At 54.9% G+C, this 51,226-nt stretch carries 47 protein-coding genes and 3 pseudogenes (1 of these 50 running past the window's edge); 32 read left to right on the top strand and 18 right to left on the bottom strand.

Translation table 11 applies throughout. The annotated features are described in order from the left end of the window. Nucleotides 1-283 precede the first annotated feature (283 nt). Nucleotides 284-1,276 (bottom strand): O-antigen ligase family protein, encoded by a 993-nt coding sequence (locus tag AC07V0_RS20990; RefSeq protein WP_495019864.1) that lies wholly within the window; start codon nt 1,274-1,276, stop codon nt 284-286. Nucleotides 1,277-2,111: 835 nt separating this feature from the next. Here AC07V0_RS20990 and AC07V0_RS20985 point away from each other — a divergent pair. After that, nucleotides 2,112-3,158: a glycoside hydrolase family 99-like domain-containing protein gene (locus AC07V0_RS20985; protein ID WP_495019863.1), complete on the top strand. Its 1,047-nt coding sequence runs from the start codon at nt 2,112-2,114 to the stop codon at nt 3,156-3,158. Between the two features lie 316 nt (nt 3,159-3,474). Here the strand turns inward: AC07V0_RS20985 and AC07V0_RS20980 are convergent, their stop codons facing one another. Both AC07V0_RS20980 and AC07V0_RS20975 read right to left on the bottom strand, forming a co-directional pair. After that, on the bottom strand, nt 3,475-4,602 hold the full coding sequence (locus AC07V0_RS20980) for a UDP-N-acetylmuramate dehydrogenase (RefSeq protein ID WP_495019862.1): 1,128 nt from the start codon (nt 4,600-4,602) through the stop codon (nt 3,475-3,477). 545 nt (nt 4,603-5,147) lie between these two features. Beyond that, nucleotides 5,148-5,564: a hypothetical protein gene (locus AC07V0_RS20975; RefSeq protein WP_495019861.1), complete on the bottom strand. Its 417-nt coding sequence runs from the start codon at nt 5,562-5,564 to the stop codon at nt 5,148-5,150. A gap of 380 nt (nt 5,565-5,944) precedes the next feature. On the opposite strand from AC07V0_RS20975, the gene AC07V0_RS20970 reads away from it, so the two are divergent. Then, on the top strand, nt 5,945-6,781 hold the full coding sequence (locus AC07V0_RS20970) for an undecaprenyl-diphosphate phosphatase (RefSeq protein WP_019581965.1): 837 nt from the start codon (nt 5,945-5,947) through the stop codon (nt 6,779-6,781). Between the two features lie 69 nt (nt 6,782-6,850). Here AC07V0_RS20970 and rfaH read toward each other — a convergent pair whose 3' ends face one another. Genes rfaH through galU form a run of 3 tightly spaced genes read right to left on the bottom strand, consistent with a single transcriptional unit; the run spans nt 6,851 to nt 8,668 of the window. After that, nucleotides 6,851-7,357, bottom strand: coding sequence for a transcription/translation regulatory transformer protein RfaH (gene rfaH / locus AC07V0_RS20965; protein WP_019581966.1), 507 nt, complete (start codon nt 7,355-7,357; stop codon nt 6,851-6,853). Beyond that, nucleotides 7,354-7,785, bottom strand: coding sequence for a hypothetical protein (locus tag AC07V0_RS20960; RefSeq protein WP_018928285.1), 432 nt, complete (start codon nt 7,783-7,785; stop codon nt 7,354-7,356). Before AC07V0_RS20960 ends, rfaH begins: the two co-directional genes overlap by 4 nt. Nucleotides 7,786-7,834: 49 nt before the next feature. Then, nucleotides 7,835-8,668, bottom strand: a complete 834-nt coding sequence (gene galU / locus AC07V0_RS20955) for a UTP--glucose-1-phosphate uridylyltransferase GalU (protein WP_018928284.1) — start codon at nt 8,666-8,668, stop codon at nt 7,835-7,837. A 659-nt stretch (nt 8,669-9,327) separates the two neighbouring features. On the opposite strand from galU, the gene AC07V0_RS20950 reads away from it, so the two are divergent. From AC07V0_RS20950 to AC07V0_RS20875, 16 genes and pseudogenes are all read left to right on the top strand, one after another. Then, nucleotides 9,328-9,768 carry a low molecular weight protein-tyrosine-phosphatase gene (locus AC07V0_RS20950; protein ID WP_172901207.1) on the top strand — a complete coding sequence of 147 codons (441 nt, stop codon included), beginning with the start codon at nt 9,328-9,330 and terminating at the stop codon, nt 9,766-9,768. A gap of 46 nt (nt 9,769-9,814) precedes the next feature. Next, nucleotides 9,815-12,040, top strand: a complete 2,226-nt coding sequence (locus AC07V0_RS20945; RefSeq protein ID WP_495019860.1) for a polysaccharide biosynthesis tyrosine autokinase — start codon at nt 9,815-9,817, stop codon at nt 12,038-12,040. A 122-nt stretch (nt 12,041-12,162) separates the two neighbouring features. Further along, the gene (locus AC07V0_RS20940) at nt 12,163-13,548 is read left to right on the top strand and encodes an oligosaccharide flippase family protein (protein ID WP_495019859.1); all 1,386 of its coding nucleotides are present in this window, start codon (nt 12,163-12,165) and stop codon (nt 13,546-13,548) included. A gap of 146 nt (nt 13,549-13,694) precedes the next feature. Next, nucleotides 13,695-14,828, top strand: a complete 1,134-nt coding sequence (locus AC07V0_RS20935; protein WP_495019858.1) for a polysaccharide pyruvyl transferase family protein — start codon at nt 13,695-13,697, stop codon at nt 14,826-14,828. Between the two features lie 301 nt (nt 14,829-15,129). Next, a complete protein-coding gene (locus tag AC07V0_RS20930) occupies nt 15,130-16,224 on the top strand; it encodes a glycosyltransferase family 4 protein (RefSeq protein ID WP_495019857.1) in 1,095 nt (364 codons plus the stop codon). Continuing rightward, entirely contained in the window at nt 16,214-17,338 is a 1,125-nt protein-coding gene (locus tag AC07V0_RS20925) for a DUF1972 domain-containing protein (protein ID WP_495019856.1), read from the top strand. The genes AC07V0_RS20930 and AC07V0_RS20925 overlap by 11 nt, the downstream gene beginning before the upstream one ends. A gap of 2 nt (nt 17,339-17,340) precedes the next feature. Continuing rightward, nucleotides 17,341-18,411, top strand: a complete 1,071-nt coding sequence (gene rfbB, locus AC07V0_RS20920) for a dTDP-glucose 4,6-dehydratase (RefSeq protein WP_495019855.1) — start codon at nt 17,341-17,343, stop codon at nt 18,409-18,411. A gap of 44 nt (nt 18,412-18,455) precedes the next feature. Further along, complete coding sequence (rfbA, locus tag AC07V0_RS20915; protein ID WP_064616870.1) at nt 18,456-19,334, top strand: glucose-1-phosphate thymidylyltransferase RfbA; 879 nt, start codon at nt 18,456-18,458, stop codon at nt 19,332-19,334. Beyond that, nucleotides 19,331-19,870, top strand: coding sequence for a dTDP-4-dehydrorhamnose 3,5-epimerase (rfbC, locus tag AC07V0_RS20910; RefSeq protein ID WP_192351425.1), 540 nt, complete (start codon nt 19,331-19,333; stop codon nt 19,868-19,870). The genes rfbA and rfbC overlap by 4 nt, the downstream gene beginning before the upstream one ends. A gap of 431 nt (nt 19,871-20,301) precedes the next feature. Further along, nucleotides 20,302-20,595: a hypothetical protein gene (locus AC07V0_RS20905; protein ID WP_192351423.1), complete on the top strand. Its 294-nt coding sequence runs from the start codon at nt 20,302-20,304 to the stop codon at nt 20,593-20,595. An 87-nt stretch (nt 20,596-20,682) separates the two neighbouring features. Further along, complete coding sequence (locus AC07V0_RS20900) at nt 20,683-21,795, top strand: polysaccharide biosynthesis/export family protein (protein WP_173861152.1); 1,113 nt, start codon at nt 20,683-20,685, stop codon at nt 21,793-21,795. A 14-nt stretch (nt 21,796-21,809) separates the two neighbouring features. Then, entirely contained in the window at nt 21,810-22,469 is a 660-nt protein-coding gene (locus tag AC07V0_RS20895; RefSeq protein WP_086945318.1) for a YjbF family lipoprotein, read from the top strand. Then, complete coding sequence (locus AC07V0_RS20890) at nt 22,466-23,233, top strand: capsule biosynthesis GfcC family protein (RefSeq protein ID WP_495019854.1); 768 nt, start codon at nt 22,466-22,468, stop codon at nt 23,231-23,233. The genes AC07V0_RS20895 and AC07V0_RS20890 overlap by 4 nt, the downstream gene beginning before the upstream one ends. 8 nt (nt 23,234-23,241) lie before the next feature. Beyond that, nucleotides 23,242-25,332 (top strand): YjbH domain-containing protein, encoded by a 2,091-nt coding sequence (locus tag AC07V0_RS20885; protein WP_495019853.1) that lies wholly within the window; start codon nt 23,242-23,244, stop codon nt 25,330-25,332. After that, nucleotides 25,329-25,688: a VanZ family protein gene (locus AC07V0_RS20880; RefSeq protein ID WP_310398206.1), complete on the top strand. Its 360-nt coding sequence runs from the start codon at nt 25,329-25,331 to the stop codon at nt 25,686-25,688. The genes AC07V0_RS20885 and AC07V0_RS20880 overlap by 4 nt, the downstream gene beginning before the upstream one ends. 227 nt (nt 25,689-25,915) lie before the next feature. After that, nucleotides 25,916-26,140: pseudogene (locus AC07V0_RS20875) on the top strand (VanZ family protein); the annotation flags it as partial. Nucleotides 26,141-26,543: 403 nt separating this feature from the next. Here AC07V0_RS20875 and AC07V0_RS20870 read toward each other — a convergent pair. From AC07V0_RS20870 to AC07V0_RS20850, 5 genes are all read right to left on the bottom strand, one after another. Next, nucleotides 26,544-27,938 (bottom strand): undecaprenyl-phosphate glucose phosphotransferase, encoded by a 1,395-nt coding sequence (locus tag AC07V0_RS20870; RefSeq protein WP_018928262.1) that lies wholly within the window; start codon nt 27,936-27,938, stop codon nt 26,544-26,546. A gap of 491 nt (nt 27,939-28,429) precedes the next feature. Then, entirely contained in the window at nt 28,430-29,098 is a 669-nt protein-coding gene (locus tag AC07V0_RS20865; RefSeq protein ID WP_018928261.1) for a winged helix-turn-helix domain-containing protein, read from the bottom strand. A gap of 38 nt (nt 29,099-29,136) precedes the next feature. Further along, nucleotides 29,137-29,892, bottom strand: coding sequence for an EAL domain-containing protein (locus AC07V0_RS20860; protein WP_018928260.1), 756 nt, complete (start codon nt 29,890-29,892; stop codon nt 29,137-29,139). A gap of 12 nt (nt 29,893-29,904) precedes the next feature. Beyond that, complete coding sequence (locus tag AC07V0_RS20855) at nt 29,905-30,633, bottom strand: winged helix-turn-helix domain-containing protein (RefSeq protein WP_018928259.1); 729 nt, start codon at nt 30,631-30,633, stop codon at nt 29,905-29,907. 608 nt (nt 30,634-31,241) lie between these two features. Further along, nucleotides 31,242-31,655, bottom strand: a complete 414-nt coding sequence (locus AC07V0_RS20850) for a VOC family protein (RefSeq protein WP_305411858.1) — start codon at nt 31,653-31,655, stop codon at nt 31,242-31,244. Between the two features lie 246 nt (nt 31,656-31,901). Here AC07V0_RS20850 and AC07V0_RS20845 point away from each other — a divergent pair, with 246 nt between their 5' ends. Continuing rightward, a complete protein-coding gene (locus tag AC07V0_RS20845) occupies nt 31,902-33,713 on the top strand; it encodes an ABC transporter ATP-binding protein (RefSeq protein WP_192379348.1) in 1,812 nt (603 codons plus the stop codon). 21 nt (nt 33,714-33,734) lie between these two features. On the opposite strand, the gene AC07V0_RS20840 is transcribed toward AC07V0_RS20845, so the two are convergent. After that, on the bottom strand, nt 33,735-34,952 hold the full coding sequence (locus AC07V0_RS20840) for a YbfB/YjiJ family MFS transporter (protein WP_495019852.1): 1,218 nt from the start codon (nt 34,950-34,952) through the stop codon (nt 33,735-33,737). A 114-nt stretch (nt 34,953-35,066) separates the two neighbouring features. On the opposite strand from AC07V0_RS20840, the gene AC07V0_RS20835 reads away from it, so the two are divergent. Continuing rightward, on the top strand, nt 35,067-35,942 hold the full coding sequence (locus AC07V0_RS20835; RefSeq protein ID WP_495019851.1) for a LysR family transcriptional regulator: 876 nt from the start codon (nt 35,067-35,069) through the stop codon (nt 35,940-35,942). Nucleotides 35,943-35,972: 30 nt separating this feature from the next. On the opposite strand, the gene AC07V0_RS20830 is transcribed toward AC07V0_RS20835, so the two are convergent. Continuing rightward, the gene (locus tag AC07V0_RS20830) at nt 35,973-36,488 is read right to left on the bottom strand and encodes a methylated-DNA--[protein]-cysteine S-methyltransferase (RefSeq protein WP_495019850.1); all 516 of its coding nucleotides are present in this window, start codon (nt 36,486-36,488) and stop codon (nt 35,973-35,975) included. Between the two features lie 152 nt (nt 36,489-36,640). Between AC07V0_RS20830 and ggt the strand changes: the two genes are divergently transcribed. Together ggt and AC07V0_RS20820 are read left to right on the top strand one after the other, a co-directional pair. Further along, nucleotides 36,641-38,368: a gamma-glutamyltransferase gene (gene ggt, locus AC07V0_RS20825; RefSeq protein WP_495019849.1), complete on the top strand. Its 1,728-nt coding sequence runs from the start codon at nt 36,641-36,643 to the stop codon at nt 38,366-38,368. 150 nt (nt 38,369-38,518) lie between these two features. After that, nucleotides 38,519-39,052, top strand: coding sequence for a cysteine hydrolase family protein (locus tag AC07V0_RS20820; RefSeq protein ID WP_111453712.1), 534 nt, complete (start codon nt 38,519-38,521; stop codon nt 39,050-39,052). Between the two features lie 77 nt (nt 39,053-39,129). On the opposite strand, the gene AC07V0_RS20815 is transcribed toward AC07V0_RS20820, so the two are convergent. Then, complete coding sequence (locus AC07V0_RS20815; protein ID WP_019582000.1) at nt 39,130-39,420, bottom strand: DUF3630 family protein; 291 nt, start codon at nt 39,418-39,420, stop codon at nt 39,130-39,132. 135 nt (nt 39,421-39,555) lie between these two features. On the opposite strand from AC07V0_RS20815, the gene AC07V0_RS20810 reads away from it, so the two are divergent. The 5 genes from AC07V0_RS20810 (at nt 39,556) to AC07V0_RS20790 (ending at nt 45,371) form a co-directional block, all read left to right on the top strand. Then, nucleotides 39,556-40,578 (top strand): helix-turn-helix transcriptional regulator, encoded by a 1,023-nt coding sequence (locus AC07V0_RS20810; RefSeq protein WP_495019865.1) that lies wholly within the window; start codon nt 39,556-39,558, stop codon nt 40,576-40,578. 140 nt (nt 40,579-40,718) lie between these two features. Next, nucleotides 40,719-42,584 (top strand): amidohydrolase, encoded by a 1,866-nt coding sequence (locus AC07V0_RS20805; RefSeq protein WP_495019848.1) that lies wholly within the window; start codon nt 40,719-40,721, stop codon nt 42,582-42,584. A 75-nt stretch (nt 42,585-42,659) separates the two neighbouring features. Continuing rightward, nucleotides 42,660-44,072, top strand: a complete 1,413-nt coding sequence (locus tag AC07V0_RS20800) for a purine-cytosine permease family protein (protein WP_086945331.1) — start codon at nt 42,660-42,662, stop codon at nt 44,070-44,072. A 168-nt stretch (nt 44,073-44,240) separates the two neighbouring features. Next, nucleotides 44,241-44,894: a peroxiredoxin gene (locus AC07V0_RS20795; protein ID WP_018928249.1), complete on the top strand. Its 654-nt coding sequence runs from the start codon at nt 44,241-44,243 to the stop codon at nt 44,892-44,894. A gap of 24 nt (nt 44,895-44,918) precedes the next feature. Beyond that, the gene (locus AC07V0_RS20790; protein ID WP_495019847.1) at nt 44,919-45,371 is read left to right on the top strand and encodes a GNAT family N-acetyltransferase; all 453 of its coding nucleotides are present in this window, start codon (nt 44,919-44,921) and stop codon (nt 45,369-45,371) included. A gap of 57 nt (nt 45,372-45,428) precedes the next feature. Here the strand turns inward: AC07V0_RS20790 and AC07V0_RS20785 are convergent, their stop codons facing one another. After that, nucleotides 45,429-46,289: a CAP domain-containing protein gene (locus AC07V0_RS20785; protein ID WP_495019846.1), complete on the bottom strand. Its 861-nt coding sequence runs from the start codon at nt 46,287-46,289 to the stop codon at nt 45,429-45,431. A 248-nt stretch (nt 46,290-46,537) separates the two neighbouring features. Between AC07V0_RS20785 and AC07V0_RS20780 the strand changes: the two genes are divergently transcribed. The 3 genes from AC07V0_RS20780 (at nt 46,538) to AC07V0_RS20770 (ending at nt 48,813) form a co-directional block, all read left to right on the top strand. Further along, a complete protein-coding gene (locus AC07V0_RS20780) occupies nt 46,538-47,350 on the top strand; it encodes an AraC family transcriptional regulator (protein WP_018928246.1) in 813 nt (270 codons plus the stop codon). Between the two features lie 96 nt (nt 47,351-47,446). Beyond that, nucleotides 47,447-47,821 (top strand): cupin domain-containing protein, encoded by a 375-nt coding sequence (locus tag AC07V0_RS20775; protein ID WP_064616884.1) that lies wholly within the window; start codon nt 47,447-47,449, stop codon nt 47,819-47,821. A 170-nt stretch (nt 47,822-47,991) separates the two neighbouring features. Next, nucleotides 47,992-48,813, top strand: a complete 822-nt coding sequence (locus tag AC07V0_RS20770) for a MinD/ParA family ATP-binding protein (protein ID WP_457327006.1) — start codon at nt 47,992-47,994, stop codon at nt 48,811-48,813. Between the two features lie 48 nt (nt 48,814-48,861). Here the strand turns inward: AC07V0_RS20770 and AC07V0_RS20765 are convergent, their stop codons facing one another. Beyond that, nucleotides 48,862-49,347 carry an adenosine-specific kinase gene (locus AC07V0_RS20765; RefSeq protein WP_477745986.1) on the bottom strand — a complete coding sequence of 162 codons (486 nt, stop codon included), beginning with the start codon at nt 49,345-49,347 and terminating at the stop codon, nt 48,862-48,864. Nucleotides 49,348-49,677: 330 nt separating this feature from the next. Continuing rightward, complete coding sequence (locus AC07V0_RS20760; protein WP_086945333.1) at nt 49,678-50,241, bottom strand: histidine phosphatase family protein; 564 nt, start codon at nt 50,239-50,241, stop codon at nt 49,678-49,680. 164 nt (nt 50,242-50,405) lie between these two features. Between AC07V0_RS20760 and AC07V0_RS20755 the strand changes: the two genes are divergently transcribed. Further along, nucleotides 50,406-50,807, top strand: a complete 402-nt coding sequence (locus AC07V0_RS20755) for a DUF1801 domain-containing protein (RefSeq protein WP_495019845.1) — start codon at nt 50,406-50,408, stop codon at nt 50,805-50,807. A 6-nt stretch (nt 50,808-50,813) separates the two neighbouring features. Here the strand turns inward: AC07V0_RS20755 and AC07V0_RS20750 are convergent. Beyond that, nucleotides 50,814-51,212: pseudogene (locus AC07V0_RS20750) on the bottom strand (LysR substrate-binding domain-containing protein); the annotation flags it as partial. Between AC07V0_RS20750 and AC07V0_RS20745 the strand changes: the two are divergent. After that, nucleotides 51,198-51,226, top strand: a pseudogene (locus tag AC07V0_RS20745) (cation:dicarboxylate symporter family transporter); its annotated part runs 606 nt beyond the window's last position; the annotation flags it as partial. The pseudogenes AC07V0_RS20750 and AC07V0_RS20745 overlap by 15 nt on opposite strands.

The following is a 51,226-nucleotide window of genomic DNA, read 5'->3' as shown; positions in this document are numbered from 1 at the left end:
CGTGGAACTGCAAGCCTCGACCCCACAGCTAAACGCGCCGCCCACTTTTGACTAGGTGGGGTTTATGGAGCGCTTACGCAACATCTTCGCGGTCACGGGGGCAGCGGATCAGTGAATGGAGTCGTTGTTAAATGATTCGCGAGGGACGCCTCGGCGACCGGGGCGGTTTTTTTTGTGGGCACGTGCCGAGATATCCCGGTAGGTATCGCTATCGGTTGCTGCCAGGAATTAGCACCTCAATTATTAAAAAGATGAAAAAAACTATTTTTCTATACTTTATATGCTAGTCCTTTAAAGACGAAGAGTTACTCAGTGTAGAAAAGCGCTCAGTAAGTGCTATACAGACCCAAAAAATGGCAATGGAGTGTGCCGGAATAGACTGGCTTGAAAAGACCATTGCCATCAAGAATGCTACAAGCACCGCACCAATTTTTACTTGATAAACATCAGTCGTCCGGCATACTGCGGACTTACGAACAGCTACTAAACCACGTCGAATGACCGAAATCATAAAAAAGAAGAAAAGTAGTAAGCCAAAAATACCAGTGTCATGAAGTAACGCCAAAGGTAGATTTGATATCCATGCGCTACGATGGCTATCCGAACCTACTAATTCTGGAGCGAATGAATATATTTCACTAAAGCTATAGATTCCATTTCCTAAGAACGGGTTCTTGAGTATCGACTCAGCGGCAAGCCCCCACATGATAAACCTTGTTCTAACAGAGTGCGTTCTGCCAATTATTTCATTGTCGCCAAATTCGGCCATTACAAAATAGGATGCTGCAACTATAAGGCCAATCAGCAATAATGCCGCAAGCGTGTACCACACGAAGCTTCTGGCCTTATAATGGCTTCGCTTAATCAGCGCATAATATATCCCGACAGACAATATATAGGAGATCCAAGGAGCTCGAGAGAAGGAAAACAGCAAAGAAGTATGCAGTCCCAAGACCAGAATCCACCACCAAACCTTCTTGGTTTTGCCAAGCGCAACCACAGCCAGCGTTATGAGGGAAACAAACACGCCAAACAGATTAGCCTCAGTTATACCCCCTCTGATTCGTGTACCACCACTCCCTTCTTGAAGCCAATGAAGTGCAATCTCGGGGAGTTGTAAGTGAAGCAATGACGCCACGTAAACTATAGAAAGAAATGGCCCACAAAACCACGCTAAGGATAAAAAAGCTCTAGACTTGAATATGGTGAATGGGTTAGCCCTAAGCCAGATAGTCATATAATAAAAGCTGATGGCAAAAAGAAGTCCCAAGAACATTTTGAGAGACCAGGTAGGAACGGGACCCATTGCAGATGAAAAAAACGTTAGCACGATCCATACAAGAAGAATCAATCCAGTGTTAGGAAGCTTAAGCGGAATCTTTGATCCAATTAACAATACGCAAATGATTAAGAAGAGTGGAACGGATAGTATCCGTTCCAGGGTCAAGGTGTTACCACCAAAGGACCACTCTATATTATTAAAAGTTACGGTAAAGCCTATGATTAGAGCTAGCACATACCGAACTGATAGTCTTGAGGTCGGGATGCTATAGGCGTGTAACGATGTCATAATGTTCCTGCTTTTTAACTTTCTGAATTAGTTGCAAGGGCATGGTGAGGAGGGCCCCAAGAGGAAGTTTTCATGGGCTTTATTCGCTTGAGCAAGTGCATCGCCCTCGCCTTTCTGATAAGGTTTTCATCAAAAGCAAGACACGAAATTCAGCACATTAAACGATATATTCTTTGGCATCACGTTCTCATCTGTCTCGGTATGATTTGAAATGGAGTAGAAAACCACCAGTCAGTTGAATCACACAAGTACGCATAAACAGATTCGGAGTCCACAGGGCTATTATAAAATCCATTGCATTTTTTAGCATAAAAACACCCTTATCGCGAGAGTGCGTAGGTGACTAAAAATAACAGTGCCCTGTCAAAATCGGCCACTCTCTCTACGATGGTTTTGTAAATAACAAGAGGTCCCATTTGAGTTTTGCATTATTTTCTTGACGTGGTATGAAAAATGTTAGTATTTGTCTGTGTTTGCAGGTGGTGTCGGCTTGATTGTTTTGTCAAAATTCTGATAGGCAATTATTTTTATAGGACTCCCGATGAAATATTTCACCCTGGCAATATCTTTTTGCTTGATGTTATTCGTCAGGGGCGCAGGGGCGACTGATGTAGGTGTTTTCTACTACCCTGGATGGAATAAGCCGAACATCGATTCTTGGGCTAGAATTAAACCTTACTCGGACAGGGAGCCATTATTGGGGTGGTATAAGGAAGGAACTGACACATATACCAAAACGTATATTGCATGGATGAAGAAATATGGAGTTGATTATGTCATTTATGACTGGTATTGGGAAAAGAATGGTGGGGTAAAGGATACAACTTACGCGGTTGATTCGTTTATAAAAAATTCGAACTCATCCTCCATTGGATTCTCCTTGCTCTGGGCTAACCACTCCGGGACACCAGTCAGTTATCAGCAGTTCGATGAAATCGTCAACTACTGGATTACTCATTATTTTGGTAACGAACGGTACAAAAAAATCAACGGCAAACCGGTGGTTTTTGTATTTTCTCACGATCGACTGAGCGCTGACGCGAAAACATTTGGAGCAACACCTAAAGAATTGCTTGAGCGCGCCCGTGTGGCAGCGGTAAAAGCTGGATACAAAGGTATATACTTTATAGGTTCAGCATCAGCAGATAAAAAACTTTTGGACTTCGCAGATTTAGTAAGTACATATGATGCCTTATCAGCTTACAACTACCACCTCGGGTTTGCTGAAAAAAAATCAAGCAGGAAACTATCTGTCAGTTATCCGGATCTTGCCGCTGGTTATGCTCAGTCATGGAAGTGGATTATCAAAAACAGTAATATCCCCTACATCCTGCCATTAACTTCAGGTTGGGATCGATCCCCTTGGGGGGGCAGCGTCGATCCAAATCATGACAAATCAGTAAGCACGCCTGAGAAGTTTTATGAGCACTTACAAAAAGCCAAGAGTATTTTAAATAGATACCCCAATAAAACGCTAAACTCAGTTGTTATTTGCTGTTGGAATGAGTACGGGGAGGGGTCATATATAGAGCCAACAAAGCAGTATCAATTTAAATACCTGGAGGGAGTTCGAAAGTACCTGAAATAGGAAGATTTTATTGTGGCTATCGTAGCGGCCTAATGGTCGTATAGGCGGTGTTTTTAGCATTTGTACTGAGTTTTCTGAGTTTTTGGCAATGCAATGTGGCAGAGCCAATAAATATTTTGTGGCATTCATAGTAGAAAATATTAAATCAGAAAGTCAGTGTCTGCCTGCATAAAATGAAGCCGGACGTGAATAGCCCGGCTTTTGGTGGATGTGTAGAATAAACACCTGATCAGATCCTTCTGATGCAATCTTACCTATTTTTCACAGGATATTCCGACTCTGACAACTTCTATTTTTTTCAGAGTTATTTGTACTTTTACTTGGTTTTTGATGATAGAAAACTGATTATTTTTTCGTGATTAGACTTAAACCCATTCTCTACGCGATAGGCGGGCTCAATAATCATTTCGTTTTCTATGCTAAATCGATCGCCTAGCCGTTTCTCAAACTCCATAATGTATTTTAGGTGCGATTCGACTGAGGTTTTTCCATCGTTAATTAGTATGTTCAGGCTTTTATTAGAGGGTGTGTACTGCGTGTGTTTGAACCTGTCAAAGAACAAGCTATTCATTGCTGTGTTTCTAGGTCTCTTCCTGTTAATGAATTTTACCACTGGGTTTTTATATAGTAATTTGAATATGTAATAAATGGTTCTCTCCACTCTTCCTTCGTGCTTAAGCAGTGCGCCATAAGGGTCGCCGCTTATAGAGAACATGCTTCCTAGGTTAGGATATACAAACTCTTGATACGAGTGGCGAGCAATATGGAATGTCTCGATGTTGTCCGCGATTTTTTTTGCGCTCCCTTTAAAGAATTTAAAGCGGGCGCAAAGAATTATAAGGTCGCGAGTTTGGAATAGGGATTTCCGGTGACTAAAGCCACATTCTTCTTTTGTTAGCGTTATTGCATTTCCACTTTCATCTATGCAATCTACTGATATGATGTTTTGAGATATTGCGTATCCGTATGCACCCGCATTCATGCATACCCCGCCGCCGATACTTCCAGGGATTCCTTCTAATCCCTCAAAACCGTTTGCTTCTTCAAGTACAGCAATGCGAACAAAGTCCTGCAAAGAATAACCGCTGTCTACCTCAACTACACCGTCTCTCTTGGTTATACTGGTCAGGTTTTTCGTTGATAAAATTACGGAGTATTCGATCTGATCGAAAAATAGCACATTGGAAGTAAACCCAATTACTTTGTATGCGACTTTGCTTTTAATTAGCTTTTCAATTATTTTCTTCATCTTTCCTCGTGTTTGGGGACAGATGAAAAGCTTTACTAATCCGCCGGACTTAAAGTACGTGTCGTACTTTATGTCGTAGTTTTCTTTAAACCAGATTTCTTCTTGGATCAAGAACGTTCTCACGTCAAACAGTTCCTGGTCCATTGAGTGTACATCTCCGCTTTGGATTTTTTCGATCGATTTTTCCGCGTTCATTTTTTTTCCGAATTAGCACTTGTTAAAGTGAAGGTATATTTCAAGAATTTACATGAGGTCCAGTATCAAGCGATAATTTTATCCTCGCTCGACTAATATAATCTCAACTTGCAAGACGCTCACTCAATTATGATGCTAAATAATCCCCTCTAGCTTTTAGAGCCAAGCCATTCAACTAGAAATCCAACGCCTCGTTGCTCGATTGCGCCGACTCATGATCTGCTAGCTACATCATATGGGCAGCACATGCAAAGGCATACGAATGTTAAAAAAAGTCTACATTCTTCTTAAAAGACAGCGGCACTGGCCTTGAAAGCGGTGCCTTTACGGGGGTAGCAGTTAAATCCGCCATTGCATTCGCGCCGCCCCCGATCTTGCTAGCGCAACGCTTTACTTATTAACTATATCGTCATATGCCAACTTTAACACTTATCAGATTTCCAGCACTGCTGAAGAGTTGATCAGTTTGTTTTTCGAGCCATAAGTGGCTCAAGGATGAGGTCGGTCTAATCCGTGGGCGCGGGGGGGGGCAAGGAGCCAGCGGATCAGTGAATGAATCCGTTATCAAATGACTCGCAAAGCGCGTCTCGGCGGCTGGTGCGGGATTTTTTGAGGGCACGTTCCGAGATGTCCCGGTAGGTATCGCTATCGGTTGCTGCCAGGAGCTTGGCGCCGCCCTTCAGGGTGGCCATGAAGGTCACCTCGGTGCTCTTGCCGGCGAGCAGGTAGCCAGCGATGGCACCGACCGGCCCCAACAACATCGCGCCCGCAATGCCCAGGCCTATGGCGCTCTTTATATTCTTGTTGGAGTCCGTGTTCTGGATCGTTAGATCTTTAAATTCCGAGACCGGGAAGCTTTTCCCCAGTCGTGGCTTAAGGGCCGTTTTGAGCGTGATGGTACCCGAGTGATATTCCCCGTCGCCCTGCGGGAAGTCACCGGCGAGCACTATGATCTTTGCCATGTGGAATGTTCTCTTGGGCGATCATTTTTGGGGTAGACATTGCGCGCGCCCAAACTCAAAACGTCAACGAGCTGACGATGAGTGGCAGCCATGGATTTGCGATACACAAGTGTCAGTCTTCCAGGTCAATTTCATCTTCAGGCGCCCATCTGGCGTCGAGCAGGGCGGGGGGAGGATCGTCCGGCATGGTTATTCCTCCAGTCATGAACGCAAAGCGTAGCAGGCGGGTAGGGCTGTCGAGGTGGTCATAGCCCTGGTCATGGACGTTTTATAACGTTTGCCTCAAGCCGGCAGGTAATGCGTTTTAATTCTCCGTTGACCCGACAGCTGCTCGGAACCAACAACAGACCTTTCAGCCGAAAGGGGTTAACGGGGGATTAATGGACTTCTGGACCACCACGCAAGTATCGATTCTAGGACTGGTTGAAGGACTCACAGAGTTTTTGCCGATCTCCAGTACAGGCCACCAGATTATTGCCGCGGACTTGCTCGACTTTGGCGGTGAGCGAGCCATGGCGTTCAATATCATTATTCAGTTGGGCGCTATTCTGGCGGTCGTCTGGGAGTTCCGTCGCAAGATTCTGGACATCACCACGGGTTTGCCGACCCAGCGTAATGCGCAACGTTTTACTCTGAATTTGCTGATCGGTTTCTTGCCGGCGGTGGTGCTGGGGGTGATGTTCGCCGACAAAATCCATCAATATCTGTTCAACCCGATCACCGTGGCCGTGGCGCTGGTGATCGGCGGGATCATCATGTTGTGGGCTGAACAGCGCGAGCACGTGGTAGTGGTCGATCACGTGGACGAGATGCGCTGGACCGATGCCTTGAAAGTCGGATGTGCACAATGCCTGGCGATGATTCCCGGCACTTCGCGTTCGGGATCGACGATTATCGGCGGGTTGCTGTTTGGCCTGTCACGCAAGACGGCCACCGAGTTTTCGTTCTTCCTGGCGATGCCGACAATGGTGGGGGCCGCGGTGTACTCGGGCTATAAATATCGCGACCTGTTCCAGGCCGCAGATTTGCCGGTGTTTGCCCTGGGGTTTGTCGCCGCTTTCGTCTTTGCGATGATTGCCGTGCGCGGGTTGCTCAAGTTCATCGCCAACCATAGTTATGCGGTGTTTGCCTGGTACCGGATCGCCTTCGGTTTACTGATTCTGGCGACGTGGTTTTTGGGTTGGGTGGACTGGAATCACCTCTCGGAAGGGGCGTAGGTTTTCCTGTGTTGATAAAAAACGCCGCTTGTTGTTGAGCGGCGTTTTTGTGTAAGCAGCTAAAAGCATCTAAAGCTTGTTGACCCGCGCCAGTGGCAGGCTGATTTGCTGTTCACGCTGCAGCAAATTCATCATCAGCAGTACCCGTTCTTCACCGTCCATGGCCAGGAACACCGCTTCGAGATCGCAGAACGGACCTTCAGTGATGCGCACCGCATCTCCGTGTTTCAACAGCGTGGTCACGATCGCCTGGCTGTCCGGTTCCTGGAGTTCGTCGATCAGCGCATCGCGGATCGGCAATGGCTGACCGCCAAACCCGACGACCCGCGAAACGCCGCGGGTCGAGCGCAGTGGACCCCAGCTGTCCTGAAGGCTCAGTTGAATAAACAGGTAGCCCGGAAACAGCGACTCGCTGATCACTCGACGTTGCCCGCGCAACATGCGCTCACGTCTGTAAGTCTTGCGAAAGCATGCATAGCCTTGGCGCTGCAAATGTTCTTCGGCGCGCTCATCTTGTTTGGGCTTGCACTGGACCAGGTACCAGGCTTTGGTGGCGTGTTCGGCAATCGCGTTCATTCAAATGCCCTCCCTGCATCGATCTGCCCCAGCAGCTCGGCGGTTTTGCGCTGCAGGAGCGAGCTGTCGCCCCGACTTTCCACGGTCAGGCAAGCTACGCAACCCTCGCCCGAGAGGCGCAAGCTGAAGCGCCAGTCGGCAAAGACCAGGTTCAGCCCGCTGCTTTCGTTGAGGTCAAGGGCGTCGCGGGCGTAACGCTGCTTGATGCTCGCCAGCAGCGCCGGACCATCCTTGACTTGGCGGCGGATCTCCCCGGAGGAGGGGAACGCGCCGATGCGTTCCACCAGCAGTACCGGTGGTTTTCGCACGCGGGGGAAAATCAGTTCCGACGCATAGGCGCGCACGATGCGGTACGCGAGGTTGTGCTTAAGGTCAGCGCTATACGGGTGGCGACTGTCATCTGCCTTGAAACCGCTCAACGTATTCATAGAGGCTTCGTCCATAAGGTGATAAAGACCATATCGGGGGACAGCAACATCACAGGGCGTTTTGATGCAGATGCTCGAAGCAGAAGTTGGTGGCTTCGATATAACCTTCGGCACCGCCACAGTCGAAGCGTCGCCCCTCGAACTTGTAAGCCAGTACGCAGCCGTTCTGGGCCTGCTTCATCAGCGCATCGGTGATCTGGATTTCACCGCCCTTGCCAGGTTCGGTGTCAGCGATCAGGTCGAAGATGTCGGGGGTCAGAATGTATCGACCGATGATCGCCAGGTTGGACGGAGCGTCTTCCGGACGGGGCTTTTCGACCATGCTGTTGACCCGGTAAATCCCCTCGCGAATCAACTCGCCGGCAATCACGCCGTACTTCTGAGTCTGCTCGCGGGGTACTTCCTGGATCGCCACGATCGAACAGCGGAACTGCTCATAAAGCTTGAGCATTTGCGCCAGAACTCCATCCCCCTCCAGGTTCAGGCACAGGTCGTCGGCCAGCACCACGGCGAATGGCTCATCACCGATCAACGAGCGGCCGCTGAGAATGGCGTGCCCCAGGCCTTTCATTTCCACCTGACGAGTGTAGGAAAAGCTGCAGGTATCGATCAGCTCGCGAGTGCCGTGCAGGAACTTTTCCTTATCGGTGCCACGAATCTGGTGCTCCAGCTCGTAGCTGGTATCGAAATGATCCTCCAGCGCGCGCTTGCCGCGACCGGTGACGATGGCCATGTGTTGCAGGCCGGCGTCACGCGCTTCCTCGACGGCATACTGGATCAGCGGCTTACTGACGATCGGCAGCATCTCCTTCGGCATGGCCTTGGTGGCGGGTAAAAAGCGGGTCCCATAACCGGCGGCGGGGAACAGGCATTTACGAATCATGGAAGCGTCCTTGAAAGTAGACTGATGGAATAGCTGATGGCAGTAGGAAAGATTCGATCCAGGCTGGCCGAACCGGTCACGCTGGGGAGTGCGGGCTCGAAGCGGCCCGGTCACTCGAGAACAATGTTCGCAACGCGCCAGGGGCTGCGAATGGTCTGCACGCCATGCTTCTCGCCAGGCGCGGGCAGGGGAGACATCGAGCAGCCGATTGGCCGGCGAGCATGCCCGGTTGTTCCACGGCATGCTCGTGACGTAACCCGCTGTAAATAGAGTTATTGCCCAAGGCGTCCCTTACCCAACTACTAACCAAATATTCGACACCCTGGCAATGCAGTAGCGGAACGGCTATACATTAGTCATTCGCTATTTCAGTATAATTTAGATTGAACAGTCGCCAGAAAACGACAACCGTTAGAAAATGTCTGGATAAATTCACTAACTGTTATTTTCGCACTCTGGAGAGTGCGATGTTATTTTTTGTCTGGATAAAAAGTTGAGGGCTGTTCAAGCGTCATGGTAATAAATACGCATTGATTTTTTGAAAGTTTCAGTCGCAGTTCCTGGTCGTTATAAATGCCCGGGCTCATTCGTAATTTAAAGCTCTTATGTTCGGCAAGTGCTAGGTCACCGCCAATGTTGACAAGACGGGGAAGGTCATCTTGCTTAAAAGGGTTTTGATTGTCTGTGTTGGCAATATATGCCGCAGTCCCACCGCGGAGCATTTGCTGCGTGGGGCACTCGTCCACTCCGATATTCAGGTCAGTTCAGCCGGCCTTGCCGCCCTGACGGGCAAGCCCATCGAGCCGACAGCACACGCCGTGCTCACAGAGCATGGTCATCTGCCCCATGAGCACCAGGCCGTTCAGCTCACTTCTCAAGCCGTCAGTGAGGCGGACTTGATTCTGGTGATGGAGCGGCGACATGTCAGTGGCGTGCTCAACATTGCCCCTGAAGCGCGGGGCAAAGTGTTGCTGTTGGGCAAATGGCAGGACGATCGAGAGATCAGCGACCCCTACCGTCAAGGCAAACCTGCTTTTGTGCACGCTTATGCGTTGATCGAAGAAGCCGTACACGCATGGGCACAGCGTCTGGCACGCTGATGGCCACTTCCTTTTTGAATCGTAATCAAGGCAAAGAATCCGACTTATGCAGCAAGCACCGGTAGTCAACGTGCGGGACGACGACAATGACGAGATTGATCTTCTCGGCCTGTTTGGAACACTCATCGACCATAAATGGCTGATTGCCGCGGTTACCGGCGCCTTCATGGTCGCAGGGGCCGCGTACGCAGTGCTGGCGACACCGGTATTTCAGGCGAATGCGCTGTTGCAGGTCGAAGCGAAGAAGAACGACTTATTGGGCTTCTCGGATATCGGCAGCATGCTGGGCAAGGAGTCTCCTTCGGCCACCGAAATCGAGTTGATCCAGTCCCGCTCCGTGATTGGTAAAACTGTCGATAACTTGAAACTTGATATTGTCATACAGCCGAAGTATTTCCCGGTTTTCGGTGAGTTCCTGGCGCGTCGATTCCAGAATAATAATCCCGGTGAAATAGCCGAACCCTTGTTGGGGTTGAACAGTTTCGCCTGGGGAGGGGAGTCGCTGAAGATCTTCAAACTGGATCTCCCCGATTCGCAACTGGGCAAGAAATTGACCCTGACCACGGGTGAAAATGGTCATTTCACGTTGGTGGATGAAGATGACAACCTATTGGCGGCCAGCCGGGCCGGAGAGCTTTTCGAAAAAAATGGCGTAACGTTTCAAATAGAGGAACTGCACGCCAATCCTGGTACCCGCTTCCGCATTATCCGTAACTCCCGCCTGACCAGTATCCTCGACTATCAAGAGGCCCTGGATGTAGTTGAGCGCGGAAAAGACTCGGGCATGATCGGTCTGGCGCTGGAAAGCACAGATCCGGACCAGGCGATTAAAATACTCAATGAAATCGCCGCTATATATGTACGGCAAAACGTAGAGCGCACTTCAGCAGAGGCTGCGCAGAGCCTGGCGTTTCTCAAAGAGCAACTTCCTGAGGTCAAGAAGGATCTGGAAAAAGCCGGAAATGCGTTGAATGAGTACCAGACGCGCAGCAAGTCCGTGGATATCACGCTCGAAACCAAAGCCATTCTTGATCAGATAGTCGGGCTCGATACCAATATTTCCGAGTTGAAGTTGCAGCAAGCCGAGATGGACCGCAAGTTCACCCGTCAACATCCTGCCTATCGCGCATTGTTGACCCAGATCGGTGAGTTGAGCAGCAAGCAGAAAAGTTTGGCGTCCAAAGTGGAGAGCCTTCCCTCTACCCAACAAGAATTGCTGAGCCTTACCCGGGATGTAGAGGTCGGTACGGCCATTTACACCCAGCTGCTGAATAAGTCTCAGGAACTGGATGTGATGCGCGCGGGCACTGTCGGTAACGTACGCCTGATCGACACCGCGGACGTCAATTTCCTCAAACCGGTCAAGCCGAAAAAAATCCTGATTGTATTGATCGCCACTATTCTTGGCGGCTTCCTGGCAGTGGCCCTGGTGCTGGTACGCAAGGCACTGAACCGCGGGCTGGAGAGTCCGGAAGCCATCGAGCAACTTGGGTTGCCGGTCTATGCGTCGATTCCCTACAGCATTCTGCAGAAAGCCGAAGAAGATAAAGTCTCCCGCGGACGAGGGCGCTCCAATGGGACTTCATTGCTGGCCGTCACTCATCCTACCGATCTGGCAATCGAGGCATTGCGCAGTTTGCGTACCAGTCTGCACTTCGCCATGCATGAGGCCGACAACAACCGCCTGATGATTTCCGGGCCCAGCCCTCAGGTGGGTAAAACGTTTGTCTCGGTCAACCTCGCGGTGGTGATAGCACAGACCGGGCTGCGGGTATTATTGATCGATGTCGACATGCGCAAAGGCTATTTGCACAAAGTGTTAGGTGTTTCTTCAGACAATGGGCTCTCCGATGTTCTGGCCCGACGCTGTGATGTGGCCACCGCCATCCACAAGACCGCAATCGACAATTTCGATTTTGTCAGTCGAGGCCAGATTCCGCCCAATCCTTCCGAGTTACTGATGCATGCCAATTTCAGTGCGCTATTGGAGCAGGTGAGTGAGCTTTACGATCTGGTGATTCTCGATACACCGCCACTATTGGCAGTGACAGATGCGGCGATCGTCGGGCGTCTGTCCGGGACCAATCTGATCGTGACGCGCTATGGCCTGAACCCGGCGAAAGAAATCGAGTTGACAGTGCGCCGGTTCACCCAGAACGGAGTTGCCATTAAAGGTGCGATTTTTAATGGCGTAGAGAGAAAGGCTTCCAACAAGTATGGCTACAGTGATTATGGTTATTACCACTATGCCTACGCCTCCGACAAAAACTGATGTGGATTGTAGAGGTGGCGTCATAAGTTCAGATTTTTGACGCCGCTGTTGTTGCTCTTGAGTTTTTATCGTTATTACTACGCCGGATCAAAAGCCAATAGGCATGATCAAGCCGATATTTCATGGAAACACCACGTCCTGAGGAAAATGACGAAAAATCCTGGGGCGGTAGCGTGATTGCGAATGGCAGGTCAATGAATAAAACCACAGCGTTCAAGGCTATATCGCTCCTATGGATCGGTTCCCTGGCGGGAGCCGGATTCGCCTTTCTCACTCAGGTATTCCTGGCGAGAAAGTTAGGAAGCAACGATTTCGGTGCTTTTTCGTCAGCACTCAGCACCATCACGCTATTCGCGCCCCTGGCGGGTTTCGGGATATCGCAGTATTGGCTCAAGGCTTTTGGCCAAGAGGGCTGGGCGGCGCAACGCTGGTTGAAGCCGTCATTTCAGTTCATTGCCTTAAGTACTCTGTTTCTCATCTGCTCTATTGTGGCGTGGGCGCTTTATTCCAGCCATGACCGGTTAACGCAGAACCTGCTGTTGATCCTGTCCCTGTACATACTCGGTCAGCTGTCGGTAGAACTGGTGAGCAGCAAGTTTCAGCTTGAAGAAAAATATTTGCATCTGGCGCTTTGGCAGTTTTTTCCGCACTTCCTTCGTTGCTCAATGGTCTTCGTCACGACGGTCATGAGTGCTACGCCGATCGCCGCGGAATACTACGCGATATTTTTCTCGGTCATTGCAGTGGTGTTTTTTTTGTTGGCCGTCCCCCAGTTACTGCACATGACAGGTGGGAAGTTGGCCCTGAAAGGCCACGAAGTGACCCCTGAATTCGCAGCTCCGTCGGCGAACCCGAGCATGTTAAGCGTTGCCGGCGCCAGTTGGCCGTTCGGTGTCGCGGCGTTCTCTTATCTGATTTATTTTCAAAGCAACATTATCTTGCTCAAACATCTCTCAAGTAACAGCGCTGCCGGTATCTACAGCGTTGCGTTCACCATCATGACCGCCGTGTATTTGTTTCCGAGCGTGATTTATCAGCGGTTCCTGCTACCCAAGATGCATCGTTGGGCGAACCATGATCGAGAAATGTTTTATCAGATATACCGAAAGGGCAACTGGTTGATGCTGCTGCTTGGAGCGCTGGCCATGTTGGTGATTCTGGTCTGTGCGGATTGGGCCGTGCCGTTGCTGTTTGGTGAGGCTTATCGAGACGCTGCGTCGATCTTGAAAATTCTTTCGTTGTCGGCACCTATTATTTTTCTGGCCTTCAGTGCTGGCGCCACATTGGTGACCCAAGAACACATGAAAGTGAAAGTTAAATACATGGCGATGGTTGCGATCATCAATGTATTGCTCAACCTGGCCTTAATCCCTCGCTTTGATCTGCGTGGTGCCGCGGTTGCGACTGTGGTCAGTAACCTACTGCTGTTGTCGTTATATTTTTATGGCGCCCAACGGTTGGTTTTCAAGAATAAAGTTCCGATAGCAGGTGCTGCGCCCCATGCCTAAATTACTTAGGACCACCGACAGTGGCGATCGGTTATCCGAACGAGCAAAACACGGTCTGTGCTTCGTCACGTCGCCCCATCAGTGAAGTGTATACCAGGCTGTTCGGTCAGTAAGTACTTACCCTTAGTAGCAAAGGATTCAGCACTTTGAAAATTGCATTGATCACCATACACCATGCCAACAGTTATGGCGGAACACTACAGGCGCTTGCCAGCCAGAATGTGCTATCAAAATATGGTGATGTCAACATCATCGATTACAAAAGCAAAGAGTTAGAAAGTACGTTGAAACTGATTCGGGTTGACAGTAACCCGCGCAGTATTTTGAGAGCCGGTAAGGACTTTTTTCGAATTATTCCTCGCAGGAGGTTGATCGCGAAATTTAGAGATTTTATGCGGGCTCACTACAAGCTGACCCCTGCATGCCAGGATTTGCAAGCGCTTCAAATCCTGTCCGGTGATTTTGATTGTGTGGTGTGTGGTAGCGACCAGATATGGAACCCGATGATTACGGGCGAGCTGGATCTGAACTATATGCTGGCGTTTTCTCGAGCGAAAAAGAAGATTTCGTTTTCCTCAAGTTCGGGCTCTTACCGCTATTCCGATGAGGAGGAACTCAAGGTCAGAAAGGCGTTGTCGACCTTTGACAGTATTTCCGTTCGGGAGGAGGACACGGCGCAAAGGTTGCGCAGTATGTTGGGTAATCAAAAGATTGATCATACCCTTGACCCCACCTTAATGCTTAACAAGCAAGAGTGGATGCAGAGCCTGCAGCTTTCCAGTCAGACGCCAGGCAACGATGATAAATACATTCTCGTTTATACCCTGAAGAAAGATACACTGGTCCGGGAGACCATCAACAGAATAAAGAGCGTTTTAGGGTTCCGAGTTGTGGCGATCGATCAAGACCCATTCCTGGGCTACAAAAGCGATCGGCACATAATGGATGCCAGTCCGGTTGATTATGTTTCGCTATTCGCCAATGCCTCCTTTGTGATCACTAATTCGTTCCATGGCACCGCCTTTGCCTTGAATTTTGGTATTCCATTTGTTACCGCATTGCCGGAAAGTGGATTGAACAGAATCAAGGGGCTCCTGGATAAAGTCGGTTTGGCCGATCGTCTGGTGAGCAGCTTAAGTGATGTCAACTCGGTTGTCGTAAAACCCATCAATTTTACGCACAGTCATCAACAATTGGAGGCGCTGAGGCAGGTAACCTGGAATTATCTTGATGGGGCGCTTGCCAGTAATGTAGTAACGAAGCCAATCGAATTTTCATGATGAGCCAGCCTGGCGCTAGCTTGAGTCCCTCAAGTATCAATATACGCATGTGCTGGCAGTCATTGTTGGCATCACCGTGGTGTTCAATAATATTGGCTTTACTTCTTTTGGTTAGCTCGAACACCTTTTTGCGTCTTCCGAAAGTAGCGATAATTCTGGCGTGGGTGGTTGCGTTTTTCCAGGCCACGACCTTCTCGAGTCAGACTATTCCAGCGCATTCGATCGCCATTTTTTGGGTGTGTCTGGCGCTCACCGAGCGGTTCACCACACTCAGTCGCTCACTTATTAAAAGAACTTAAACATGCACTCAAAGAAGTTGGTGTTCATTCATCTGTTCAACGACAGAAGTGGGAGCCCAAAAGTCTTGTCTCAAGTGGTCAAGGCGGCGGCGAATAACAATATTGCCACCGAGGTGATCACCAGTGCTCATGGCGACGGCTTCCTGGCCGGCGTGGCCGATGTGCAGAGCAGGCTTTTTTATAAGAGATCAGAAAATAAGTTGCTGACCCTTGGCTACTATCTGGTCTCGCAAGGGTTGTTGTTTATTCAGTGCCTGAAATACAGGCGGCAGGATGTGGTGTTTTATGTCAATACCATGATGCCCTTTGGTGCGGCACTGGCGGGGAAGTTGTTGAGAATTCCGGTCTATTATCATGTGCATGAAACATCGATAAAACCGAATATCCTGAAGCGGTTTCTCAGGCTAGTTATTGAGAAGACCAGTACCAAGGTTGTCTTCGTCTCAAACTATCTGATGCAGGTGGAGGGGTTTACCAAACTCCCCCAAGTGATTATTCATAATGCGCTGGATAGCGAGGTCGAGAAGCAGTATCGAGTCAAGGAAGAGGCCGGTTTCACTTCGTTGATGATCTGCTCCTTGAAGGCCTACAAGGGCGTTATGGAATTCCTGGCGCTGGCGCGGCGCAGCAAGGATGACAAGCACTTGAATTTCACCTTGGTGCTCAATGCCAGCCTGAATGAGATTGATGATTTCTTCTCCAGCATCGACATTCCGGGAAATGTAGCGATTTATCCTCGTCAAACAGACCTGTCGGGTTTTTATTCTCGATCCGACTTGCTGCTGAATCTTTCTCGACCTGATGGCTGGATAGAAACATTCGGTTTGACCATTCTTGAGGGGATGTCCCACGGTTTGCCTGTGATCGTTCCTCCCGTCGGTGGCCCCACCGAATTGGTACGCAGTGATATCGAAGGTTATTTAATCTCTTCGTACGACATCGAGGCGCTTTACAGTGCATTGTGCAGGATCTCGTTGGATCCGAAGAAGTACAAGATGCTGTCTGATAATGCGTTATCCCGTACTCGGGACTTTAGCCTGGAAGTATTTGAAAGCAAGTTCACAACATTATTCAACGAGATGCAGCATGACACCTAAAAAACTTTATATCCTTGGCATTAGAGGTGTCCCGGCTCAACACGGTGGTTTTGAAACTTTTGCGGAAAAGCTATCGCTGTATTTAACGGCGCACGGCTGGCAGGTGTATGTCTATTGCCAGGAAGAAGGCCGCGGGGAGTTCACGTATAGCACTTGGAACGGTGTCAACAGGATTCATATTCCGGTGACCCAGGCGGGTGCGCTGGGGACGGTTGTTTTTGACTGGAAAGCCACGCGTCATGCGGCATCGCAACAGGGGTTGTTCCTGACCTTGGGTTACAACACTGCTGTATTCAGTTTGCTGCAAAGACTTAAAGGCCAGACCAATATCATTAATATGGATGGTATTGAGTGGCGGCGTGACAAATGGGGAACCATTGCCAAGACTTGGTTCTGGCTCAATGAGCGGGCCGGTTGCTGGATGGGCAATCACTTGGTCGCCGATCACCCCAAGATCAAAGAGCACCTCGCGACACGGGTTTCCGCATCCAGAATCACGATGATTCCTTATGGCGGAGATGAGGTCACCGGCGCTGATGCAACGTTGCTGGCAACTTATGCCCTGGAGCCGGGTCGGTTTTCGGTGATTATTGCCCGACCCGAACCCGAAAACTCGTTTCTGGAGATGGTGCGCGCGTTCAGTTCCACTTTGCGCAACCACACACTTGTCGTTCTGGGTAACTTTCAACCGAATGATAATCCATACCATAAACAGGTTATGGAAGCGGCCAGTGCAGAGGTCATCTTTCCCGGGGCGATCTATGAGGCTGCAGTCGTGCAGGCGCTGCGCTTTTACTGCCGGTTTTACCTGCACGGGCATCGTGTCGGTGGAACCAATCCATCGTTGGTCGAGGCGCTCGGCGCAGGTTGTGCAGTCATTGCCCATGACAACCCATTTAATCGCTGGGTAGCGGAAAGTGGCGCCGCGTACTTCAAGGATGAAGCCTCTTGTTCTGCTTTGTTTGCTCAACTTTTGGCGGATGATTCAACACAACAGCAGATGGAGGCGGCCAGTCGCACACGCTTTCATCAGCGATTTACGTGGAATCAAATCCTGCTTCAGTATGAAGAATTATTGGCTGACTGGTATCCCGATCAGCCGGTAGGGAGATGACGATGACGATGCGTATTCTGCTGACGGGTGGAGCCGGTTTTATTGGTTCTGCCGTCGTCAGGCACCTGATTGAAAATACTAGATTCGAAGTTGCGAACCTCGATAAGTTAACGTACGCCGGCAATCTGGAGTCGTTGACCGACGTCGCCGAGTCACCGCGTTATCACTTTTTTAACGTCGATATTTGTGACGCTCAGGCGCTGGATCAGGTATTCGCGGCATTTCAACCGGATGCGGTGATGCACCTGGCCGCGGAGTCCCATGTCGACCGTTCCATCGACGGCCCCGCAGACTTTATCCAGACCAATATTGTTGGCACCTATACGTTGCTCGAAGCGACCCGACGTTATTGGGGCGGACTGTCGGAGCAGGTCAAACAGGCTTTTCGCTTTCACCATATCTCCACCGATGAGGTATATGGCGATCTGGAAGGGACCGATAGTCTGTTCAGTGAAACCACGCCTTATGCGCCCAGTTCACCTTATTCGGCGTCCAAGGCCAGTTCGGACCATTTGGTTCGGGCCTGGCAACGTACTTATGGCCTGCCGGTGTTGGTGACCAATTGCTCGAACAACTACGGCCCTTATCACTTCCCCGAAAAGTTGATTCCCCATGTGATTCTGAATGCCATCCACGGCCGGCCTCTGCCGGTCTATGGTGACGGCTTGCAGATTCGCGATTGGTTATTTGTAGAGGACCATGCGCGCGCGTTATGTGAGGTCGTGCGCCGGGGCAAGGTCGGTGAAACTTACAACATCGGTGGCCATAACGAGAAAACCAATCTTGAGGTCGTGGAAACCCTGTGCGATCTGCTTGAAGAGTTGGCTCCCAACAAGCCTACGGGCGTCGAGCGTTATCGCGAGCTGATTACCTTCGTCAAGGATCGGCCCGGGCATGATCTTCGGTACGCCATCGATGCAGGCAAGATCGAGCGTGAACTCGGTTGGCGGCCACAGGAAACCTTTGAGAGCGGTATACGCAAAACGGTCCAGTGGTATCTGGAGCATCAAGGTTGGTGGCAACGGGTCCTTAACGGTCAGTACCGGCCGGTGCGTCTTGGCCATACCGGCTGAAACATTCAAAACCTGCCTCTATTTAACTTCGAAGGGAATCCCCTATGAAAGGTATCATTCTGGCGGGAGGCTCCGGCACCCGCTTGCATCCCATTACCCGTGGTGTGTCCAAACAGCTGCTGCCGGTCTACGACAAGCCGATGATTTATTATCCGCTGTCGGTATTAATGCTGGCGGGCATTCGCGAGATATTGATTATTTCCACGCCCCAGGACTTGCCCAACTTCCAGAACTTGCTGGGTGATGGTTCTTCTTTCGGCATTGAACTCAGTTATGCAGAACAGCCTTCTCCTGATGGCCTGGCGCAAGCCTTTCTGATCGGCGAGGAGTTCATCGGCGACAGCAATGTGGCGCTGATTCTGGGCGACAACATTTTCTACGGTTATGGCTTCAGCGCCTTGTTGCGCGAAGCGTCACAACGACAGACCGGTGCCACTGTTTTTGGATATCGAGTCAGCGACCCGGATCGTTTTGGCGTTGTCGAGTTCGACGAGAGCGGCAAGGCGATCTCGATCGAAGAGAAACCTGCACATCCGAAGTCCGACCATGCTGTCACCGGTTTGTATTTCTACGACAAAGACGTGGTGAGCATCGCCAAGCAAGTCAAGCCTTCGGTACGCGGTGAGCTTGAAATCACCGACGTGAACAATGCTTATCTACAACGCGGGGATCTGCACGTCAGTGTGCTGGGGCGTGGTTTTGCCTGGCTGGACACCGGGACCCATGATTCGTTGATGGAGGCCGGGCATTTCGTCCAGACCATCGAAGCGCGGCAGGGCTTGAAGGTGGCCTGCCTTGAGGAAGTGGCCTATCACCAGGGCTGGTTGTCGGCTGCGGAACTGGATAAACAAGCCACTGCGTTACACAAAACCGGTTACGGACAATACCTGGCGCGCGTACTGACGACGGAGCCTTCGAAATGAATGTCATCAACACCCGGTTGCCCGGCGTACTGATTATCGAGCCCAAGGTGTTTGGCGATGCCCGTGGGTTCTTTCTCGAGAGTTATCACGAACAGCGTTATCGCGACGCTGGCATCGAGTTGCCTTTCGTCCAGGACAATCACTCACGCTCGCAGTATGGCGTATTGCGCGGTTTGCACTTCCAGCGGACCCGGCCCCAGGGCAAGTTGGTGCGGGTTACCCAAGGTGCGGTGTACGACGTGGTGGTGGACATCAATCCCGAATCGGCCACTTGCGGTGAACATGTAGGGGTCAAGTTGACCGCCGACAACCATCTGCAGCTATGGGTGCCGCCGGGTTATGCCCACGGCTTCTGCGTGCTCAGCGATACCGCCGATTTTCAATACAAATGCACCGATCTGTATTTCCCCGAGGATGAGGGTGGGCTGCTCTGGAATGATCCGGAGCTGGGCATTACCTGGCCCATTGAATCGCCTCAACTCTCGGAAAAAGATTTGCGCAACCCCCGCTTGCGCGCGGTGTTGAACGGGGAATGACGGGCTAATAATGGTCTATAGTTAACATTAACTATTTATGACCTGATGTTATTTAGCGTTGAATGTTCAGTCACAATAGAACCTTGCGGGACAAGATGCCGGGAAAATCCTGACTAATAATAACAATGGGCGCGAAGGGTGAGTGATTTTTGCTCGGGAGTTTGTGCCGAAAATACCTTGTCATGTAGCAAACTTCTTGGAAAATCACCTTTTCCCGTCAATAAGTCCTGACCGGTGCAAGCGCTTTTGTCCATGATGTGACGAGGTTTGGCGTATGGCATGCACTCTCTATAAATGACATTCTCCAAAGGAGGCAATGTGCATGAACTGTCTCGTTCAATTGACGGGTGTCAGTTCATTCACCTGCTGTTCCATTCCCGGTCCCTTAGTCTCAAATCTAATGCAGAGTTGATGTCGAGAAGGAGTCTGATATGAAGAAACTACTTACGGCCGGCTTGCTGGCTGTCATGAGCACTGCAGCGTTGGCGGCGGATGAGCCGCTGAGCAAAGCGGCGAGCGAAACGGCTAGCGAATCGGCTAGCGAAGCAGTGAGCGAGCCATTGTCCTTGAGTACCCCGCTGGTTGGGGGAGTGACGGTCGCAGAAACCGTGGTGGTCGGCGCGGCCATTGTCGGCGCTGCGGCGGCTGCTTCAAACTCCGGTGGCAGTTCCAATGGCGGAACGACGGGGTCCACTGGTACTACCGGTACTACCGGCACCAACTAATACCCTACGAAGTATGTTGTCCAAGATCACTCAGAACTTTCTGGGTGATCTTGTTTTAGATTTGCCCTCGACTAGCGTAGTGCCATTATGATCCGTAGATTATCTGTTGTTATGCTGGCAAGTATCAGCTTGCACGGCTGTATGTTTTCGCCTGGTCAACACATGGACACCAGTCAAATGGTCAGTGACGGCTCTCCGGAAAGTAGCCGGGTGGAGCTTATTCCCATCACGCCTAAATTGATTGCCATGGATGCCGCCACGCAAGTTCGCGAATCCGTTCCCCCAGCGTTGTTGTCCTACGTTCCAGGCGGTTATCGCGTGGGTGCCAACGACCTGTTATTTATCACGGTCTGGGATCACCCCGAGTTGACGGCGCCTTCGGGACCGCAACAGCAACTCGATGCCAACGGGCGTCTGGTGCGTCCGGACGGCACGTTGTTTTATCCCTACATCGGTAATATCCCGGCGGCCGGTAAAACCATCGAAGAGTTGCGGGCCTTTATTGCCGAGCGCTTGTCGCAATTTGTCGAAAGCCCCCAGGTCGACGTCAGCGTATTGCGCTTCGCCAGCCAGACCGTGGTGATTTCCGGTGCGGTGCTCAAGGCTGGCCAACAGCCAATCACTACCACACCGTTGAGCGTGGTGGAGGCCGTTGGCGCGGCCGGTGTGGACCCCTCGAACGCAGACCTGTCAGGCCTGACGCTGACCCGGGACGGGCGCGAATACAAGCTCGATCTGGACACCCTCAATCGCCAGGACTCACAGTTGCAAGGCGTTTACCTCAAGGGCGGCGACCGGCTGTACCTGCCCTATAACGACCAAAAGCGGATCTATGTCATGGGTGAGGTCAATTTGCCTCGCGCACTGAGCTTCAAAGGCAAGTCGATCAACCTGACCGATGCGCTGGGCACAGTGGGGGGCTTGAACCAGACCACCTCCAACGGCAATGCGGTGTACGTGATTCGCGGCGCCGACCACCTGGAAACCGAACCGGCCAAGGTGTTCCAGCTCGACGCAGAATCCCCTTCGGCCCTGGTACTGGCCACCCGTTTCGACTTGCAACCGCAAGACATCGTCTATGTCGGCCCGGCCGGCGTGACGCGCTGGAACCGTCTGATCAGCCAGCTTCTGCCTACGGCCACTGTCCTGGGGACCGGTGCCAGCTCACTTAACGATCTCAGCGAAGCCAACAGCAGATAAGGCTCAATCCCGCCGTGAAAACTTTGCCTACCTGCGCCAGTCTGACGATGGCGCTCTTGCTGTGCGGGTGTAACCCGTTGATGAAGGCCTCCTGGGACACCCTTGAAACATCTGTCGCTGGGCCTGCCTCTATCAATTTGACCCGTGCTCAGGTCGACGCTGTGCCATATCCGCAGATCATGGTCACCACCCCCTCCAGTGAGGGCGTGATGGCCATGGCTCGTCGGCGGGGCGACCTGCAGTTCTGGGTCGCTTCCGGCAAGCAAGTGCTGCTGATGCGCGACGGCCTGGTGGTGCGCACTGTCGGGCTGGGCGTTTCCCTGGATGGCACTCGCTTCAATGAAGAGTCGCCCTTCAAACGCGGCCTTCAGCATTTGCCCGACGGCTATACCAGCACGCGCTGGATCGACATCTATAACGGCAACCGCATCGGTATCGCGGTCAACAGCCGTTTCAGTCCCCATGGCATCGAGACCATCAGCATTCTGGACAAGGATTACGCCTTGCTGCGCATTGACGAGCAGGTGGATGCACCCACCCTGAATTTCCGCGCCACCAACCGCTACTGGGTCGACCCCCAGGACGGTTTCATCCTGCGCAGCGAGCAGCATCTGACGCCGCAACTGTTTCTGAAAATCGTGCAGGTGCGCCGTGATCGGGGAGCTGCCCGGTGAAGTGTTCAAACCTTTTCTTGCTTGGTCTGCTGTTGATCGGCCCGGGCGTGGGCCAGGCGGCCGTCACGGTCAGCGGTGACGTGCGCAGCCCTGGTCAATTCGAAATCAAGCCCGGTGCGCGCTTGCTGGATGTCATTCGTAACGCCCAACCCAATGCCGAAAGTTACTGGCTGGGCGCGGCGTGGCTGCACCGTTCATTAGTGGACAAGCAGACGCGCTTGAAGGCGGGTGTCCTGTTCGATCTGAAACTGCTGCAACGGGGGGCCTTGCTCGATGGCAAAGGCACGCGAGCAGAGTTGAGCGCGCGCCTATATGAGCAGGTCGCGCAACTGCCGGTCACCGGACGTCAGGTCGCGGTGCTCGATCCGATCGCTGTGGAAACGGGGTTCGCCCGCAACGCGTTGCTGGATGATGGCGACCATCTGATTTACCCCCAGCGGCCGTCCACCGTGGAGGTTTTCGGGGCGGTCGCGCAGCCTTGTCAGGTGCCTTACCGGGCCCTGCAGGAAGTGCGTGCCTATGCCCGTGACTGCGCCATTCTTGGCGACGCCGAGGGCGACTATATGTGGCTGATCCAGCCTGACGGCCAGGTGCGGCGCCTGGGCGTGGCGGCGTGGAATCGTGAGGACGGCGTCGTTGTGGCGCCCGGCAGCAAGATCCTGGTGCCGATCAGGAGCGACGATCTCGAGACGCCGACCCCTGAGCTCAATCAACAACTGGCCGAGTTTCTCGCCACTCAACCGCTGGCTGAGGTGGCCCCTTGAAGTGCCCGTTGAAGTTACGTTTTGCTGCTGCACTGCTCCTGCCCTGCGGATTGGCTCACGGTGAACCGCGCTACACCCAGAGTGATTTTGGTGGCGTCGGTCTGTTACAGACCCCCACCGCGCGCATGGCCCCGGCGGGGGAGTTGAGCGTCACGGCCAGTCGTACCGACCCTTATTCGCGCTACAGTTTTTCCTTGCAGCCACTCGATTGGCTGGAAGGGTCGTTTCGTTACACCGCGATCACCAACCGTAAGTACGGCACAGAGCAATTGAGCGGCGACCAGAGCTTTAAAGACAAGGCCATCGACTTGAAGGCGCGGCTTTGGGAAGAAACTCACTGGGCGCCCCAGGTCGCTATCGGCGCCCGGGATATTGGCGGTACCGGGCTGTTTTCCAGCGAGTATTTCGTCGCCAACAAGCGTTATGGCGACCTGGATTTCAGCCTTGGCATTGCCTGGGGTTATCTGGGTAATCGTGGGGATTTCAGTAACCCGCTGTCGGTATTGGGCAGCCAATTCAACGACCGGCCGCAGAGCACGGCGGCTGTGGCCAGGGCAGGGGACGTGAACACCAACGCGTACTTCAGGGGCCACCCTTCGTTGTTTGGCGGGATTGCCTATCAAACGCCCTGGAAGCCACTGAGTCTGAAGATCGAGTACGAGGGCAACGATTACAAGAACGAGCCACTGGACAACCCGCTCAAGCAAGACCTGCCGATCAACGTCGGCGTGGTCTACAAGCTGGCCGACAGCGTCGACCTGAGCGCCGGTTGGGAGCGTGGCAATACGGCGATGTTCGGCATCACCCTGCACACCAACTTTGTCAGCCGCAAGGCACCGGTGAAGACCTATGACCCTCCCGCCGAGCCGCTGCCGGCGCAGGCACCGTCGACTCCGGCCGACCAGGTCAACTGGGCCGATGTCTCCAATCGGTTACAGCAAAATGCTGGCTATAAGGTCAAACGCATTACCCAACGCGGTTCGGAGTTGATGGTGTATGGCGAGCAATCTCGCTATTTTTATTCGGCCAAGGCCGTCGGGCGGGCCAGCCGGATTCTCGATAACAGCGTCAATCAGGACATCGATTGGTTCACCTTGGTGAATCAGCGTTATGACATGTCTATCGAAGAAACCAGCGTGCCGCGGGAAACATTCCGCGCGGTGGTGAACAACGACCAGCCGCTGAAGGATCTACACCGTACGACCGAGGTCAATCCGGCGACTGCACACCGGGAAACCACGCTCTATACCCAGGCGCTGGAGCCGTTCAGCTATGGTTTGGGCCTGGGCTACAAACAGAACATCGGCGGCCCCGACGGCTTGCTCTATCAGTTCACCGCCGATGCCGACGCGGAGTACCGTTTCACCCGCAACACCTGGTGGAGCGGCCTGCTCAGCGCCAACCTGCTGAACAACTACGACAAGTTCACCTACGACGCACCGAGCGGGTTGCCGCGAGTGCGCACCGATTTGCGTCAATACCTGACCACCTCCGATGTGACGATGCCGACGTTTCAGTTCAACCACGCGGCGCAGCTGGATCGGGACTGGTATGGCATGGTCTATGGCGGCTATCTGGAATCCATGTATGCCGGGGTCGGCAGCGAAGTGCTGTATCGACCCACGGGGAAACGCTGGTCATTGGGCGCCGATCTGAATTTTGTGCGCCAGCGGGATTTTGATCAGGGCTTTGGCCTGCGCGATTACCAGACCATAACGGGTCATGTCACCAGCTATACTGAATTGCCCAATGACATGCTGGCAGCGGTCAGCGTCGGGCGTTACCTGGCACGGGACTGGGGCACCACTGTCGACTTGTCGCGGGAGTTCAAGAACGGCGTGAAGTTTGGCGGCTGGGTCACCCTGACCACTGCGTCGAAGGCGGAATATGGCGAGGGCAGCTTTGACAAAGGCATCTACATTTCCATCCCGTTCGACGAGCTGTTGAGTACCTCGACCATGCGTCGCGCCAATATCATTTGGGCGCCACTGACTCGCGATGGTGGTGCACGCCTGAACCGTGCCTACTCATTACAGACCATGACCGACGGGCGTGACAGCAGCTTGTTCTACAACAACTTCGAGAAAATTACCGAATGATCACGTGGCTCAAAGGCTTGATCGAGTTGCCATTCTGGCTCCGGTGCCTGGCCTTTGCCATGGTGACGGCGATTCTGCTGTTCGCGGGATTGCGCGCTAAGCCGATCCCGGAGTTGTTTGCCGAAGAGGACAAGATCCATCACTGGATCGGCTTTCTGGTGTTTGCATGCAGTTGCCGTCTGGCTTTCCCCAATGTGAAGTTTGTCTGGACAGCCTTGGGGTGTTTGCTCATCGGCGTACTCATTGAGCTCGCGCAAGGTTTGATGCCGCTGCGCACGGCTTCGCCCTACGACATGCTGGCAAATAGTATCGGCGTGTTGATGGGGTTATTGATTTCAAGGTACTGGGTACGCTGAAAAGGCTTTAGGCACCTGGCAGTTCGTCGGCATGTTGTAACCGTTGATCCTCGCTATATCCCCCTCCAGCAACACCTCTCTTGCCACTCCATCCGGCATATGTTCCGTAATGCATGTAGCAGCTGCCGAGCCTGCGAGGCTGCGTTCGGCTGCGCAGCAGTCGTGAATCCGGCTGACGCAATCTACCTAATGCACCGCAAGTTCTGGCTGGACGACTGCTGCGCAGTCGAACTCAGCACTGGATACGCTTTCTGGTGTTTGCGTGCAGTTGCCGTCTGGCTTTCCCCAATGTGAAGTTTGTCTGGACAGCCTTGGGGTGTTTGCTCACCGGTGTACTCATTGAGCTTGCGCATGGTTTGATGCCGCTGCGCACGGCCTCGCCCGACGACATGCTGGCAAATAGTATCGGCGTGTTGATGGGGTTATTGATTTCAAGGTACTGGGTACGTTGAAAAGGCGTTAGGCCCTCGGCATTTTGTAACCGTTGACCCTCGCTACATCCCCTCTCCAGCAACACCTCTTTTGCCACTCCATCCGGCATATGTTCCGTAATGCAATCTGTAGCAGCTGCCGAGCCTGCGAGGCTGCGTTCGGCTGCGCAGCAGTCGTCAAACCAGAACTTGCGGTGCATCAGGCAAACCACGTCAGCCGGATTCACGACTGCTGCGCAGCCGAACGCAGCCTCGCAGGCTCGACAGCTGCTACGGGCGAACGCAGCCGTTGGCAGCTGCTACAAAACAGAGGGCGAATGGGGTGAGGCGGGGGAGAGAGGCTCGGGCAGTCAGAGATCTGACTGCCCGGACTGCGGCTCTGTTAGCCACAAGCTGAAGAACAGGCGGGGGGGAATCGCAGCGATTAATAGATGTCCTTGGAAAAGAGCGTAAAGGGCGTCTTGATCAGGATCTTGATGTCGAGCCACAACGACCAGTTGTTGATGTAGTTGAGGTCGATCTCCACGCGCTTTTGCATCTTGTCGAGGGTCTCGGTTTCGCCACGGCAGCCACTGATCTGGGCCAGCCCGGTGATGCCCGGTTTGATTCGATGACGGGCCATGTAGGCCTGGATCTTGCCGGTGTAGTAGTCGTTATGGGCAATCGCATGCGGCCGCGGTCCGACCAGCGCCATATGGCCTTGCAGTACGTTGAAGAACTGCGGCAGTTCGTCGATGGACGTGCGTCGAATGAAACGGCCAACCGGGGTAATGCGTGGATCTTCACGGCCGGCCTGGCGGACTTGATGGTCGTCGTGCAGGCGCATGGAGCGGAATTTCCAGACCTTGATGATCTTGCCGTTCCAGCCGTGCCGTTCCTGTTTGAAAATGATCGGCCCCGGGGAGGAGATCTTCACTGCGACGGCAATCACCAGCAGCAGTGGACTGAAGGCGATCAGCGCCAGGGCGGCGAGACCTCTGTCCAGCAGGGTCTTGCTGAGTGCCGCTGTCGGGTAACTGGTCAGCGGGCTTTCATTGAGGTGGATGGCGGGCAGGCCATCCAGCTCGCTGACGGAATGATTGAGCAACGTCATGCTGCCCAGGTCGGGAACCCAGACCACATCCACATTCGAGTCGAGAAGGTCGATGTACAGCGCTTCGACCTGTTTGGCTTCGCTCAAAGGCAGCGCGATGTACAACCGCCGGACATCGTGCACCCGGATCAGCTCGCGCAGTTCCTGCAGTTGGCCCACGATCCGGTGGGTATTGACGTTGGTCGACAGCTCGTTGGGTTTTGAGCTAATCAGGCCGACCAGCGGCGGATACTCGGTTTTGGCCAGTTTGTCCGCCAGATTCACCGCCAGTTGGTCGGTGCCGATGATCAGGGTGTTATTTTGGCTGTGCAATTGCCGGTGGTAGTGTCTGGAAAAACTATGCAGAGGCAGGTACAGCAAGGCCTGCACGCAATAACCTGCCACAGCCCAGACCATGATGATTTCCCGGGAGAACAATTCGCTGGTCTTGCTGAGAAAGCCGATGCTGGTCAGGCCGGTCAGTGTCAGCAGCCACCCCAGCAGCAGTCGACCCAGGCCGGAGAGGTATCCATGCTGCTTGTGATAGACCAGCAGCAGGGAGTAAGAAGGGACCGAGCCCAGGAAAGTCAGCACGGCAAGCACACGATAATGAGCTTCGATTTCTCCTGTCTGGTACAACGCCAGAGCAAATAACAACGCATTGACCGAAGTGATGGCAATTATCCATTGCCCCCAGAAGGTCAGTCCTTTGGATATGCTGTTTCGATTAATACGATTATGTACCATCGCGGTGTCCCTCGGGCGTGCGCCACGTTGTTTATCAGTCGACGGTTAATAAATGGCAGCCACGCGCAAAGGCTGAGCGAGCGCAGTTCGGTCAGAGATTATTTTTATTATTGGAAGGGAATAACGCGGGCTATGGCTGGCCATCCGAATGTTGTTTTCAAGTCAGCTGATACGGTTGTCTCAGTGTCCGGTTTTTATACTAGTACCTTAATCTTTGTGGGTGTCTGACGAATTATAACGGACACCACTTCCAGGGCTCATGTTATAAAAGGTCGTGCTCTTTTATTAGGAGGGCATCACTAAATCGTCTATAAAATTGCAGCATTCCGATAAGCGCTTGCCCGCCATGGGGAGGGATCCGGCAGGAACTATGGAGAGAAATATGTGCGAGGGGCAGGCGGCGGGAAGTACGAGGTGAGGTGGTTAGGCAGTCAAGCGGTATCGGGTTGAGCGGGAAATCGCATTTGTTGTTATTGTTTTTGCGATTTCAATCAGTATGCGATTCTGATCCTTTGTGCCAGGCAATAACCACGGTTTCTGACCGAGCGAATCAGGCGTTCCCCGTTGGCGGCAGTCTTGAATTTTTTCTGCAGTCGGCTCAAGCACATTTCAAGGCCGCTGTAATTCTCCGGGTCTTTATCGATACGTAGAATAAGATCGTTCTTGCTGAGTACCCGTCGATCACTGATGACCAGTTGGGTGAGCATTAACGATTCGGTGCCGGTCAATGGGATGGTTATATCTTCCTTGATTAATGTTCTGTCGTCGGCATTAAACCACCAGATGTCGGGGTTACCCTGCGACTCTTTAACCCGGCTGACTGCAGAGATGAACTCTTCGTCTGCCACCGGTTTCTTGAGAAATCCATCAACCCCGAAGTGCGAGAAGTGATGAAGTTCTGAATGCTCCGAGTTGGGAGTTATGAGTATGATTTCCGCATCTTTTTGATTTTTGCGGATAAAGCTGACATCGCTCAGCGAGATATCGGCCTGGTCGAGCAGGATGTGCGTGAATCGACTCTTTCGGATGCGTTCGCTGCTGAGTTTGCCAGATTCGATTTCAAAAGATAGATGCAGGCGTTGTGCGAGAAGCGATTCTATAGCTTGTCGTGCCAGTTGATCTCGGGTGAAAATTAGAAAGCTGTTGTTTGGCGTATTCACAATAAGGCTCCTTCCTAGTTTGGTGAAATTTTTTAAGCTTAAATAACCTCGGTAGGCGAGTAGTACCGCCCCTGGAAAAAATCGAAAGGCATGCTGCGGGCCAGTGTGTGCAGTGCTTTGTGCTCGACCCGGTCCGCAATGAATCTGATTTTGCTGTCATGGATCATGCTGCTCAGGCAGTCGTAAGACCTGTTGAAAAAGTCCTGACTGTTATCGACCATGATGTCGAAATTGGACCGGGTCAGGTCCACTTTTATGTAATCGAACAGCTTCGGGCTGATCAGTTTTTCAGCGCTGTCATCGCTTAAGTCATAGCCATCGAAAGCGATCTCGATCCCGTTGTCCTTCAATAAATGAATATGATTGATAATGGTTCTTTTTTCTTTGAGATTGAACGAAAGGAGCGAACTGCCATTAATGCTGGGGATTAGCTGTTGTTCATGCTTCTTGAGTGTCGTTTGAGCGTCGTTCAGTTCTCGGATGAACGCTTTATCCAATAACGCGGATTGGTTCATGGTCACGAATAATTTATTGGGTGTCTGTACGGATGGGGACGACGTGGCCTCGATCTGTGAAAGGGCATTTAATTGGATCCGCATCAGTACTTCACGATAAATCGCCAGTGGGTGATCGGGATGCAATGGCTGATACCCCTTGTTCAGAGGTGTCTGTTGTTTGGTCGCCTTGGCATAAATCTCACTGCCGAACAATTCATCGTTTCGCTTGAGGATTGATTGCCTGAAGAAAACCAATGCGAAGTTATCTTGCACGGTATATTGCCTGCTGGACTCCATTGTTTAGTCCCTTTAAGAATGAAAGTTTGCTTGCTTTACTGAGACGACCCCTCGAAGCAATCGATAGCCATAACCGCGAACACTATGAATGATGTTAATGCCGAAGTGCTTTTTGATTTTGTTTCGAAGGCGGCTTATGGATTTCTCCAGAACACGTGAGTCATAGAGTTTGATATTCAAACCCATGGATTCGGCCATGGAGTCATGGTGCAGGATATTGCCTTCTGCATTGATAAGCGCATCCAGGGCTTTCATTTCCTGATAAGCCAGATCCAGTTTGAGCTCATCGTTGTATAAGTGCAGGCATGTTTGGTCCAAGGTCAACTTAATGGCGGGCTGCCATTCAGGTGTTTCGAGCAACTCTGAAATTAACCTAGCTTTTTCATCCTGGTCGTTAGGTACATTGATACAATGATCTGCACCGGCCAGGTAACATTCAATTTTGGTTTGCGGAGCGCGAAAATTGATTGCAACGATAATGGACAGTTCTGTTGGGCTCGTACGTAGTTTCTTGATGAGCGCCAGGCAGTCATTAAGAATGGAAGGGCTTTCAATGTCGATTAGTACGGCATCGTGGGCTTGAGCTTCGCTATCTGGATTTAATGGGTTTGTGTAATCTAATGTATATATATGCGTGAGATTGGGTGCAAATAACTGTCGAAGTTTCTCTGCCGAGCGCCAAGTGCGCCCAATAGCGAGAATACCCCTCTGGCTATTTTCGATTTTGCTCTCAGTACTCATCGTGCAAATTACTCATATGTGCTGGCGCTGCAATCTTAATACACAAAATACTGAAATTATCTGACTTTTTATAACATTTTGAGCTTGTCAGTAGGTGCCATTCCATTGCCAGTAGTTTCAGTTGAATCAATGACATAGCCAACTGTGGAGGCTTTAGCCAATTTGATTTTTTGATATCCGATTTAGTTGGTGAGCGCCTTTGCGTCGGACTAGGCCCTCTAGGTTGACTTTTCTATGATCAACACTGAAGCGTGGCTGATCCGCGGATCGGGCTACAGAACGAGGCATCACAGAGAAGTCTTGCGTATAAACTGTGCGGAAGTCCGCATTTTTGATTTCTGGAGTTGATTTATAAGGATATTCCACGGTCTTCTATGGCAGTTTGGGTGCGCGCTCGAAAGGCGCCAGTTCAACTGTCGCCTCTTTTTAGGGCAAATGAGAGCGGGGGGTATATTAATTTACTCCTTTTGCATTATATTTGTAATATTTTATGTCAAGAGCTGAATTTGTGAACAGTGTAGTTATTCTGCCTAGTTATTGAATACAAAAAGCTAAGAATGATATCAGGTGGCCATTATACTTAAGTATTAGTCTAAGGGGAGAGCCGGTCATTGGTCTTTTTCGCAATTAATCATCCATGACACGCCAAACCGATCGACCAGCATCCCGAAGCGTGCCGCCCAGAACGTTGTCTCCAATGGCATTTGAATACTCCCGCCTTGCGCCAATGCCGCAAACACTCGCTCTGCCTCAACGACACTGTCGACATTCAACGACACCGAACAGCCACTCATGCCGGCGCTAGGGCGATCGGGTGTGGTATCCGACCCCATGATCGACTGATCCCCGACCAACAGGCGCGTATGAATGATCAGGTTGTGGCAGTCCGCTGGCACATGGTCGCGAGCCGGAGTTTCGCCGAAGGTCATCATGACTTCGATCTGGCCAGGCAGGCTTTTGGCGTAGAAGTTGAAGGCATCCTGGCAGTCGCCGTTGAAGATCAGGTAGGGGGTGATTTTCATGTTCTGCTCCCGGTGATGGAGTGGGGCACATCGGTTGGACGTTCAGGTTCGTCTTCCAATCCCGATAGGCATTGACTCCTCATAGCAAAGCGCTAAAACGTGGTGAGCGACGATACTTTTTTAGATGTTTTTCCTATGGGCGAGGCGAGGCTTATCGCCTCATATCCACGTAAAGCGGGCGTCGCTCATTCCACATACCATATGACCTGCAGCGCCCCTTTACATCCGCCACCGAGTCCATCGCCCATGCCTGTCATTACCCGTTTCGCCTCTTTGCTCGACCAGGCGAGGCGTGCCTTGTTGCTGGTCTGGGGTACGTCCCGCGGGCTGTTTCTGGGGTTGGTGCTGGCGACGCTGATCGCTGGTGTGCTGCCAGCACTGGCAGCCTGGTTGGGGCAGCGGATTGTCGACGCGGTAGTTACCGCGATGCAGTTGCACGCGCAACAGGGCAGCGCACCGTTGTGGCCGGTCGTGCGTTATGTGCTGTTTGAAGCGGGCGTGCTTGCGTTGCTGTCCGGGACGCAGCGTGCGCTGTCGGTGCAGCAGTCGCTGTTGCGGGTGCAGTTGGGGCAGAAGGTCAACACGATGATTCTGGAGAAGGCCCAGACGTTATCGTTGGTGCAGTTCGAGAACTCCGAGTTCTACGACAAGCTGGTTCGGGTGCGGCGCGAGGCATCGACCCGGCCATTGGCGCTGGTGATGAAGTCGCTGGGGCTGATCCAGAACCTGATCGTGTTGATCAGCTTTGGCGTGTTGCTGGTGCATTTTTCGCCCTGGGCGCTGGTACTGCTGGTGGTCGGGGCGTTGCCGGTGTTCTTTGCCGAAGCGCACTTTTCCGGGGATGCCTTTCGGCTATTCACGCGCCGGGCGCCGGAGAGTCGGCAGCAAAACTACATCGAGACACTGCTCTCCCATGAGGGCTACATCAAAGAGGTGAAGCTGTTCGGCTTCGCGCCGCTGTTGTTGCAGCGTTATCGGGACACGTTTGCTCGTCTCTACGCCGAAGACCGGCGCCTGACGTTGCGTCGCGATGGCTGGGGATTTGTGCTGGGACTGCTGGGCACCGCGGCGTTTTATCTGGCCTATGCATGGGTCGTGGTCGATACCGTTCACGGCAGCATCAGCCTCGGGCAAATGACCATGTACCTGGTGCTGTTCAAGCAGGGGCAGACGGCGGTGAGCAGCAGCTTGAGCGCGATCAGCGGTCTCTATGAGGATGGTCTTTACCTGTCGAGCCTCTATGAGTATCTGGCCGAACCGGTGGTGGCCGATGCCGGAAGCCTTACAGTGGGTGCGGTGCCCGGCGATGGGTTGCGTTTCGAGAGTGTCGGTTTCCGTTATCCGGGGGCGAGCCGCGCTGCTTTGCAGGGCATCGATCTGCATCTGTTGCCCGGACACAGTGTCGCGCTGGTGGGGGAAAACGGCTCGGGTAAAACCACGCTGATCAAGTTGCTGACGCGGTTGTATCGCCCTGATCAGGGCCGCATTCTGTTGGATGGCAGTGATTTGCAGGCCTGGGAAGAAGAGGCGCTGAGACGGCGCATCGGCGTGATTTTCCAGGACTACATTCGCTACCAGTTCTCCGTCGGCGAGAACATTGGTGTGGGCGACACCCTGGCGTTCAACGATGAAACCCGTTGGCAGCAAGCGGCCGCCGAGGGTATGGCTGCGCCCTTCATCGAGCGTCTGGATCGTGGTTATGCCACGCAGTTGGGGCGGTGGTTTGCCGGTGGGCAGGAACTGTCCGGTGGGCAATGGCAGAAGATCGCCTTGTCTCGCGCCTACATGCGCCGCGACGCCGATATCCTGATCCTGGACGAACCGACCTCGGCCCTGGATCCGGCGGCGGAAGCGGCGGTGTTCGAGCATTTCAGCCAACATACCGAAGGGCGCATGACGTTGCTGATTTCTCACCGCTTCTCCAGCGTGCGCAATGCCGACCACATCATCGTGCTGGACCAGGGGTCGATCCTTGAGCGAGGCGATCACGACAGCCTGGTCGCGGCGGGTGGGCGCTATGCGCAGTTGTTCAACGTGCAGGCGCGTGGTTATCGATAGCCGCAAACTTGGGTTGCGCGATCATGAACAACCCACCGGCATCATCCGGTCGCGCAGGTTCAGCAAGCGCAAAGCCTGTTCCAGCAAGAGCGCGACGACGATGGCCCCGGCCGCGATGACGAACAGTAACCCGTGATGACCGCCGCTGGCGTTGAACAGCGCCGAGTAGGCAAACCCGGCGATGGCCTGAAAGGTTGCGAATGAAACCGTGGCGCGGCTCCAGGCCACTTGCTGGTGATGGTGTTGTGGCACCAGCTCATGCACTCGGGCCAGCGCCAGCGGCACGATGCCCGGTGGGAACGAACCGAGGATGACTGCCAGCAGGGCCAGGGCGGTGAACGAACTCGATATAGCCAGCAGGCCGACGGCAATCGCCTGTACCACCAGTACCAGGCGGATGCTCAGCTTCGCCCCCAGTTGATCGGCCAGAAAGCCATAACTCACCGGCCCGACTATCGCGCCGAGGCCGTACATCACCCAAATCAGTGCACCGACATGGGGCCCGGCACCGAGGCCGCGTGCCACGTAATCCACCAGAAACACCATGGCTGGCACCAGCCCGGCAGCCATGAACGCGTACTGTGCAAACAGCAGATAAAGGTTGGGATCAAACGGCGATTTGGTGTGCTGAGCGTGTGGTGCAGCCGTTTCATTGGCAACGGATGACGGCCAGCCAAACCAGCTGGCGGCGGTCAGAATCAAGGCCAAGGCGCCGAGCCCAAGCCAAGTGTTCTGTAAGCCAAGGCTCAGCAGCGGCGGAACGAGGGTGCCTGAGCCGGCAATGCCCAAGCCGATGCCCAGGAAAATCGCACCGCTGGCCAGGCCTCGGCGCGAGGCGGGCACATGGGGCAATACGGTCGCCGCCACCAGCACCATGATCGCGCCACCGGCAATCCCCGACAGCAATCGCCAACCGAAGAACCAGCTCACCGATAACGGAAAGGCACAGGCAAAAAACGCCAGTGTCACCGCCAGCATCATCAGCCGCAAAGCGGTTTTGTTGGATGTGCGACGGGCCAGCGGATGGCCGATCAGTGCGCCGATCAAGTAGCCCACCAGATTGGCGGCGCCGAGGTACACCACGTCGCTGGCGGAAAACCACTGGGCCTGAATCAACGACGGTATCAACGGCGTGTAGGCAAAACGCGCCAGACCAATACTGACCAGGCTGGCGCAGAGGCCGGCGAAGATCGGCAGCCAGATCGCGCTGCGCCCAGTGTCGAGGGAGGTGCTGTGCATGGGAGCGGTCCTGTGAATTTGTGCTTGGCCTCAAGCATATCGAGGAACGCTGATGCAATATTGCTGCGATTTCGCGCTACGATGATGCGTATATGCATCGCTACAGGAAACGCCATGAATTGGGATGATGCGCGAGTGTTTTTGGCGGTTTGTCGCGAATCGACATTACGCGGTGCAGCGCGGGTGCTGAAGGTCGATCAGGCAACCGTCGGCCGGCGAATCGCCGCGCTGGAAAAATCGTTGAGCGCGACCCTGTTTCTGCGCACCTCCGAGGGCTATGCGCTGACAGCGGTCGGCGAAGCGGCGTTGCAATCCGTGGAAAAGATGGAGCTCTTGGCATTTGAGCTGGAGCGACAGATTCAGGGTCTCGACGAACGATTGATCGGCAATGTGCGCGTCAGCACTACCGATTCTCTGGCCATCGATTTTCTGATCCCGGCCATCGCTCGTTTGCATGCGGTGCACCCCGACGTGCGGGTGCAGTTAGACGCCTCCACGCAAATCCTCAGCCTGGCCAAGCGTGAAGCCGACATCGCCGTGCGCAACACCCGGCCGGACAACCCCGACCTGATCGCCCGGCGCATCGCGCGCTGGCCGGTGGGGCTGTTCGCCTCGCGAAGTTATGTCGAGGCCAACGGCATGCCGCAACCGGGCGCGGCCTTCGAGGGGCATGATCTGGTGGTGTATCAGCCGTACTTGCAGGGCAACAAGAACATGACCCTGGTCTCGGAACCCCTGAGCCGTGGGCGGATTGTCGCCAGCCTGAGTTCCAGCCTGCTGGTGCGTCGTTCGATTGCCGCAGGTCTCGGGGTGGGGGAGATCCCGGTGTACATGGGCGAGCGCGATGGGCTGGTCAGGCTCTGGCCGGAACGCACGCGCCCGCTGCCGTATGAAGTGTGGCTGGTGACCCATGCGGACCTGCGCCACACCGCGCGGGTGCGGGCGGTGATTGAGCAGATTGTCGAGGCGTTTGCACTGGAGAATGAATAAGTCAGGCTGCTCGTGTCGGTGCCCATTCAGTCAAAACAAATCACCCATCCTGCCGGCCCCCGACCATTCACACCCCTCCAGCGTCAGCAACCGCTCCTTCGCCTCGAGCCCCCCGGCAAACCCCGTCAATTTCCCCGACGCCCCAATCACCCGATGACACGGCGCGACAATCGATATCGGATTTTTGCCGTTGGCCGCGCCCACCGCCCGAACCGCGCTGGGATTGCCGATCTGCCGGGCTATCTCGCTGTAGCTGCGCGTCTTGCCAAACGGAATCGTCAGCAATGCCTGCCACACCTGCTTCTGAAAGTCCGTCCCGGCAAAGTCCAGTTCCAGCTCGAACTGATTACGCGTGCCGGCAAAGTATTCCCGCAACTGCTGTGCGGCGCGTATCAGGATCGGGTTGTCCGCCGCTTCACTCATCGGCCCCAGTCTTACCCGGTCGGGTTTGTCGTTTTCCCAGAGGATGGCCGCCAGACGCGCGCCTTTCGCGACCAGCTTCAACTCGCCGACCGGCGACGCCAGGGTGGTGAAGGTGTAGGTCATGCCGGCGGACTCCGCATACGTGTTGAACAGGGGCCCAGCATACTGCCTCGCGGGGGAGGCGCAATACGCAATAGCAGCCATACTTGCCAACTGCTTTTGAACCGTTCCCTCTGTTTTTCCACAGAGCCTAAAAACAAAAAAGAGACCGACCCATGAAGTTCGAACCTTTTGCCAAATCGCTTATGGCGACCACCTTGGCGCTGAGCTGCCTGACGGCTCACGGGGCCTCCGTTGCCCCGGTCGCGGCCGAAAATGGCATGGTCGTCACTGCCCAGCATCTGGCCAGCCACGTCGGCGTCGATGTCCTCAAGAATGGCGGCAATGCCGTCGATGCGGCGGTGGCGGTGGGTTATGCGCTGGCGGTGGTGTACCCCGCTGCAGGCAACCTGGGCGGCGGCGGTTTCATGACGATTCAATTGGCGGACGGGCGCAAGACCTTCCTCGACTTCCGTGAAAAAGCGCCCCTGGCCGCCACGGCCGACATGTACCTCGACAAACAGGGCAACGTCATCCCTGATCTCAGCACCCGCGGCCACTTGGCCGTCGGCGTGCCGGGCACTGTGTCTGGCATGGAGCTGGCGCTGAAGAAATACGGCACCAAACCCCGCAAGGAAGTGATCGCCCCAGCGATCAAACTTGCCGAAGACGGTTTTGTGCTAGAGCAGGGCGATGTCGATTTGCTGGAGTACGCCACAGACGTCTTCAAGAAAGACATGCGCGACTCGGGCTCGATCTTCCTGAGCAATGGCGAGCCGATGCAGGTCGGGCAGAAACTCGTGCAAAAAGACTTGAGCAAAACCCTGCGGGAAATTTCCGAGAAGGGCGCCGACGGTTTCTATAAAGGCTGGGTGGCCGACGCCATCGTCACCTCCAGCCAGGCCAACAAGGGCATCATCACCCAGGCCGACCTCGACAAATACCAGACCCGCGAACTGACACCCATCGAGTGCGACTACCGCGGCTACCACGTGGTCTCGGCGCCGCCGCCAAGCTCCGGCGGGGTAGTGATCTGCGAGATCATGAACATCCTCGACGGCTACCCGATGAAAGACCTCGGCTACCGCTCGGCGCAGGCCATGCACTACCAGATCGAAGCGATGCGCCACGCATATGTGGACCGCAACAGCTACCTCGGCGACCCGGACTTCGTGAAAAACCCGATCGCCCATTTGCTGGATAAAAACTACGCGACCAAAATCCGCGCCGCCATCGATCCGCAAAAGGCCGGCGTGTCCCGCGAGCTCAAACCTGGCGTAGCGCCCCACGAAGGCAGCAACACCACCCATTACTCGATCGTCGACAAATGGGGCAACGCGGTGTCGGTGACCTACACCCTCAACGACTGGTTCGGCGCCGGCGTGATGGCGAGCAAAACCGGGGTCATCCTCAACGATGAAATGGATGACTTCACCTCGAAAATCGGCGTGCCGAACATGTACGGCCTGGTGCAGGGCGAAGCCAATGCCATCGCCCCTGGCAAGGCGCCGCTGTCGTCCATGAGCCCGACCATCGTCACCAAGGATGGCAAAGTCGTCATGGTCGTCGGCACCCCCGGTGGCAGTCGCATCATCACCGCAACCCTGCTGACCATCCTCAATGTGATCGACTACGGCATGAACATCCAGGAAGCGGTGGATGCGCCGCGTTTCCATCAGCAATGGCTGCCGGAAGAAACCAACCTGGAGAACTTCGCCACCAGCCCGGACACCAAGAAGATGCTCGAAAGTTGGGGCCACAAGTTTGCCGGCCCGCAGGACCCCAACCATATTGCAGCTATTCTGGTAGGTGCGCCTTCGCTGGAAGGCAAACCCGTGGGCAAGAACCGCTTCTATGGGGCGAACGACCCACGGCGCAATACCGGGCTGTCGCTCGGTTACTGAAACAGGCGATCATCGGCCACCCCGACTCCCTGGGTGGCCTCGATCCCCGACCCTTGAACGTATCCTCGCAAAACTTAGCCTCGCAAGTTGCTACAGGCTAGAAGGGAGTTGAAATCCATCGTTCCAGCGACCTGTCTAAGGAAGGAAGCCATGAGCACCGCACTCCTGATCATCGATGTCCAACGCGCGCTGTGCACCGGCGAGTATGAATGCTTCGACATCCAGCGCGTCATCGACACCATCAACGGCCTCAGCACCAAAGCCCGAGTCGCCAATATTCCGGTCATCCTGATCCAGCACGAAGAAGAGGGCGACCTGCTGCAATACGGCGCCGAAGGCTGGCAACTGGCCGACGGCCTGAAGACGTCACCCCACGACCTGCGCGTGCGCAAAACCACCCCGGATTCGTTCTACCAGACCCACCTGCATGAACATCTACAAGAGCTGGACGTCGAACGCCTGATTATCTGCGGCCTGCAAACCGACTACTGCGTCAACGCGACGGTCCGTGAGGCATTATCGCGAGGCTACGACGTGGTGCTGGCGTCCGATGCTCATTCCACAATCGACAATGGCACGATGAGCGCCGAAGACATCATCACCGAACACAACAAGGATCTGGCGCACCTGACCGGTTCCGTGGCGCGGATCGATGTCGTGCCGGCCAGCGAAATCAATATCTGAAAGCATCGGTGGTTCCTGGATGTATTTCCCTCTCGCTTCAAATGAAACGGGCGCCGATCATGGCGCCCGTTTTTTGTTCAATCCGTCTGTAGCCGCCGCACCACTGCCTGAAAACGCTCCGACGCAATCCAGTCCGGATCCGCATCCTCCACCAGCAGCATGATCCCCAGGTAGTGTTCCAGATGCAGCGTAATCGTCTGCCCCTCGACGGCCAGGTCCCAATAACGCTGGTCCAACCCATTGATCTGTGCCGTCCAGGTCCCGCCCAGCCCTCGTGCCAACTCACTGGCGATGCGATTGAACAAATCCCGGTCGGATGTCTGCGAGAGATAAATTTCCCGTGGTGGCGGGGGCGACGGATCAGTCATGTTTTGCTCCTTGAGAATGAACGTGACTTTACGCTTCCTGCGAGATTTGTGGCGAGCGAGCTGGGAGCTGGACGCCATTACCGCGCCTATGGCATGGTCAAAATGACAGGCCATTCAGCGAGTGAGATCAGTACGATGGAGGAGGGTGATGAGGTCGGCGCCAAGACGCCGATGGCAACACTGAGAGCATTCAATCATTGCGTGTTGCACCTTGGTCGCCTTGCTCGGGATCGCGGTGCATCCGGGTTCATCGCCGAAGGCCTGCAGGCATTCCGTGAACTGCTGCCCTTCGCTTCCGCCTGGTGGGGTGAGATGTCCGCGTCGGACGTTGATGCTCCGCCCAGAAGCTGGATGCACGGGCGAATCAATCTGCCCGAATCGTTTGCCGCCGAATGGCACAAGAGTGCGGGCAGCGACAGATTTTCCCATGACACCCTGAGCCGACCCGGTGAGGTCGTGCGTGACAGCGGGTTCACCGACCCCGATGTAGAAGTGGACGCGTTCGCTCGGCGCCACGCCCTCTACCACCTGATGTGCATCACTTTCGAGTTACCCGAAAGCGGCTTGATGTTCTTCGTCTGTCTCTACCGAGGCATTGAAGCTCCGGCGTTCAACGACAGTGAGGCGGAGCTGTTTTCGGCCTTCTGCGACCATCTGTTGCAGCTCTGGCGATTTCAGGTGCAGGACATGATTCGCTTCGACACGGGCAACGGGGCGTCTGACTTTGGCGTCGCGCGCATGGACGGCAGCCTGCTGTACGTGGGGGCCACACTGTGCGCAGCGATTGAGCGTGAGTTGCCAGGGTGGGGCGGTTCAATGCTTCCCGCGCAGGTGATCGCGCAACTGCCAAAGGCACCCTGTGTCATGCGACTGGGCCGCTGCGTACTGACACTGAGCCCTAACGCCGAGCACGTCATCCTGTCACTCGAAGCGCAGTCGCGGGGGGCGGTGCTTGCGCCTCGCGAGCGGACGGCAGCGATGCTGTTTGCGGCCGGTCATTCCTACAAGGAAATTGCCAAAATCCTTGCCTTGAGTCCCGCGACGGTGCGCACCTACCTGCGCAACTGCTACCTGCAGCTCGGCGTGAAGAGCAAGGTGGAGCTGGGTTCCGTGCTGCGTTCGCCGACCTCGTTTGCGGATGCAGCGCGTCGCGATTAGGTGCGGTCAAGTTGCCTCACCCCCCTCATTTGCAGAGGTCCATCCAACCGCTGCGCTCTATATCGTGTGCCCTGCATATCAGGGGCTTGCGGCAGTTCGTTCGGGCCACTTCCAGAACTATAAAAACAGAGGTGAGGCAGTTGAAACTTTCCCGGTTGTTTATGGCCGTTGCAACGACAACGGCATTTTCTTGCATGGCGCTGGTGGGGTGTCAGACACACGGTTCGACACCGGCTGACATGGTGATGCGCAACGGCTATGTCTACACCGTCGATGGCAAGAACTCCGTGCAGCAGGCGATTGCCGTCACGGGTGGGAAGATCGTTTACGTGGGCAGCGATGAAGGGGTTGCCGCGTACATCGGCACGCAGACACAGATGATCGATCTAGCGGGACGCATGTTGATGCCCGGCTTCGTCGATGCACACATGCACCCGGGGGACGGCGGTCGCGCCATGACCTTGTGCGACCCGAAATACCAGACGATGACCCGTAAGGTTTTCCAGCAAACCATTCAGGCATGTCTGGATGCCGACAAGGACAAAGGCCCGGATGTCTGGCTTGAAGTGGGCAGCTGGGACCGCATGGGCATGACCGGGCTTGACGGCGATCCCGACAAATCAACGCTGGACGCGCTCAAGACCACTCGCCCGATCCAGGTCCGTTCCACCGATTTCCACACCGTGCTGACAAACTCCCGCGGCCTGGCGGTCGCAGGCATCAACAGGCACACGGCCAATCCGGGGGATGGCAAGTACGTGCGTGACAGCGCCGGCAACCCGACCGGGATCTGCGAAGACGGTGCCGCCGATGCCATGGCCGCCGTGGTGCCGCCAGCCACCGACGCCGAGAAGCTCAACCAGACCCGCGCAGCGCTCGATGCCATGCGCCGGCAAGGCATTACCAGTTTCTTCGATGCCTTGTCGGGGCCGGAAAATGGCAAAGCGTTAACCACCTTGCAGCAGTCGGGCGAGTTGACCGCACGGGCCTTGCTGGCAATCAAACTCGACCCTGCCGCCGCCGCGGCAGACCCGGCGAAAACCATTGCCGAGGCCAAGGCATTGGCCAACACCTACGATCAGGGCGAAGCCAAAGTCGCGCCGGGGGTGAGCATGCGCCACGTCAAATTGTTCATGGACGGCATCATCAACGCGCCAGCGGATACCGGGGCGATGTTGACCCCGTACCTGCGCAATACCGGCACCGATGCCGCGCCCAAGTGGACATCAGGCAACAACGTCGGCGAGCTGTATTTCCCTGCGCAAGTACTCAATCCGCTGCTGCTGAAGGCGGTCCAGGCCGGCCTCGATCCGCACCTTCACGCCACCGGAGACCGAGCAGTGCGTGACTCGTTGAACGGTATCGAATACGTGCGCCGGCAACTGCCGGGCAATGGCTTTCGTCCGACCATTACACACGCCGAGTCGGTGGACCCCGCCGACTATGGGCGCTTCAAGGCGCTCGACGTGACTGCCAACATGTCCTTCCAGTGGGCCCAGCAGGCGCCGTCCACGGTCGACGGCACCAGCGAACATCTGGGAGCCGATCGCTTCGCCCGCATGGAGCCATCGGGCAGTATCAGCCGTGCCGGTGGCCGGGTGGCGTATGGCAGCGACTGGCCCGTCGACCCGCTCGACGAATTCCTCGCACTGAAGATCGGGGTCACCCGCTCAGGCGATCCGCTTAACCCGCACAGCTATGGTCCCAAATATGCAGGCAGGTTGAATGCTGCCCCGGCGTTGTCGCGCGCTGATGTGTTGAAAAGCATCACGATGAACGCTGCCGAGCAGTTGCGACTAGACTCGGTCGTTGGCTCGATAGAAGTGGGCAAGTTCGCTGACGTGATCGTTCTGGACAAGAACTTCATGCAGGTGCCCGATGATGAACTGGCCCGCAATGACGTGCTGCTGACGGTGGTCGGCGGCAAGGTCGTATGGGCCAAGGCGCCGTTCGTTGGTCTTGAACAACGGGCGGCTGAAGTAGCGGTTACTGAACAACAAAAATAAAACCACGCTCCTGCATGTTCGATTTGCCTTTAACTCACTGGCATTAGCGTCTACCCCATAAGAAGAGAACACAAAATGACCAAGGTCAGCGATACCCAGCAGCGAAGTCCCCTGATCGAGACACGCTCGATCGATTACATCCCGGAAGCCGAGCGTCATGGCAGCCTCTACAGCCAGTTCACCCTGTGGCTCGGCGCCAATCTGCAGATCACGGCGATTGTGACCGGCGCGCTGGCCGTGGTGCTGGGTGGCGATGTGTTCTGGTCACTCATTGGTTTGCTGGTCGGCCAGTTGCTCGGCGGCGCGGTGGTGGCGCTGCACGCTGCACAAGGACCCAAGCTCGGGCTGCCGCAGATGATCTCCAGTCGCGTGCAGTTCGGGGTCTATGGGGCGGCGATTCCGATTGTGCTGGTGTGTCTGATGTACCTCGGCTTCAGCGCCACCGGCGCGGTACTGTCGGGGCAGGCCATTGCTCAATTGGTCCATGTCAGTGACAGCGCCGGCATCCTGATTTTCGCCTCCTGCATCGCGTTTCTGACCCTCTTCGGTTATCGGGTCATCCACCTGGTGGGCAGGGTGGCGAGCGTGCTGGGCATCATCGCCTTCGTCTATCTGTTTACCCGGTTGATGACGCTCAACGATATCGGTCTGTTGCTGGAAAACCGCCATTTCGGCTGGAGTACTTTCCTGCTGGCAGTGTCTCTTTCCGCATCCTGGCAGATCGCGTTCGGCCCTTATGTGGCCGACTACTCACGCTACCTGCCGAGCAAGACCTCGTCCTGGAAGACGTTCACCGCCGTCGGCCTGGGGACGGTGGTGGGGGCCCAGGCTTCCATGGTGCTGGGAGTGTTCGCCGCTGCGTTGGCGGGCGCAAATTTTCGTGGACATGAGGTCGCCACCATCGTCGGGTTGGGCAGTACCGGGGTGATGGCCTCCCTGCTGTACTTGAGCGTGGTGTTCGGCAAGGTCACGGTGTCGACCCTCAACGCTTATGGCAGCTTCATGTGCGTGGCCACCATCATCAGTGGCTTTCGTCGTGGCTTCGAAATATCCGCCGGTAAACGCATGCTGTTTGTGCTGGTGATTGTCGGCGCGTCCACCACGCTGGCGCTGCTGGGGCAGTACTCGTTCCTGAGCACGTTCAAGTACTTCATCCTCTTTCTGCTGACGTTCTTCACGCCGTGGAGCGCGATCAACCTGGTGGATTACTACTTCATCAACAAGGAGCGCTATGACATTCCGGCGTTGTCCGACCCGGCGGGGCGTTATGGCCGTTGGAATGTGTTGGGGATCAGCGTGTATGTGCTCGGTGTGTTGGTCCAGCTGCCTTTTGTCGACACTCACTTCTACTCCGGACCAATGGTCGCGCAGCTCGGTGGTGTCGATATTTCCTGGATCGTCGGGCTGGTGGTGCCGGGCATGCTCTATTACTGGCTGGCCAGGACATCTGCGCTTGCGGTGTCGGTCGAGCGCAGTTCGCAGGCTTGAATGCCCGGTCATCAAAGGGGGCAGGGCGGGCACGGGGCTAACTACCGGGTCCTCGAGCGTCTCCTATACTGATCCGCGTTGACGGTTCAACACAGACACCGAATGCCGCCGGAACAGCAGCCAGCGCTCCGGCGACTTCCCTACGACTCAACAGTAAGGAGAACGAACATGGCAATCCGTATTGGCGACGAAGCACCGGACTTTACCGCTGAAAGCACCGAAGGCCCGCTGCATTTCCATGAGTGGATCGGTGACAAGTGGGCGATTCTGTTCTCGCACCCCAAAGACTTTACTCCGGTGTGCACCACTGAGCTTGGCTACATGGCAGGGCTAAAACCGGAGTTCGATAAGCGCAACACCAAAATCGTCGGGCTCAGTGTCGACCCTGTCAGTAATCATAAGACCTGGGCCAAAGACATCGAAGAGACCCAGGGGCATGCGGTCAACTATCCCATGATCGGCGACGAGAACCTGGTGGTGGCGAAGCTCTACGACATGATTCATCCGAATGCCAGTGGCGGCGCACGGACTGCCGTGGACAATGCCACGGTGCGTTCGGTGTTCATTATCGGCCCGGACAAAAAGGTCAAGGCGATGCTGATCTACCCGATGAGTGCCGGGCGCAACTTCGATGAAGTTCTGCGTCTGCTCGATTCTCTGCAACTGAACGCCAAGCACACCGTTGCCACGCCGGTGAACTGGCGTCCGGGCGAGGACGTCATCATTCCCACTTCGGTCTCCGATGAGGACGCCAGGAAGAAATACCCGGATGGCTTCAAGACGCTGAAACCTTATTTGCGCACCGTGGCGCAACCGAAGTAACTCATCTGTTCGGAGACCACCCACATGGCCGTCCAGGTCCTGCGCGTTGATGCAACCCACATCGATAAAGTCGCCAGCCTCTTCGACGCCTATCGAGGCTTTTACGGCCAGCCCTCGAACCTGATGCAGTCTCGCGCTTTCATCGCAGAGCGCATCGCCAGGGACGAATCGGTGATTTTCTTCGCCGAGGACTCCACGGGCGAAGCGCTCGGCTTTGTCCAGTTGCACCCGACGTTCTCCTCCATCGACGCCCACCGCACCTGGCTGCTCAACGACCTCTTTACCACACCTGCCGCCCGCGGCAGAGGGGTAGGGACGTTGCTGATGAACACCGCCCGAGCCTTTGCGCTGTTGACCGGCGCTAAGGGCATGGTGCTGGAAACGGCCACGGACAATCACCTCGCGCAACGGTTGTATGAATCATTGGGCTATGTGCGCGATACGGGTTACTACACCTACTGTCTCGACTTGAAGTAGGCGCAAACTTGTGACCCCAGCGCCAGCCATTTTCTATGGACGGTTCGAAACCCTCACTCAAGGCGCGCCAAACAGCATCGTCCAATAAACCCCTTTGTTGCTGCGCGAATCGCTGGCATACGCGGCGCCGACCTGGGTAAACATCGGGTTCATCAGGTTGGCGCAATGCCCGGGGCTGGCCAGCCAGCCGGACATCGCCTGGCTGGGCGAGCCTTGCCCGGCGGCGATGTTCTCGCCGATCTGCCGGCCGCGGTAACCGGCGGCTCTGGCGCGATCCGTCGGCATATCACCGTCGGGGTCCTGGTGGGCGAAGTAGTTGCCGTAGGCCATTGCCTTGCTGTGCCCTTGCGCGGCGGCGCCCAGGGCGGCGTTCCAGGTTAATGGCCGTGCGGCGGCGAAGCGTTGGCGCCCACACATGCGTGGCCTGGCTCTTGCCGCGTTGACCTGCGCCAGCAACGTCTTGCCCGCAGCGCGCGAATCGCCGATACGCCCATCGAGCACCGGTTGCGCCAGCACCACCCGCCATTCGCTGCGGGCACGAGTGACACCGATGTCGGCGTATTGGGTATCGAGCAGCGCCCCACAGTAGTCGCTCTGGAGCATGTCGAACGCCTCATCGGCATCTTGCGCGCCGACCAGGCGGATGGTCCGTACCGTTACAGCCTGATAGCCGTTAGCCTTCAACCCCTCCCGCAAACCACCGCCATAGCCGATCGGCAAGGACAAGTCCGATTTCAGCGCCAGTGGCCGTAACGGCCTGACCGCACGCCCCGCGCAGCGGTCGGGATCGGCGCGGTAATCGTTGATGACTTCCACCAGTTGCCGTTCCCCGCTGGCATGGGCGGGGCTGGCGAACAGCGGAAACAAAGGCATCAGGCACAGCGAAATAAAGCGGCAGCAGCGGACAGTCGGGCGCATGAACAGACAGCTCTGATGAGTTGACGACGATAAGGGTGGGATAAAGATGAGCAATAACCGCATGAGCGCTTCATTGGGCGAGCGTCTTTTACGGCACGGCTATGACTGCGGGTCTCAAAACTGGTTCACGAGGGGAACAGACAAATTTGACGGCTACGCTGAGAGGGCCGATTCAGACGGGTCACGAGTCTGGGACAGCAGACGCTCGCACTGGTAACGTACTGACATCATTCGAGTGGTACAGGGACATGACTAAGACCAAGGGCAACAAGGATTGGGTCAAGCGCTCGGCGCAGCCGTTGAAGATGGAGCGCATCGAAGCCTTTTTTGGCGGCCATGGCTTTACGCCGCATCGCCACGATACTTACGCCATCGGGCGAACGCTGTCGGGTGTACAAAGTTTCCAGTACCGCAAATCCCAGCGCCACAGCCTGCCCGGTAAAACCATCGTCTTGCACCCGGACGAGGTGCATGACGGTGAGGCCGGTACCGAAGCGGGTTTTCATTACCGGATGATCTACATCGAACCTGCCCTGATTCAGCAGGTGCTGGGCGGCAAGCCGTTGCCATTTATCGAGGGGGGCTTATCGAGCGACCCACGGCTGGGTGCCGCAACCCAGGTACTGCTGCAAAACCTCGACGCTTGCATCGAGCCCCTGGAAGAAGACGATGCCATTTACGATCTCGCGCAGGCGCTGGACACGCTCTCTGGCCAGCGTGGGCGGCGCAAGTCGTTTGATTTTGCAGCGGCCGAGCGCGCGCGTGCGCTGATTCATGACTCGCTGGATCGAGTCATTACCCTGGATGAGTTATCCCAGGCGAGTGGTCGAGACCGGTGGAGCCTGAGCCGTGATTTTCGGGCGCTGTACGGCACAAGCCCCTATAGGTACATGACCCAGCGCCGGCTCGACCTGGCAAGAGCATTGATGATTGGGGGCCACTCGATGGCAGAGGCGGCCGTATGCGCAGGTTTTTTCGACCAAAGCCACATGACGCGTCAATTCGTCCAGACCTACGGCGTCTCCCCCGGCCGGTGGCTGAAGAGGTTGGGCCTTGATTGAGCAGGGTCCCGGCCAACTTGCACAATCATGCAATACGCAGCGTTAGGTCATCCCTAGAGTCAGGGCTCGATATCTTGTCCAATGAGGGTGACTTAAATGAATTCCCAGGCCTGCACCGCGATTAACTTTGCCGAAAAATATGCCTTGTTCAGCGAGCAATGGGCGCCAAAGGTGATTGCCGAAATGAACGACTATCAGTTCAAGGTGGTGAAAATCGAAGGCGACTTTGTCTGGCATTCCCATGCCGATACCGATGAAGCCTTCATCGTCCTTGAAGGCGAGCTTCGCATCGATCTTCGGGAGCGGGCCGTCGTGGTTGGGCGGGGAGAAATGTACGTCGTCCCCAAGGGCGTCGAACACAAGCCTTATGCAGAACGCGAGGTGAAACTGTTGCTGATCGAGCCGCGAGGTGTGCTGAATACCGGTGATCAAGCCGGGGAAAGAACCGCAATGAATGATGTGTGGATCTAGACGTTTTGGTGGTTTTTGCCGGCCTTTTCGTTGAAACGATTCGATGGAGGCCGGCAAAATGCCTCTCGTCGGGAGATAAAGCAGCTATTGCGCGCTTTTCAGCTATTCTTGCGGCATCTGGAGGGTGCCATTACGTGCTGGCACACGATGCGCAGGGAAGGGAAAGACAAATGGATGATGTGCATTGCGTGCAAGTTATCGCTGTGACTGGCGGTAAAGGGGGCGTGGGCAAGACAACGGTAGCGGTTAACCTCTCGTTGGCGTTGGCAAAAATGGGGCGGCGCGTCGTATTGCTGGATGCCGATCTTGGTCTGGCGAATATCGATATTCTGCTGGGGCTGACTCCGCGCTACACACTGGCCGATGTTCTCGAAGGGCGTTGCGAGCTGTCCGAGGCACTCATGCCTGGGCCTGGAGGCATTCGTGTGGCCCCGGCTTCTTCTGGTTTGCAGAACATGACTCATCTGGAGCCTGCGCAATACCGCGCGCTGATCCAGGCCTTTAGCGATATCGGCGACAAACTGGATGTGCTGATCATCGATACGGCCGCCGGTATCGGTGGCTCAGTGATCAACTTCATCCGCGCGTCTCAGGAAGTGCTGGTGGTGGTGTGCGATGAACCCACCTCGATCAGCGGCGCCTACGGGCTGATCAAATTGCTCAACCTGAACTACGGTCTGCAGCGTTTTCGCGTGCTGGCCAACATGACGGGCAGTCCGGCGGAAGGCCGCAATCTGTTTGCCAAGCTGGAAAAGATTACCGAAATGTTCCTGGATGTCTCGCTGCAATACGTCGGCGCGGTGCCGAACGACGAAAGTGCGCACAAAGCCGTGCAGAAGGGACGCGCAGTGTTTGAAGCCTTTCCGCGTTCCAGGTGCGCTCAAGCTTTCCAGGCCCTTGCTCACAACGTCGACAGCTGGCCATTGCCGACTCATCCGAGAGGGCACGTGGAGTTCTTCGTTGAGCAACTCGTGCATAATTCCGGCAGGTGAGGCTGTCGACGGCGGCAGCCCGTCGTTAGCTCAGCCGCGAAACGTGTTTCACAGCTTGTAGCCAATCTGCCGCAACAAATTCTTGCGCCACAGGATGTCTTCGTCGCCTTCAATGCCATCGGCACAGAAGCCATCCACGACGCCCAGGATCGCGCGTCCCTGCTCCGTCTCGGCAAGAATCACTTCGGTTGGATTGGCTGTTGCACAAAAAATGCGGCACACCTCTGGCACCATTTTGACGGCGTTCAACACGCTCAGCGGATAGAAACCGTCGCCGAGGAAAATGATGAAGCTATGGCCGGCGGCGATGGCTTGCGCGTTTTTCTGCGCAAGCTCGATCATGGCGGTATTGGTGCCAGACCATCGCACCAGGCATTTGCCGGAGGCTTCACAAAAAGCCACGCCAAACTGGATACCTGGCACGGCGTTTATCAACGCTTCGTGGAGGTCTTCAACGGACTTGATGAAGTGCGTCTGACCAAAGATGAAATTCGTCGCTTCCGGTTTGTCGATTTTCAACGTGATGAGTTGCATCTCAAACGCCTCCTGTCACGATGTCGCGGACCGGCATCGGGCCTCTATTCAAGCCGGGACGATCTCCTGCTCCTCTGGCTGTGTCTCCGGGTGGATGCGAACATCACCCAGTCTCCTCAAGGGATGCCCAGTTTCCAGCTGAACTTCTCGAAATCCCGGGCACTGATTTCGCGCTCGATCTGCAACCGCACGATCATGCGACTCCATTTGGTCAGTAACTTGAGCCGGCTCCTGATTGCAGTCCTTTGCAGAGGAATACAGATGAATATTAGCTCCAATTTGACCACCAGCCAGGGCGCCAGGATTCAGTCTGTGGGCTGTCGTCGTACCTTAACGCGGTTTCATACGATAGGCCGTCGCGCTCCAGTACCGGTTACCATTGCTGGTATGGCGAATCCATCCGGTAGCCTCCAGGTGCTTGGCAATCATTCGATTCATTATTCCATGACCGAGCAGTAAAACAGGCCCTTCGTCGGCAAGGGATTGAAGCCGTTGAGCTGCCGTATTGGCGCGCATTCTGGCCTTACTGGCTGACTCGACCTTCCCCGAGAAACCGCACAACCATAAAACACGAAGAATAAATGCCCACGTAAACGGTGAAAGGCGCGGCAGTGTCCATCGTCCATGGGGGAGCTGTGCTTCGCAGAACATATCATCGACAAGGCTGGCTTGAAGGCCTAGCGCTCGAACCGACGTCAGCGCCCGGGGCGCACTGCTCGACACGATCATTCTGGCGGTACGCGCCAGCGCCACACTCGATTGCGGGGCGGGTTGGTCGATGATTTCTGACAGGTCGTATTGCTCGATCCAGCGTTTCATATCGCGCGCTGAAACTTTGTCTTGCACGGCCAGATCTGGCTGGCCATGACGCATCAAGATGATTTCCTTTTCCACTGTTGCTACGTCCTTGTTTTGCTATTCCGTGAGTGGTTGCACCCATCGGAGATTTGAAGGCAAACGCCCCGTTGTGGGTCAAACTGCAATGCCTGCGTTGTAGTTCTGTCAGCGATACTCCAGAGGCAGGCGAGCGACAATCATTATGAAGAGGGATAACCACCATGAGCAAGGAGACGGCCGGTTCAAAGGACACTGAGGGGCAAGGCTCTGCCTCTGCGCTGATCGAGGCGAAAATCAAGGCACTGGATGATTGGCGGGGCGAGACGCTCGCTCGGGTTCGAGCGCTCATCAAACAGGCCGACCCCGATGTGGTCGAGGAGTTGAAGTGGCGGGGCGTTCCGGTGTGGTCCCATGCCGGCATCATCTGCACCGGCGAGACGTACAAGAATGCCGTGAAGATGACGTTCGCCAAGGGCGCCTCGCTGGAAGACCCTTCAGGACTGTTCAACGCCAGCCTCGATGGCAACACCCGGCGTGCCATCGATATTCATGAGGGCGACCGGATTGATGAAACAGCCTTGAAGGCGCTGATCCGCGCCGCCGTGGCACTCAATCGGTCGTAGCGCCGTTCAGTCGAGCACAGATTCCGGTTCATCCAAGTGATCGATGTGCTTGAAACGCTCGACCAGAAAATCGATCAGGCTGCGCACTCGCGCCGACAGGTGCAACTGTTGCGGGTAGATGGCATAGACATCGGCGCGGGTCGGTGTCTGGTCCTCCAGCACCAGGCGCAAACGGCCACTGCGCACGTAGCGGGCGATGTCCCATTCGGCCCGCAGCAGAATCCCATGACCTTCCAGCGCCCAATTGAGGGCCACTTCACCGTCGTTGCAGCCTAACGCGCCACGCACTTTGACGTTTTGCGTGCACCCACCGTTGGTAAAGCTCCATACGCCGTAGGGCGTTTCGTTTTGCCGCAGGAAGATGCAGTTGTGTTGCTGTAAATCCGCCAGGCGTTGCGGCACGCCAGCCTGGCGACCTA

It is taken from the genome of Pseudomonas sp. GW821-FHT01E10 (assembly GCF_059422365.1).
Note: the sequence above shows the minus strand (reverse complement) of the source record. Positions and strands in the feature narration are given on the sequence as shown.

Coding starts and splice junctions, on each gene's coding strand:
- AC07V0_RS20820 (WP_111453712.1), top strand. CDS start 38,519: ATGAGCACCGCACTCCTGATCATCGATGTCCAACGCGCGCTGTGCACC.
- rfbC (WP_192351425.1), top strand. CDS start 19,331: ATGAATGTCATCAACACCCGGTTGCCCGGCGTACTGATTATCGAGCCC.
- AC07V0_RS20765 (WP_477745986.1), bottom strand. CDS start 49,347: ATGCAACTCATCACGTTGAAAATCGACAAACCGGAAGCGACGAATTTC.
- AC07V0_RS20990 (WP_495019864.1), bottom strand. CDS start 1,276: ATGTTCTTGGGACTTCTTTTTGCCATCAGCTTTTATTATATGACTATC.
- rfbA (WP_064616870.1), top strand. CDS start 18,456: ATGAAAGGTATCATTCTGGCGGGAGGCTCCGGCACCCGCTTGCATCCC.
- AC07V0_RS20775 (WP_064616884.1), top strand. CDS start 47,447: ATGAATTCCCAGGCCTGCACCGCGATTAACTTTGCCGAAAAATATGCC.
- AC07V0_RS20985 (WP_495019863.1), top strand. CDS start 2,112: ATGAAATATTTCACCCTGGCAATATCTTTTTGCTTGATGTTATTCGTC.
- AC07V0_RS20945 (WP_495019860.1), top strand. CDS start 9,815: ATGCAGCAAGCACCGGTAGTCAACGTGCGGGACGACGACAATGACGAG.
- AC07V0_RS20835 (WP_495019851.1), top strand. CDS start 35,067: ATGAATTGGGATGATGCGCGAGTGTTTTTGGCGGTTTGTCGCGAATCG.
- AC07V0_RS20755 (WP_495019845.1), top strand. CDS start 50,406: ATGAGCAAGGAGACGGCCGGTTCAAAGGACACTGAGGGGCAAGGCTCT.
- AC07V0_RS20905 (WP_192351423.1), top strand. CDS start 20,302: ATGAAGAAACTACTTACGGCCGGCTTGCTGGCTGTCATGAGCACTGCA.
- AC07V0_RS20810 (WP_495019865.1), top strand. CDS start 39,556: ATGGAGGAGGGTGATGAGGTCGGCGCCAAGACGCCGATGGCAACACTG.
- AC07V0_RS20845 (WP_192379348.1), top strand. CDS start 31,902: ATGCCTGTCATTACCCGTTTCGCCTCTTTGCTCGACCAGGCGAGGCGT.
- AC07V0_RS20980 (WP_495019862.1), bottom strand. CDS start 4,602: ATGAACGCGGAAAAATCGATCGAAAAAATCCAAAGCGGAGATGTACAC.
- galU (WP_018928284.1), bottom strand. CDS start 8,668: ATGATTCGTAAATGCCTGTTCCCCGCCGCCGGTTATGGGACCCGCTTT.
- AC07V0_RS20925 (WP_495019856.1), top strand. CDS start 16,214: ATGACACCTAAAAAACTTTATATCCTTGGCATTAGAGGTGTCCCGGCT.
- AC07V0_RS20800 (WP_086945331.1), top strand. CDS start 42,660: ATGACCAAGGTCAGCGATACCCAGCAGCGAAGTCCCCTGATCGAGACA.
- AC07V0_RS20850 (WP_305411858.1), bottom strand. CDS start 31,655: ATGAAAATCACCCCCTACCTGATCTTCAACGGCGACTGCCAGGATGCC.
- AC07V0_RS20790 (WP_495019847.1), top strand. CDS start 44,919: ATGGCCGTCCAGGTCCTGCGCGTTGATGCAACCCACATCGATAAAGTC.
- AC07V0_RS20815 (WP_019582000.1), bottom strand. CDS start 39,420: ATGACTGATCCGTCGCCCCCGCCACCACGGGAAATTTATCTCTCGCAG.
- rfaH (WP_019581966.1), bottom strand. CDS start 7,357: ATGAACGCGATTGCCGAACACGCCACCAAAGCCTGGTACCTGGTCCAG.
- AC07V0_RS20780 (WP_018928246.1), top strand. CDS start 46,538: ATGACTAAGACCAAGGGCAACAAGGATTGGGTCAAGCGCTCGGCGCAG.
- AC07V0_RS20795 (WP_018928249.1), top strand. CDS start 44,241: ATGGCAATCCGTATTGGCGACGAAGCACCGGACTTTACCGCTGAAAGC.
- AC07V0_RS20940 (WP_495019859.1), top strand. CDS start 12,163: ATGGAAACACCACGTCCTGAGGAAAATGACGAAAAATCCTGGGGCGGT.
- AC07V0_RS20860 (WP_018928260.1), bottom strand. CDS start 29,892: ATGGAGTCCAGCAGGCAATATACCGTGCAAGATAACTTCGCATTGGTT.
- AC07V0_RS20880 (WP_310398206.1), top strand. CDS start 25,329: ATGATCACGTGGCTCAAAGGCTTGATCGAGTTGCCATTCTGGCTCCGG.
- AC07V0_RS20975 (WP_495019861.1), bottom strand. CDS start 5,564: ATGGCAAAGATCATAGTGCTCGCCGGTGACTTCCCGCAGGGCGACGGG.
- AC07V0_RS20840 (WP_495019852.1), bottom strand. CDS start 34,952: ATGCACAGCACCTCCCTCGACACTGGGCGCAGCGCGATCTGGCTGCCG.
- AC07V0_RS20770 (WP_457327006.1), top strand. CDS start 47,992: ATGGATGATGTGCATTGCGTGCAAGTTATCGCTGTGACTGGCGGTAAA.
- AC07V0_RS20855 (WP_018928259.1), bottom strand. CDS start 30,633: ATGAGTACTGAGAGCAAAATCGAAAATAGCCAGAGGGGTATTCTCGCT.
- ggt (WP_495019849.1), top strand. CDS start 36,641: ATGAAGTTCGAACCTTTTGCCAAATCGCTTATGGCGACCACCTTGGCG.
- AC07V0_RS20930 (WP_495019857.1), top strand. CDS start 15,130: ATGCACTCAAAGAAGTTGGTGTTCATTCATCTGTTCAACGACAGAAGT.
- rfbB (WP_495019855.1), top strand. CDS start 17,341: ATGACGATGCGTATTCTGCTGACGGGTGGAGCCGGTTTTATTGGTTCT.
- AC07V0_RS20785 (WP_495019846.1), bottom strand. CDS start 46,289: ATGCGCCCGACTGTCCGCTGCTGCCGCTTTATTTCGCTGTGCCTGATG.
- AC07V0_RS20830 (WP_495019850.1), bottom strand. CDS start 36,488: ATGACCTACACCTTCACCACCCTGGCGTCGCCGGTCGGCGAGTTGAAG.
- AC07V0_RS20900 (WP_173861152.1), top strand. CDS start 20,683: ATGATCCGTAGATTATCTGTTGTTATGCTGGCAAGTATCAGCTTGCAC.
- AC07V0_RS20960 (WP_018928285.1), bottom strand. CDS start 7,785: ATGAATACGTTGAGCGGTTTCAAGGCAGATGACAGTCGCCACCCGTAT.
- AC07V0_RS20970 (WP_019581965.1), top strand. CDS start 5,945: ATGGACTTCTGGACCACCACGCAAGTATCGATTCTAGGACTGGTTGAA.
- AC07V0_RS20870 (WP_018928262.1), bottom strand. CDS start 27,938: ATGGTACATAATCGTATTAATCGAAACAGCATATCCAAAGGACTGACC.